The organism is Marivita lacus (assembly GCF_014637725.1).
Taxonomy (GTDB): domain Bacteria; phylum Pseudomonadota; class Alphaproteobacteria; order Rhodobacterales; family Rhodobacteraceae; genus Marivita; species Marivita lacus.
The window spans coordinates 1-52,498 of sequence record NZ_BMFC01000021.1; the positions used below are offsets into that span (position 1 = coordinate 1).

Sequence of the window (52,498 nt, forward strand, 5' to 3'; positions counted from 1 at the left end):
GTCGAGGCGTTCGGGCTCATCGACACCGCACAGATCGACCCGCTTCTCAGCATATCAACACAGGCCGCCTGACCGATGCCCTCGATTGGCCATACCCGAATTTACACCAGCTTGACGGACGCTACCCAACCAAGTTGGCAAAGTCGCACAGTAGCCGACGCACATGGCCATGTGGGTCGGGTCTCACTGCCAACCTGCCATTCAGCGAGATTGCAACCACCTTCGTTTCAAGTCGTCACATATGCGATACAAAACACCTGTAGCCGGACGACAGTGCTTGAGACGGGAGCTTCTCTCGCCGGGTCGAGCCGTGAGCTGGTAGGTATCAGCAAATCATAATCGGAGATAAGAGATGCAAATTTTGAAAGCAGTAGCGGCTTTCGGTTTCGCCCTTGCGGCGAGCCAGACAACTGCCCAGACAGAGATCACATTCTGGCACGCCATGGGCGGGGAACTCGGCGAATCAACCAACCAGATCGCCGAAAATTTCAACGCCAGCCAGAATGACTACCGCGTTGTTCCAGTGTTCAAGGGCACTTACGAAGAAGCCCTGACCGCAGGGATCGCCGCGTTCCGCGCAGGCGAGCAACCCAACATTCTGCAAGTGTTCGATGCCGGTGCCGCCACAGTGATCGGTGCAAAGGGCGCGACAGTTCCGGTTCAGGACCTGCTGGAATCCAACGGCGTCGACTTCAACATTGAAGATTACATTTCCGGCGTACGCTACTTCTTCGCCGACAGCGACGGCAAGATGATCGGTATGCCATTCAATTCGTCCTCGCCGATCATGTATTACAATGCCGATGCTCTGGAAGCAGCTGGTGTGACACCACCAGAAACATGGGAAGAGTTTCAGTCCGTTACCGCTCCGGCGCTGAAGGAAGCAGGCTACACCGCGCTGGCACAGTCGCATCTGCCGTGGATCTTCACCGAGAACTTCATGTCTCGTCACAACCTGCCGTTTGCCACCAACAACAACGGCTATGACGGTCTGGACACCCAGATTCTCGTGAACAACGACGCCCTGAAGGCGCATTTCACCGCCCTGACCGACTGGCAGGAGAAGGGCTATTTCGAGTGGTTCGGTACCGGCTGGGGTGACAACCAGACCCCATTCGAAGAAGGCAAGGTCGCGATCTGGCTTGGCTCTTCGGGATCTTTCGGCGGCCTGGCTGCCAAGGACCTGGGTTTCGAGTTTTCCGCCACCAATCTTCCCTACTGGGAAACAGTGACAACCGAGCCTACTCAGACCTTTATCGGTGGTGCTGCCCTGTTTGCAATGTCCGGCAAATCAGATGAAGAAAACGCTGCAACCGCAGCCTTCTTCGATTTCCTAACGAAGCCTGAAACCCAGTATTTGTGGCACCGTGAAACCGGCTATGTGCCGATCACAACAGCCGCCTATGAGCTGGCAAAAGCTGACGGCTACTATGAAGAAGCCCCCGCCGCGGAAGTGGGAATCCAGCAGTTGTCTCTGCCTGCCGGCGAAAACACCGCAGGCTATCGCATGGGCTTTTACGTTCAGATCCGCGACGTGATGAACCGTGAATACGGCCGTATCTTGACTGGCGAAACCTCTGTCGAAGATGCCTTTGCGAACATCGAAAAAGAAGCAAACGACCTGTTGTCCCGGTTCGCACGAACCCAAGGCTGACGCCCGACCTTCAAACCAAGGGCGGCCGCGCAATCGCGTGGCCGCTTTTGCATCTGATATTCAGGAGTACGACACGATGAAACGCGCAGGTTTCGTGAACCGCTGGCTGCCGATGTTGCTTCTTGCGCCGCAGCTGGTCATCATTGCGATCTTTTTCTACTGGCCCGCCGCTCATGCGCTTCACTCCTCGTTCTTTCTGCAAGACCCGTTCGGCTTTGGGTCGACCTTTGTGGGTTGGGAAAACTACACTGATCTTGCAGGTAACAGTGAATACCGCCGCATCGCGTGGTTCACTGTTTTATTCACCTGCCTCGTCACCTTCTTTTCGCTGGCACTCGCGCTGCTACTGGCGGTCAAGGCCGACAAGGTCATTCGCGGGGCACGCACCTATCGCACTCTGATCATGTGGGTTTATGCGGTCGCCCCGCCTGTCGCAGGCTTCATCGGCGTGATCATGTTCAACCAAAGCTGGGGCCCGCTGACGCGCGTTTTCGAGTATTTCGGTCACGACATGACACTTGGCGTCAACTACAACGACACCGCATTCGCCATGGTGCTGGTGTCGATATGGAAACAGGTTCCTGTCAATTTCATCTTCTTCCTGTCCGGCCTTCAGTCCATACCCAAATCAATCCGTGAAGCGGCTCTGATAGATAACCGCTCTGCCTCTGGCCGGTTCTGGGATGTGACTTTTCCACTCTTGGCACCGACAGGGTTTTTCCTGCTGATCATCAACATCACCTACGCCCTGTTCGATACCTTCGGCGTGATTGACACGCTGGTCAAAGGCGAACCTGGCAACAACCCCATGACGCTGGTCTACAAGGTTTATGTGGACGGGTTCCGCGGCAATGACCTCGGTGGGTCCTCGGCACAATCGGTGATCCTGATGGTGCTCGTATTGATTCTGACCGTCGTGCAGTTCCGCCTCGTGGAACGCCGCATTCACTACACATAAGGGCAATCCTATGACCGAAGCGAACCCTGCTGCAATGGCGGCTACCGCCGCAACTCCCGCCACCCGGCATCGCCGCCGCTTGCGGAGCGGAGACATTCTCGATCATGCTGTACTGATCGCAGGCGCACTGTTCATGTTGCTCCCTTTGCTGATGGTTCTGCAAATGACCACAGTCCCCGATGTCGAAGTGATCAAGACGGGGCCAACCCTGACCATTGGCGACCAGTTAGATGAAAATTTTGAGAAGGCGATGTTCGAAGCCTCGGGCTTTTCGGGCGAAAACACCGGCGTACGGATGCTGATCAACTCCTTCATCCTTGGCATCGGCTTTGCTGTTGGCAAGATCGTCATCGGTATGATGGCAGCCTATGCAATCGTCTATTTCCGCCTGCGTTTTGCGACACTGGCCTTTTGGATCATCTTCACAACGCTTTTGCTGCCGCTCGAGGTACGCATCCTACCTTCTTACGAAGTGGTGCAGAAGCTGGGGATGCTCAACAGCTTCCAAGGGCTGATCATTCCGCTGATCGCCTCGGCCACGGCGACCTTCTTTTTCCGCCAGTTCTTTCGCAGCGTGCCAGAGGAACTGGTCGAAGCCGCCCGCATCGACGGGGCCGGACCAGTAAAATTCTTCATCGACATCCTCGTGCCACTGTCAAAAACCATGGTCGCGGCGATGTTCATCATCATGTTCGTCTACGGCTGGAACCAGTATCTCTGGCCGACAATGATCACGACCGACGAGGATATGTTCACCCTCGTGCGTGGGATCAAACAGATCACGCAGGTGATGGAAGGTAACCGCATCCCCGAATATGGCCGCGCAAACCTGCTGGCGATCATCGCCATCGTGCCGCCCGTATTCGTCGTCATTTTCTTCCAGAGCTGGTTCGTCAAGGGCCTGACAGAGTCCGACAAGTAAGGAAAAAAAACATGGCTCAAGTCAAACTCGACCGTCTTCGCAAACTCTACCCCAACGGCTTCGAAGCGTTGACCCCGACTTCGTTCGAAATTCACGATGGTGAATTCGTCGTCCTTGTCGGACCCTCGGGCTGCGGCAAGTCCACGCTGCTGCGCATGATCGCGGGGCTCGAGGACATAAGTGAAGGCACGCTGCATATTGGCGACAGGATGGTCAACACGGTTGATCCTGCCGATCGGGACATTGCAATGGTGTTCCAGAACTATGCACTTTACCCGCATATGACCGTGCGCCGGAACATCGGTTACGGTCTGAAAAACCGCAAGATCGCGCAAGATGTCATAGACAGTAAGGTGCGCGATGCGGCGCAGATGCTGAACCTGACCGAACTACTGGACCGCAAGCCAAGCCAGTTGTCCGGTGGTCAGCGCCAGCGTGTCGCCATGGGCCGCGCCGTGGTACGCGACCCGGCTCTGTTTTTGTTCGATGAACCGCTGTCAAACCTCGATGCAAAGCTGCGCCATCAGATGCGGATCGAAATCAAGGCCCTCCAACGCCGTCTTGGTGTCACATCGGTCTACGTCACCCACGATCAGGTCGAAGCCATGACCATGGCTGACCGGATCATCGTGCTGAACGCGGGCCGGATCGAACAGATCGGCACACCGGCAGATATCTATCACGCGCCCGCATCGACCTTTGTCGCCTCGTTCATGGGCGCACCACCAATGAACTTGCTGGATGGTCATTGCGCCGATGGCACCGTGACACTGGGCGAAGGTTTTGCGTTGGGCACTTCTACCGACACTTCCACACGCAAGATAACAGTGGGCATTCGCCCCGAAGACGTTGAACTGGGTGGGGCCGGGGCTGTGCCGTTCCATGTCGATATAATCGAAGAACTGGGCGCGCACCGCCTGTTGCACGGCAGGCTGGCGGACCAAGCCTTTACCGTCCACATCCCCAAGGATCAGCACGCGAGCACCGGCGAAATGCCGATCACCCTGCCCGAACCGGCGCTGCGTCTGTTCGACGCTGAAACGGGGCGCGCGCTATGATTAACCGCACCGTTGCAACCCTGCCGCCGGTGACAGACGCGCAAAAGGCCGCAATCAACGCAGCCCCCCGCACGGCAGATGCCCACCGCGCCTTATTGGCTGATCTGCCAGCTATGCAGGCGGTGCAACTGGGCGGGCAGGCACGGGCCGCCCAGTTGCCCGCAACCATCAGCGTCGCTGCATGGAATGTCGAACGCTGCTTGTTCCCGCAGCAAACCGCTCGTCACCTTGCGCCGCTGGCCCCCGATGTTGTGCTGTTGTCCGAGGTCGATCACGGCATGGCCCGCACAGGCCAGCGCCATACCACAGCCGAGATCGCAGCCGCACTTGGCATGGCCTATGCCTTTGGTGTCGAGTTTCTGGAGCTTGATCTGGGCGGCGCCACCGAGCGGGCGTTCTGTACCGATGATTTCAACGCGCTTGGCTGGCATGGCAATGCAATCCTGTCATCGGTTCCCTTTGACGCGGTGATGATGGTGCGACTGTTCGATCATGGACACTGGTTCGCAGGCCCCGCCGACAAGGTGGACCCGAACCAGCCACGGGTCGGCGGGCGCATCGCGCTGGCCGCGATACTGCCGACCGTCGCAGGCCCGATCTGCGTGGTGTCCACCCATCTGGAAAGCAACGCTGACGTGACGCACCGACACGGGCAGTTCGAAATCCTGTTGGACGCGGTCGGCGTTTTCGCACCTGATATGCCCGTGCTGATCGGCGGTGATCTGAACACGGGCAATGATGCCCCGCCAGATTATGACTGGCGCGCCGAAACGCTCTTCGATCTTGGTCGTTCGCGCGGTTATGATTGGGGTTTTACTGCGGACGGTACGACGACCCGTGCAAGCCTGATCACCCCGCATCCGACCCGACAACTCAAACTGGACTGGCTGGCAGGGCGGAATTTGACTTGCACGGAGACTGGCATCCTGAGTTCGCTGTCGGATGACGGCAAGCCCCTGTCAGATCATGATTGTGTGTATTGCCGCGTCACTTTCAACTCGTCTCAGATTTGAAAGCCACAGCGCAAGTCTGGGTTGATCGACGGCTTGAGGTCGTTTGCACGGGAAACCGGAATGCCGCAGCAGCTCTGCAAACGGCGCCTTCTTGCTCGTTGCTGCCGTTCATGAGCCGTGCGGCGAATTCACACTTACTGCCCGATGCCGCTGGTGTACTGGAAATTGCAGAAGCTTGGGAGTGCGTATCATCTGGGCCAACATCACTTGGTCAGCCGGGGATGTCCTGAGTCAGGTAAAGACGCGTTGCCGTTGGATACTTCATGATCATGGCCGATGGAACGCCTGGCGCTACCTTTCAAAGCAACGACAGACCTGGGGGGCAAATGATCCTTTACGCCATCACCGCCGTTCTCTTCCTCGTCATCGATGCGGTCATGTTGACGCTCGTGATGAAACCTCTGTTCACCCGCCACATCGGGGACATGATGCGCGACAGCCTGATGCTGGCCCCGGCGGGGCTTTTTTACCTCGCTTACATTGCCGGGCTCGTGTTCCTCGTCTCGACCCCGGCCCTGCGCGATGCGGCCCCGGAGCGGGCGGCGCTGCACGGGGCCGTGATCGGCGCGATGGCCTACGGTACGTATGAGTTCACGTCGATGTCGATCATGAAGAACTGGTCCTGGGCGATGGTCGCCACCGACACGGTCTGGGGCGCGGTGCTGACGGGCTTTTGCGCCTGGGCCGGTGTGATGATCATGATGCGCGTTCAGGGCTGACCCGCGGCGACACAAATGGCGGCGGCGCGGCCGCGGCGATCATAGAGAGGCAGGGATGCTGTCACACGCGACACGGACGATCGGGGCAATTGCCGGGCTTCTGGGTATCGCCGCCTGTTCCGTTTTCGGAGGTGCCGCCGCGCCGGAATCCGAATACGACGTGGTCCTCTCCGAGCCGCCGTTCGAGCTGCGCGACTACGGCGAACTGGTCGTGGCCAAGACCCCGATGACGGATGGGTCCAGCACTGCGTTTGGGCGTCTTTTTGACTACATTTCTGGCGCCAATGGCGGCGCGCGCGACATCGCTATGACAGCGCCAGTCCTGAACACCGAAAGCGCCGATGGCGCCAAGATCGCGATGACCGCACCGGTCCTGCAAGACCGGGAAGGCGCGCGCAATATGATCTTTGTCCTGCCCGAGGGGCTGACACCGCAGACCGCGCCGGTACCGACCGATGCGCGCGTCTCGCTGACGACGATCCCGCCGCGCCGAGTCGCGGTGGTACGCTATTCCGGTTTCCTGACCCGGCGAGTCTCAATCGAGGAAGCCCGGCTGCACGACTGGCTGGCGCGCAAAGGCCTGAGGGCGACGGGGCCGGCCGAAATCGCCGGTTACAATCCGCCCTGGACCCTGCCGCCCTATCGCCGCAACGAGGTTCTCATCCCCGTCGAACGTGACTGACCGCCGGTTCCGTCTCCGCCATCTGACGTTGATGCTCGGCATGATGCTACAACTTGGGCAGGGGTTCGAACCTCCGAGTAACAGTTTTCGAGACCGTTTTCAGCCTATTGTGGCGCATTAAGACCCTTATTTTATTGGGGCTCCACGGTGCGAGATGCGCAATATTAGCATTATCGGCGGGGCAGGGCGGCATAGTCGGACGGCATAGTGCTGGCGCTTTGCGTTCCCGCCAGAGGAGGCCGCTGCGGGCGTGCTTTGATAGAGTGGGCCGCAGAGGTTCGATTGGTTACCAGAGGACCGGTAAGACCGGCTAACCCTGGGAAGCGAGAGCAAAGCTGAATTGGAAGGGCGGGGTTAGCAAACCATTAATCACCGTCGCCTCTCTTCGAGGAGGATGGTGCGATCGGCCCGGCCCGGACTTTGGAAGCGGGCGGCGTGCCGCGGTGCAGCAGAGCCATGACCCTCGTTCCTGGTCGCCGGCAGTCTCAGCGCAAATTTGAGGGTTAACAAGTGCGGAAACCAATGCCACCGTCAGATGTTTGGGACGGCGGAAAGACGAACGAGGGCAGACTGGGTAGATCTATGACGGTAAAACATGTGATTATAAAAGGCCACGTGCCGGGTGTATCGTACAGAGCATGGAGGCGTGATCGGGCACAAGAACTGGGGATCTCGGGATGGGTTCGCAATCTGCCGGACGGATCGGTCGAGGCCCTTGTCTCTGGGGCAAGCGAGGCTGTCGAGGTTTTGATCGAAGCTCTATAGAAGGCCCGTTTTCGGCGGATGTAAATGATGTTTGAACGCCTCCGAGACCCAGACGCCTGTCGAGCGGGGTTTTCGTACCCGGGGCTGAGAGACGGACGCATTCGCGGAAATTGTCAGCCATCGAGCGTGTCGGCGCACCGCCGGCTTCGATACCAGTGGGACTTGTGTTCAACGCGGTTTCGAAGCAGGATCTTAGGCTGCTTCACCGCGCAGATTGCAAGTTTCCTCGCGCAGTGTAAGAAGGGCAGGCAACATAAGTTTTTCGCCGAACCCGAAAGTCACAAATCGAAGTCGGCCAGCTGTCAAGTCCTGCTTGAATGCCAGTTTCCCATGAATTTTCCGGGACCCCGTTTTGGCTGAACTGCCTCCGGAGGTGCCGCTTCACGAAAGGGTGAAGAATTGAACACCGCGACTGACAGCCTCTTTCTGTCACACCCCGATCCGATGTTGATCTATGATCTGGAAACGCTGCGATTTCTGGATGTCAACAAGGCCGCCGTCGCAAAATACGGGTATTCCCGCGACGAATTTCTTTCAATGACCATCGCCGATATCCATCCGGATGAAGACAAGTCCGCCCTTGTGGCCCACCTCGCGGCTGCCACCGAAGGCCGCAACGAAGCCGGGATGTGGCGGCACCGGCTGAAGTCCGGCGAGATCATCCATGTCGACATCACCAGCCACATTATCGACCACGATGGGCGCAGCGCGAAGCTGGTCGCGGCACGGGATGTGACGGAACGGGTGAATGCTGAAAGGGCCCTTGCGCAGGCGAAACGGATGCTCGAGATCGCGGGTCATTCGGCAAAGTTCGGAGCCTGGAGCTTTGACGTGGCCAACAGAAAAGCAGAATGGTCCACCGAGACCGCCCGTATCCATGATGAACCTGATGGGTTTTCACCACATATCGACGATGCGCTTTCCTATTTCGCGCCTGAGGATCGGGAGCGGATCAAGAATGCATTCAAAGATTGTATTGCTCATGGCCGTTCCTTTGATGAAATACTCCAGGTAATCACGGCGAAAGGCCGCAAGTTATGGGTGCGCTCGACGGGTGAGGCGGTTCTTGATGAAACCGGCAAGACCACGATGGTTGAGGGCTCCATTCAGGACATGTCTGAACTGGTGACCGTCCGCAAGCGTGCTGAGGACGCGGAAAGATTGCTGGCGATGGCCGGCCGGGCGGTCAAGCTGGGGGGGTGGCGCGTTGATCTCGCGAACCAAAAGGTAACTTGGACGGATGGCACAGCGGCCATTCACGAACTGCCGGCTGGCTTTTCCCCTTCATATGATGCTGGGATCGATTATTTTGCACCAGAAGAGCGCGACTCGGCGCGGAAGGTTTTCGACGATTGCGTCGAACACGGCATTGCGTTTGATAACGTCCGCGACCTGATCACGGCAAAGGGAAATCGCATCCAGGTCCGCTCCTTTGGGGTGCCGGTAAAGGATGACGCGGGCCAGATCGTTGCCGTGCAGGGCGCGATGCAGGACATCACTGAATTGATGACCGCCCAACGGACAGCTGATGAGCTTAGCGGGCGTCTGGCCGAGACGTTGGAAAATATAGGCGATGCCTTTTTTATGCTCGATAGGGATTGGCGCTTTTCCTACCTCAACACCAAGGCTGAGGAGCTTCTGGAGCGCACTCGTGAGGAATTGATTGGACGCCGGATTAGCGATGAACTTTCTGGAAGCGTCTTTGAAGCTCAGTATTCGCGGGCGTTCGAGACCGGGCAGACAGTCAGGTTTATTGAGCATTATCCTCCGCTCAAGCGAACGTTCCGCGTCACTGCCCATCCGATACCAGATGGATTGGCTGTCTATTTTTCCGACATCACCGAAGAATGTCGCCAGACCGAACAGTTGCGGTTGCTCGAGGCGGCCGTTCAGCAGATCAACGATGTCGTCATCATCACGGATGCCATACATCGCGCTGCTTCTGGCGACGACACCATCATTTACGTCAACGATGCCTTCGAACGCATGACCGGGTTCACGCGCGACGAGGTGATCGGACGGACACCCAGAATCCTGCAAGGCCCCAAAACCCAACGCTCCGAACTTCACCGGATCTGGCAGGCGATTGAGACCCACTTTCCAGTGAGCGTCGAATTGATCAACTACACGAAGTCCGGTCGGGAATACTGGCTGGAGCTCGACATGGTTCCGCTTGCAAATGGTGAAGGACAGGTCACGCATTTCGTCGCGGTGCAGCGCGATATAACCGATCGCAAGCGCGGCGAGGACGCATTGCGCGTCTCAGAGGCACGGTTTCGCCTGATCGCCGACGCAACCGAAAACACCGTTTGGGACTGGGACATCGCCGAAGGGCGCTGGTGGTGGAGCGACGGAATGGTGCAGCAATTCGGCCATCATCCCGATCCCGACGCCAAGCTGCCGACCGTCTGGCGCGCAAACGTGCACCCCGACGACCAGATGCGTGTCGAGGCACTTTTCGAGAAGCTCACTCTGGGTGAAATTGGTGTACTTCACGACCAGTATCGGTTTCGACGGGCCGACGACAGTTGGGCGCATGTGGAAGAACATGCCTTCCCGATCCGCGATAATGAAGGACGTATCGTCAGGGTCATTGGAAGCATGGCGGATATCTCGGATCGGCTGGACATGGAGGAGCGTCTGCGTCAGTCGCAAAAACTGGAGGCCGTGGGTCAACTGACAGGCGGCATTGCCCATGACTTCAACAACCTGCTGACAATCATCATGGGCAATACGGAAATGCTTCGGGACAGCCTTGAGGAAGACAGTCCACTGCGGCGGTTTGCCGACGCGAGCGCTGTTGCGACGGATCGCGCCACTGAACTGACCAATCGGCTGCTGGCGTTCTCGCGCAAACAGATGCTTCAACCCCAGGTGTTTGACGTCAACGCCGTGATTACCGACTTCGAGGACATTCTGCGCCGGACCTTGGGTGAGAATATCGACATCGAGATCGACCTCGCCAATGATATATGGCTGACAGAGATCGATCTTGCTCAGGCCGAAGCCGCCATTCTGAACCTTGCGATCAATGCGCGCGATGCGATGCAGGGTGGCGGGTCATTGACCATCGAGACGGCGAATGTGGTCCTCGACAGCGACTATGTCTCGAGCGAACCTGATGTGCCTGCCGGGCACTACATCGTCATTGCGGTCAGTGACACCGGGCACGGCATTCCCAAGGACCAGATCGCACAGGTCTTCCAGCCGTTCTTCACCACGAAAGCTGTTGGCCAGGGAACGGGGCTTGGCTTGAGCATGGTGCACGGTTTCGTCAAGCAAACCGGCGGTCATATCCGGATCTATTCCGAAGTGAACGAAGGCACGACCGTCAAACTGTATTTCCCCCGGTATGTCGGGGACCGAGAAGAGCAAGGTACCACATCGCAGGACCGGCCCTTGCAACGTGGTCAGGAGACCATTCTGGTAATCGAGGACGACGTCCTGATCTTGCAGCAGTTGATGGCGCAACTGACCGGGCTGGGGTACCGGGTGATCACGGCGTCGGCCGGCCCCCCGGCGCTGGACATCCTGCGTGCGAGATCGGATATCGACTTGCTCTTGACAGATGTGATCCTGCCCGGCGGCATGAACGGACGTCAGATTGCCGACGCCGCCCGTGTGATCCATCCGGACCTCAAGGTTGTTTTCACCTCGGGCTATTCGGAAAATGCGATTGTGCACCACGGACGGCTGGATTCCGATGTCAACTTTCTGGGCAAACCCTACCGCCGGTCCGAACTCGCCGCGAAGGTTCGGGAGGTTTTAGAGTCCTGACCGAAGTGTCTTTACCGAAAATCCTTAATCAGGAGCAGGTAAATGCAACTCCACGGTCGTTCCTTTGCCGCTTGCGCTGCGCAGCCTCAATTCTCCTGAGGCCACGCGTGCAAGACCATCAACAAAGCTGAGCCCCAGCCCAATGCCCATGCCGACCTCACGCTTCGTGAAGAATGGCTCTCGGGCCTTTTTCAGCGTGGCGTTGTCCATGCCGAATCCCTGATCGCTAACAGCGATGACGATCTCTCGGGCCTGAGTCTCGTCCCTCATGGTCAGCCGCGTCGAGAGATGAATGTCACCGCCGTCAGGCATCGCTGCGACCGCATTTGTGATCAATTCTTCAATCGCCTCTTTCAGCATGTCTGACCCCAGCTCGACAACGGCGCCAGCGGCTTGGAGATCGACCGTCAATCGATACTTTGCGGCAAGGCGGTTGGCCTGATTCCGCGCGATGTCCTGCAAATGCGGGTCGACCTCGAGGTTGGCGAACTGTGCAAGGGTATAGCCCGAATACAACAGCAGGTGATTGACGAGTTTTGCAGCCCGTTGCGTCACGACAAAACTGCTTTCGAGGGTTGGTTGAAGATGCGGTCGATCAGCAAGCTCTTCTTCCAGTAATTCAAGGTTGCCCAGAATAACGGTCAGGATGCCGTTCAGATTGTGCGCGAATCCACCAGTCAACTGACGGACGATGGCGTCACGGTCGATCTGCCGCTTCTGGGCTTCGGCGCGGAATTCTTCCGTGACATCTTCCACGACACCCACGACAGAAGTTATGAGGCCGCCAGAATTGGTGATCGGAATTGCCTTCATTTGGACGTGTCGCTGCGGCGCATCCTGCACGTCGATACGTAAACGGCCTGAGAAAGTTTTGCCTGCGCGGATCGCCTCCTGAAACTGTGGCCCGATGGCGGTGCGATCCTCGCTGGTCAGGGCCGAGAGCCAGTCTTCCGCAGAGTCGACGCCCAAAAGTGCAAAAAACCGGCGACTGGCCTGCACTATTTCACCGGAAAAAGGATCAGCGCGGAAAATACCCACGGGAAGTGTGTCGTAAAACGCGTGCAACTCGTTGTTGGTGCGATCAAGGCTCTGGTTGGTCGCGCTCAACTCTTCGTTCAGATCTTGAAGCTCTTGGTTGGCCGCAGACAGGGCGCTGCGCGCAGCCAGCAGCTCACTTTCATAGCGGCGCCGGTCTGTCGCGTTAAAGACGGTGATCCAGATCGAGATAGCCTTACCGTCCTCGTCGCGCCGTTCTGCCGCATTGACCAAAATCGGAATGCGGTCACCGTTTTTTGCGACCAGATCAAGCGCCACTTCGTTGAATGATCCCTGAAGACGAAGGAGCGGCGCGAAATGCGTTTCGTAGTAAATCTTGCCCGCCACATTCAGCAGGTCCTGAAATCGCCGCCCCGGCAACTCGCCGGTGTCATATCCTGTCCATGCCCGGAATGTTGCATTCACTCGAACGATGCAGCCGCCAGGATCAAGAGACAGGTAACCGCAGGGTGCATGCTCGTAGAGATCCCGGAGTTCATCGAGATCGATCTGCAAGGCGTCTGTATCGCTGGGGCAATTGGTGTCCATATCAGGCAAAGATGAAATCACGAATGGCGGTCGACGTGGCCTCGGGTGCGCTTAGGTTCGGGCAGTGGCCAGTCGCATCGAGCGTGACAAGTTGGCTGTCTGGAATGGCGTCGTGAACGTATTTACCCACCGCTTGCGGCGCGATGATGTCTTCCCGGCATTGCAGGATCAGCGTCGGGATTGCAACGTGAGCGAGGTCGGATCGGTTGTCTGATGTAAAGGTGGTGCGGGCAAAGTGCCGGGCAATTTCCGGATCGGTCCTGCAAAAGCTGTTGGTCAGCTCCTCGCCCAACTCCGGTCGATCCGGGTTGGCCATGATCGTCGGCGCCATGGCCGCGGACCACCCCATGTGATTGCTGTCCAGAAATTCAAGCAGCTCTTCGATTTCGGGCGCAGTGAAGCCGCCGAAATAATTGCCATCGTTAATATATTTCGGCGAAGGGCCGACGAGAACGAGGTGACTGAACAATTCAGGCGCAGCGCGCGCCGCCAGCACACCAATCATCGCACTGACCGAGTGTCCGACAAAGATCGCTTTGCCCAGATCGAGTTCCCGGAGGATTTCCAAGACATCATCGGCGTGCCCCTCGAGGCTGCTGTATCGGTCCGGCGACCATGCGCTCAGATCTGACCTTCCTGCTCCGACAAGATCGAACAGCACCACTCTGAAATCGTCCGTAAAGTTCGGCGTCACAAACCGCCACATGTTCTGGTCACAGCCGAAGCCATGCGCAAAGACAATGGGCGATCCGGAATCCCCCAGTATCTGCACGTTGTTTCTGGTGATGACTGACATGGAGTCCTCCGGCATTTGCGTGTCTTGTGGCTCGGCGCGACCGCGTTTCAAATTTGACCCGTTCCAGCTCTTACGGCTGGTCCATCAGAATCTTGCGCTTGCCTGAACGTAATCGCACACAACGTGTTGGACAATGCCAAGCCTACGGATGGGCGGTTTACACCCATCACGCAATCAAATCGCTGGAAATCCGAAAACTCATCCTCGTCTCGGCCCCATCGCTGCGCATTGGCACAGGGATGCCGTGATCCTGAGCGCGACCATTGATCTCGCGTCGCAACTGGGCCTGCGGGTCGTTGCAGAGGTGGTGGAACGGGCCCAGCAGGCCGACTGGTGGCGATGAAAGCCCTACGGGGCAAAAGCGCGCACGGTGCTTTCTCCGAGTTGCATCTCGGGGCCGAACTCGATGCCTTGGGCTTCTACGGCAAGCGGCGCCATGCCCGCCAGGAGCGCGGCGCGGAGGGTGTGGTGTATGGTCAATAGGGTCTTTCTTTCGTTTGGGTTAATTGTGATGGCCGTGGTCCGGCGCGGCGCAGGAAGGTGGAGGAAGAGACCGCGAAGGTCCTGGAGCCGCGTCTGGGCGTTCGGGCTCAAGGGAATTACCATACGCGCATCGCCCAGCCATGGGTTAGGGCAGAGATTCGTACCTCCGAGTAACGGTTTTCGAGACCGTTTTTGGGGCAGGGTGGGGATGCCATAGCCTTTATTTATATGGGTCCGCGGGATCTGTATGCGCGAGTGCGACAAGCTGAGCGGTGTAAGACGGCATAGTTGGACGCCATAGCATCCAAGCGGCGCATTACCCCCTTGTGAGGCGGCTTCCCCCATCCGACGCGGGCACTTGATCAGGAGAAGATTGAAGGTCCCATCGCCTGGATGCGAACGGCAGCCTCGAGCCCAAAGTGCTCACGGCTTCACAGATCAGTTTCGCGACCGCAGCGAACGCGCTTGGTCGTGAGCGACCCGTAGCCAGCCTTCATGCTAAGCGCAGCGAATGGCGGTGCTGAACCGAAGGCGTGACCCGGTCCTTCGCGCTTGAAACGGAGAGGCTTGCTCAATTTTCAAGCCAAAGTGGGAGCGTATGTCAGCCATCGCACAACCGCCGGCAGACTATGTCGACAGAAGCATCGTCATGAAAAGTGGCCAATATATTGATCGAACGCAAGAAAGAAGCTCTCGAACGCGATGAAAGTCGCACCCCATCTTGACGGCCGCGGCGACGATCTCGCCGTCCCACCCGATGCGGCCTCGGGCAGAATTGCTCCGGACATATCGCAAAGGAGGTTCGCAATGGACCTGATCGCTTTCACCCCTGTCGTCACGCCCGTTCTGCGCGCATCCCGCCTCGACTTCGCGCTGGATAGCCTCGACGGTTGGCTCGGCGCCGAGGTTGGCAATCTCGAGGATCTGTTCGACATCACCGGCCACGGCGATGCCGTCGACGATATCGAGGTGCTCAGGAGTCTGCATCTTGCACCCGGCGCGAGCCCGGAGGATGTCCGCCGCCTGCTCGAAGACGCGATGCTACCTCTCGAGCGCCTGCTGGACCGGGTGTGGTCGATCCCCCTCAAGGGCCCGTTCAACGATCCTTCGGGTCTCGACGCATGGATATTCCGGTCGGAAGCAAGGCTCGAGGATGTCCTGTCGGCGCTGAACCTCGCGCTGGCGGCCTGAGGCGGAGCAGAGTCTCGCTATCCATCTGAGACCGTTTTAACGGTGGCGCATACACATGTTTAACAGTGGCGCATACACATGGCCTCTAGGCGACATGTGCCGTCGTGGTGGACGATGGCGCGTCAGATCTGCGAGAGAGAAACCGAATACATGAAAGCGGCCGACACGTGCATCGCGACGCTTGCGGCGCGACCCGCGTCGATCGTCGGCGAGCCGGAGCCGGCGATGGTTTCGGCGCATCTCCGAGTGGAGCACAACATGCAGCACATTCCCGGTTTTCTTTAGAAGGAGCTTGACACCATATACTAAGATCGTCCATATTATGGATGTATATCAGTAACTTAGCATAGAATCCTACCACCCCAGCCAGTTTTGCCCGCCAGTGATGCTATGAAACTGCCCGTCGACCTTGCGTCAGACGCCGATATGGGTTGCTGAGACCTCGGGCGTGATCTCGGAAAACGGGCCGGACCAGACCGTTGTCCCTCGGGCGAGGATCACCGCGCGGTCGGACACCTGCGCCAGTTCCCGCACCGATTTGTCGATCAACAGGATCGCTGTCCCGGTTTCGCGTTTCAGCCGCGCGATGGCTGCCCAGATTTCATGACGGATGATGGGGGCCAGCCCTTCGGTGGCCTCGTCCAGGATCAGCAGGCGCGGGTTCGTCATGAGCGCGCGTCCGATGGCCAGCATCTGCTGTTCGCCGCCCGACAGCGACGCGGCGCGTTGATTCTTGCGTTCGCCAAGGCGGGGAAACAGGTCCGCGAGGGTTTTCAGAGTCCAGTCACCGGGACGCGCGGCTGCGATCAGGTTCTCCTCGACCGTGAGATCGCGGAAGCAGCGCCGTCCTTCCGGGGCCAGGCCAATGCCAAGCCGCGCTGCCTTGTGGCTTGGCAAGCCGTGCAGATCTTGTCCGTCAAAGCGCAACACACCGTCGGCGGCGATCATCCGGCAGATTGCCTTGACGGTCGTTGACTTGCCCATGCCGTTGCGCCCCATCAGCGCCACCACCTCGCCCTCGGCCACGTCAAGCGTGACGCCGAACAACACCTGCGCCACGCCGTAGCTTGCGGTCAGATCCTGCACCGAGAGCAGTGTCATGCCTCTTCTCCCAGGTAGGCCACGCGCACGGTGCTGCTGGACCGGATCTCGTCCACACTCCCCGAGGCGATGACCTTGCCGTAGACCAGCACGCTGATCCGGTCGGCCAGCGCAAAGACCGCGTCCATGTCATGTTCGACCAGCAGGATCGGTGCTTCCGCCCTCAACTGGTCAAGGAGGGCGGTCATCTGGTGCGATCCCTCGGCTCCCAGCCCGGCCATCGGTTCGTCCATCACGAAAGCCTTGGGTGACAGCGTCAGCGCCACTGCCACCTCCAGCTGCCTGCGTTGGCCATGGGAGAGGGCGGCACAGCGCATGTGCCGTTGGTCGATCAGGCCGACACGCTCCAGCGCGGCTTCGGCGATGGCGGTGAGGGATCGGTCTGACAGCGCCCGTGTCCAGAATTGCCAGGGCCGCCCGGACGCGCCCAGGGCACCCAGCACGACGTTCTCCAGTACGGTGTCTTCCATCGCCAGAGCGGAAATCTGGAAGGTCCGGGCAAGCCCGGCACGGGCGCGGTCTGCTGTGCTGTCCTGCGTCACGTCCCGTCCCATAAGGTGAACGGTTCCGGAATCCGGGGCCAAGCCACCGCAGATCTGTGCGATCAGGGTCGATTTGCCCGCCCCGTTCGGGCCGATGATGGCGTGGATTTCGCCCGCGCGCAGGTCGATTGACACGTCATCGGTCGCGGCCAGCGCGCCGAAGCGCTTCTTCAGGTTTCGGGTCTGAAGGATGGCGTCAGACATGCGCGCCCTCCTTGCCGGTCAGAAGGCCAATGATTCCACCACGGGCGAACAGCACGATGGCCAGCAGGATCAACCCCAGATAGACATGCCAGAACTCGGTCAGCCCTCCCAGCCAATGCTCCAGCGCGACGAACAGGCACGCGCCGATGACCGGGCCATAAAGCCGCCCGACGCCGCCGATGATGATCAGCACGATCAATTCGCCCGAAAGCTGCCAGCTGAACATGGTCGGCGACACGAACCGGTTGAGATCGGCAAAGAGCGCGCCCGCCAGCCCGGTGATCGCGCCAGAAATCACGAAGGCCACCAGCTTGAGCCGCACCGGGTTCAGACCCACGGTCTCGACCCGCGTTGGAACCTGCCGTGCGGCATTCAGCGCCAATCCGAACGGCGCATTCTGCAACCGGGCATTCAGGAACAGCACGACGCAGAGCAGCACAAGGCACAGGCCGAAGAACTGGATCGGCACAAGCGTGTTCAGTCCGGGAAAGCCGTTGCGCACATAGATCGACAGCCCGTCCTCTCCGCCATACGCGCTCCAGGAAATCGCGAAATAAAAGAACATCTGCCCGAAAGCGAGGGTGATCATGATGAAATAGACGCCCGATGTCCGCAGGCTCAAAAGCCCGATGATCCATGCTGCCAGCGCTGATATGACGATGGCGACCAGCCAGATCACGGGCATGGACTTGGTGCCGGGAATGACCAGTCCGATCAGGTTCAGCGATGTGAAGGTCTGCGCATGATAGGCTAGGATGCCCATCGCGTAACCGCCGATGCCGAAGAACACCGCGTGACCAAGGCTGACAAGCCCGCCGATGCCCAAGGCGATGTTCAGGCCGACGGCGGCAATCGCGAGGATCACGGCGCGCGTCACAAGCGTGATGGTGAAGGGTTCGTCCACCACCACGGCCCAGAGCGGCACCGCGAGCAGGCCAAGCAAGGCCACCCAGTTGACCAGACGTTCGGGGATCATGCGCGGGCTCCGAACAGGCCGGTGGGGCGCCAGACCAGCACGAGGCTCATCAGGATGTAGATCGCCATGGAGGCCAGCGCCGACCCGGTCTGTGTTGCGGCTCCCGGCTCCATGAAGAGCTTGAAGAGTTCGGGCAGAAAAATCCCGCCCAGCGTGTCCGTCAGGCCGACCAGCAGCGCCCCGATGAAAGCACCCTTGATAGACCCGATGCCGCCGATCACGATCACCACGAAGGCAAGGATCAGCACAGGTTCGCCCATACCCACCTGCACAGACTGGATCGCGCCCACCAATGCTCCAGCCAGCCCGGCCAATGCCGCGCCGATGGCAAAGATCAGGGTATAGAGCCTGCGGATATCCACCCCCAGCGCCGCGATCATCTCGCGGTCGTTTTCGCCTGCGCGGATCTGGATGCCGACACGGGTGCGTTCGATCAGCGCCCAAAGCCCCAGACCGACCAGAAGGCCGACCGCGATCAGGAACAGGCGGTACAGCGGATATTGGATGCCGCCTGGCAAGGTGACGGGGCCGGACAGGGCATCCGGAATATCAAGGAAAAGCGGAAACGATCCGAACAACCAGCGCGTGCCTTCGGAAAAGATCAGGATCAGTGCGAAGGTGGCCAGCACCTGATCCAGATGCGCCTTGCCGTAGAGCCTTCGGATCACCGTCATCTCGATCAGCGCCCCGGCGATGGCGGCCACCGCAAGGGCCGCAGCCAGGGCAAGCCCGAACGATCCGGTTGCACCAGCAACGGCAGCGGCGGCAAAGGCGCCGATCATGTAAAGCGATCCATGCGCCAGATTGATCAGCCCCATGACGCCAAAGATCAGCGTCAGACCGGCCGCCATCAGGAACAGCATGACGCCAAACTGCACTCCGTTGAGGAGTTGCTCGATGATCAGGAGTGTCGACATGGCTGCCCGCGTTTTGGTGTGCCGGACACTGCCCCCGGCACACCGTCTGGCGTCTTACATCTTGCAGTCGACGGCGTAGACGTCGCCGTGGTTTTCAAGTGCGACACCGATGATCTTGTTGGTGAACACGTCGCCTTCCTTGATGACCTCGCGGGCGTAGATCGTCTGGATCGGGTGCTGGTTCGGGCCGAACTTGAAATCGCCACGTGTGCTGTCGAAATCGGCGGCACGCAGCGCCTCGCGGAAGGCATCGGCATCCGACACCTCGGCCTTGTCCAGCGCCGACAGGATCAGGTTGGCGGTGTCAAAACCCTGGCTGGCATAAAGCGACGGCAGGCGTCCGTATTCGGCCTGGAAGCTTTCGACGAAGGCGGCGTTGGTCGGATTGTCGATATCCTTGTTCCACTGGCTGGTGTTCACCACGCCAAGAGCCGCATCGCCAACCGCTTGCAGGATGCCCTGGTCAAAGCTGAAGGCCGGGCCGACCACCGGCAGATCGACACCGCTGTCGGCATATTGCTTGAGGAAGGAAATCCCCATGCCGCCCGGCAGGAAGAAAAACACGCTGTCTGCGCCCGACGCCCGGATCTGCGCGATCTCGGCGGCATAGTCGGTCTGACCCAGTTGGGTGTAGATCTCGCCGGCCAGTCCGCCTTCGAAGGTGCGCTTGAAGCCCGTCAGCGCATCCTGACCCGCCGGGTAGTTGGGGGCAAGGATGAAGCTGTTGGAATAGCCCGCGGATGTCGCATAGGCACCCGCCGCCTCATGCAGGTTGTCGTTCTGCCAGGCGACGTTGAAATAGTTGGGATGGCAGCCCTGACCGGCCAGCGCCGACGGGCCCGCATTGGGTGAGAGGTAGAATTTGCCCTGTGCAGTGACGCCGGGAATGACGGCCATGGCAAGGTTCGACCAGATGATCCCGGTCAGAATATCGACGCGCTCCGATTGCACCATCTTGTCGGCCAGTTGAACGGCGATGTCGGGCTTTTGCTGGTCGTCCTCGATCACCACGTCGATATCGTCGCGGCCCGATTGACCGATGGCCAACATGAAGCCGTCGCGCACGTCGATGCCAAGACCGGCACCTCCGCCGGACAGGGTGGTGATCATCCCGATCTTGGTCTCGGCAAAGGCCGATGTCGCGCCGATCACCATGGCCGCCGTGGCCATCAGAAGCTGTTTCATCTGGTTCTCCCTAATGTTGTCGTCCCGTGTGATCGAACTGTTGATTGCCACCGGACCGGCGGCGCAATTCTGACCCAAGACGTTTTGTCCTTGAATGTGTTGAACAAAGCGTGCCGAAAAACAAGAGACCTGTGCGAATAACACGGGTCTTGGCGGATGGTCCTTCGGGTTTTGCCGGTATTTTACCGAGTGGTAAATTTGCAATCAGGCGCGCTGGATGCTGAGGCGGGCCTGCAGGCCGGTTGCCGAGTTCTCGAAGGACAGCGCCCCGTTGTGCAGCGCCGCGATGGTCGCGACGATGGACAGGCCAAGCCCGTGCCCCGCGATATAGCCCGTGTTCTCGCCGCGCTCGAACGGGGCGATCAGGGCTTCGACATCCCCAGCCAGCGTGTCGGATCCTTCGTCTTCGACCACGATGGTGGCGGTTTGCGCGTTGGTCTCGATGGCGATGCTGGCACTGCGCCCGTATTTCAGCGCGTTGTCGATCAGGTTGGTGATTGCCCGCTCCAACGCAATCGGTCGTCCGCTGATGATCACCTGCCGCCCTGTCGTGACCACGCTTTGACCCTGCCGCGACATGAACAGGGACCGGCCCCCCTGAACCACCACATCGCGCGGTGGCACAAGGGTCACAGGATCCCCAACGTCCTGGTAATCCGACACGATGGTTTCCACCAGCGAGTTGAGCGACAGTTTGCGCGGCGCCTCGGCGTTCATCTCGACGCGGGTGTAGGTCAGGGCGCTTTCGATGATGCCGGTCATCGAGTCGATGTCGGATTCCAGCTTGCGGCGCAATTCGTCGTCCTGGATCAGCGCGGTGCGCAGCCGCAGGCGCGTGGCCGGAGTGCCAAGATCATGGCTCACGCTGGACAGAACGGCGGCGCGGTTGGCAAGTTGCCTGCGCTCAGCCTCGAGGAACGCATTCAGCGACTCCACGATGTCCCGCAATTCGGTCGGGCCGGTGGTTTCGTAACTCTCCGGACCACCAAAGCGACGGTTGCGAAAGGCCTGCGCGAAGGCGTCAAAAGCTTGGGTCGTGTTCCCGATCAGCGTCACCAAGGCGGCCACCGCCAGCAACGCGACCAGCACCGCCATGAGGCGCATGTCGCGCGGTGCCGCGTCACACCCCCAGATCGCGCTGCCCTCGACACGGTGCCATGGTCCGTTGCCGTAGCGTGCAAACAGGATCGGATCGCTGCAATAGGTGGCGAAAAGGCGGGTCAATGCCGCCAGTTGCGCGGGCGGGCTGGGTACCGCGTCGGCCTGAATGTCGGCAACGGGGTAACGCAACACGTCCGACACGGCGCCGATGCGCAACCCGCCATCCGCCCCCTGCAGGGACAGCACGGTGACATAGGCGGGTTGCGGTGTGCCCGTGATCCGTTCGAACTTTCCGGTTTCGGCCAGTACGGCATCCTCTGCCGACAATTGCGTGACCGTCAGGACAGGGTGGGTGTCGCGCCCCGTTCTCAGCGCTTCGTAGGTCAACAGCCCGGCGGTTTGCGCAGCAGCCAGATGGTCCGACCAGGATTGCGTGGACCGCAGCCAGAGCGCGGTGGCCAGCGTTGCCGAAATCATCGCGATCGCCACCCAGATCAGGGCCAATGTGCGCAGCCGGAACGCCCGTGCCATCAGTTGGACTCGGCGGTCACATCGACGGCGAACACGTAGCCGGTGCCGCGTTCGGTGCGGATCATTTCGGGGGCTTTCGGATCGGGTTCGATCTTGGAGCGCAGCCGCCCGACCAGAACGTCGATGGCGCGGCCCGTCGATTCAGGCTGGTCCTGATCACCGGTCACGTCCAGCGCCGTGGCGATTTCCTGACGGGTCAGCGGGATATGCGGATTGGCCAGCAGCACCTTGAGCAACGCGGTCTCGCGGCGGGACAGCGACACCTGGTAGCCGTCGGGGGATCGCACCTCGTCCTGTTTGCCGTCATAGACCCAGCCGCCAAAGCGGAAGGTCTGGATGCGCCGCCGGTAAATCAGCGAGGACGACCGCCGCGCGCGGGACAGCACCGCGCGTACCCGCGCCAGCAGAAGTTCGGGGTTGAAGGGTTTGGCCACGTAATCGTCTGCACCGGTCTCGTATCCCGCCATCCGCTGGTGATCGGCGGACAGGGCCGAGACCATGATGATCGGCACGTCATGGTCGCGTCGAAGCCCCTTGCAGATCTCCAGCCCGCTTTCATCGCCCAGCATCACGTCCAGCAGGACAAGGTCGATCCGCCCATCGTCAAGGTGGCGATGCACCTCGGCCTCGGTCGCGGCAGGCAGCGCGATGCACCCGTTCTGGCGCAGGTACTGGCTCATCATCTGGCGCATGTCGGGGTCGTCATCGACCACCAGAATTCGTGGAATCGCCACCTGTCCTCCTCCTCCGGCCTCGGCGTGTCACCACGAGGACCCTTCGTTGTCATGTAACAACAGGAAACGAAATCTCGTCCAGTGTAACAGCGTGTAACGAGAGGCACGAAAATCTGCACGTCGTTTTTGAAAACCCGCCATGACGTGATTGCAATGCTGGGGCCTCTTTCGTCAAAGATAAGCACCTGATGCCAGAACTGGCACAGATTTTGGGAGGACTACACACATGAAATCCGTATTTTTCGGCGCTGTCTCCGCCACCGCTCTGATCGCATCCGCAGTACATGCCGAACCCAAGGCAGAAGTCCTGCATTGGTGGACATCGGGCGGTGAAGCGAAATCGGTCGCCGTTCTTCAGGAAGAATTCGCCGCACAGGGCGGTGTTTGGACCGACATGCCCGTCGCAGGCGGTGGCGGCGACGCCGCGATGACCGCATTGCGGGCGCGCGTCCTTTCGGGCAACGCACCGACCGCCGTTCAGCTCAAGGGCCCGGCGATCCAGGAATGGTATGAAGAGGGCGTTCTGGCCGACATCTCGTCCGTGGCCGAGGCAGAGGGCTGGGCCGACGTGCTGCCCGCATCCATCGCCGGTCACATGAAGTGCGACGGCACATGGTGCGCGGCTCCGGTGAACGTGCACCGCGTTGACTGGATCTGGGCAAACGCCGCCGTTCTCGAAGCGAACGGCATCGAGATGCCGACCACATGGGACGAATTCAACGCCGCAGCCGAAAAGCTCGAAGCGGCGGGCATCATCCCGCTCGCGCATGGCGGTCAGGCCTGGCAGGACGCAACCGTGTTCGAAGCCGTCGCACTGGGCATCCTTGGCCCGGACGGCTTCCAGAAGGCGTTTGTCGATCTCGACATGGACACCCTGAAGTCCGACGAGATGAAGGCCGTGTTCGACCAGATGCGCACCATGCGCGGCTTTGTCGATCCGAACTTCTCGGGTCGTGACTGGAACCTTGCCACGGCGATGGTCATGAACGGCGAAGCCGCTTTCCAGATCATGGGTGACTGGGCCAAGGGCGAGTTCATTGCCGCTGGCAAGGCGCCGGGCGAAGACTTCCTCTGCGCGTCGGTACCGGGTGATGGCTTCCTCTACAACGTGGACAGCTTTGCCATGTTCGATGTGGAAGGCGAGGACAACAAGGCTGGTCAGGAACTGCTGGCAGAGCTGATCGTCGGTCAGAACTTCCAGAAGGTTTTCAACCTCAACAAGGGCTCGATCCCGGCACGCACCGATGTGTCGCTCGAAGCGTTCGACAGCTGCGCCCACCTGTCCTCCAAGGAAATGACCGAAAGCTCGGACAATGGCTCGCTCCTGCCCAGCTATGCCCACGGCATGGCGCTGCGCGGCGCGCAGGCCGGCGCGATCACCGATGTCGTGACCGCGCATTTCAACTCGGACATGTCGTCTGACGACGCCGTCAACATGCTGGCCGACGCGGTCGCCAACAGCATGTAAGCGCAATCTCCCGCCCCAAAGCACCCGCTTGGGGCGGGACTTTCAGGGACAGATCCAATGACCAAGTGGCTTGAACAAAACACGCCCAAATTGGTACTGGCGCCCTCGTTCATCGCAGTTCTGATCTTTGTCTATGGCTTCATCGCCTGGACCGCCTGGATCTCGTTCACGCGATCGCGCCTGCTTCCAAGATATGACATCGAAGGGGTCATCCAGTACGAGCGCCTGTTCGCCTCGCCCCGCTGGGACACCGCGCTGAACAACCTGTTCGTGTTCGGGTTCCTGTTCATCGTGATCGCGATGGTGCTCGGGCTGGTGCTGGCGATCCTGCTGGATCAGAACATCCGCACCGAAGGCGCGCTGCGCACCATCTATCTTTATCCCATGGCGCTTTCGATGATCGTCACCGGCACCGCATGGAAGTGGATCCTGAACCCGGGTCTGGGCATTCAGGCCATGGTCCGTGGCTGGGGGTTCGAGGAGTTCACCTTCGACTGGCTCGTGAACCCGGATATGGCGATCTACACCATCGTCCTGGCCGCAATCTGGCAAAGCTCTGGTTTCGTGATGGCGCTGTTTCTCGCCGGTCTGCGGTCTGTGGATGGCGAGATCATCAAGGCCGCGCAGGTCGATGGTATCCCGACATGGCGCATCTATACTGCCATCATCATCCCGTCGATGGCCCCTATCTTTCTGTCGGCCTTCATCGTGCTGTCGCACCTCGCGATCAAGAGCTTTGACCTTGTCATCGCGCTGACCGGTGGTGGCCCCGGCTATGCGACGGATCTGCCCGCAACCTACATGTACGCGATGGCCTTCTCGCGCGGCGATATCGGTCAGGCGGCAAGTTCGGCCATGATCATGATGATGGTCGTCTTCGCAATTGTCGTCCCGTACCTCTATTCGGAACTGAGGACCAAAGATGAGTGATCTGTCCATGTCTCAGGCGACAGGTCAGAACCGGACGGGCAAGATCATCCTGCGCTGGGTGCTGTATCTTGCGCTGGGTCTGTTTGCCCTGTTCTACCTGATGCCGCTTTTCGTGATGATCACCACCTCACTGAAAAGTCTTGATGAAATCCGCACGGGCGACCTGATCGCCCTGCCGCGCGACGTGACGTTGGACGCATGGCGCACCGCGTGGTCGGGGGCCTGCACCGGCATCCAGTGCGAGGGCGTGCGCCCGTACTTCTGGAACTCGATCCTGATCGCCATCCCGGCGGTCGCGATCTCGACCCTGCTTGGCGCGATGAACGGCTATGTCGTGGCGCAATGGCAGTTTCGCGGCGCCAACATCATCTTTTCGCTGATGCTGTTCGGATGCTTCATCCCGTTTCAGGTGGTGCTGCTGCCGATGGCGCGGATGCTGGGGATCATGGGCATTGCAGGCACCATTCCGGGGCTGATCTTTGTGCATGTGATCTACGGTCTGGGCTTCACCACGTTGTTCTTCCGTAATTACTACGTGTCGATCCCGTCCGAGCTGACCAAGGCGGCCAAGGTGGATGGGGCGGGGTTCTTCCGGATCTTCTGGTCGATCTTCCTGCCGCTGTCGCTGCCGATCATCGTGGTGACAGTCATCTGGCAGTTCACCCAGATCTGGAACGACTTCCTGTTCGGCGTGTCCTTCAGCCAGGCAGGCACGCAGCCCGTCACAGTCGCGCTCAACAACATCGTCAATTCGACCACCGGCGTCAAAGAATACAACGTCGACATGGCCGCCGCGATCATTGCCGCGCTGCCGACGCTGTTCGTCTATGTCGTTGCCGGCAAGTATTTCATCCGCGGTCTGACCGCCGGATCCGTGAAAGGATAATCCCATGTCTCCGATCCTTGACATCAACAACCTCTACAAGAGCTACGGCACGACGGAGATCCTCAAGGACATCAACGTGTCCATCGAACCGGGCGATTTCCTTGTGCTGGTCGGCCCCTCGGGCTGTGGCAAGTCCACGCTTTTGAACTGCATCGCCGGGCTTGAACCGATCACCGGCGGGGCGATCAGCATCGACGGCAAGGACATGACACATGTCAGCCCCAAGGACCGGGACATCGCGATGGTGTTCCAATCCTACGCTTTGTATCCCACCATGACCGTCGCCAAGAACATCACCTTCGGCATGAAGGTGCGCGGCGTCGATCAGGCCACGCAGGACAAGAAGCTGGCGCAGGTGGCGGCACAGTTGCAGATCGAACCGTTGCTGAACCGCCGTCCGGGGCAATTGTCCGGTGGTCAGCGGCAGCGCGTTGCGATGGGCCGGGCGCTGGTGCGCGATCCCAAGCTGTTTCTATTCGACGAACCGCTGTCGAACCTCGACGCCAAGCTGCGCGTCGAGATGCGGACCGAGATCAAGGCCCTGCACCAGAATCTTGGCGCGTCGATGGTCTACGTGACCCATGACCAGATCGAGGCGATGACGCTGGCCACCAAGATCGTCGTGATGAAAGGCGGCGTGATCCAGCAGATCGGATCACCGTCCGAGATCTACAACCGTCCGGCAAACCTGTTCGTGGCCGATTTCATGGGCAGCCCGGCGATGAACCTGATCCCCGCCAAGGCGCATCGCGCGGCCGACGGTACGCGGATCGAGATTGCCCGCAACTCCGGGGGGCCGATCGTGCTGACCGACACCAAGAACCGCGATCTGCCCGAAGACGTGATCCTTGGCGTGCGACCCGAAGACATCGCCGACCCCGATCTGCGTGGCTCTGATGCCACACAAGCAGCGGACTGCCTGATCGACATCGTGGAACCGGCCGGGGCCGACACGTTCGCGGTGATGCAGCTCGGTGGCAAACATGTCACAGCGCGGTTGCATGCGGAAACGACCGCCAAACCGGGACACTCCAAGCGGCTGTCCTTCGATCTGGGCAAGGTGTCGTATTTCGCGCCCGAAACCGGGTTGCGCCTGAACTGAGCAAAGACCGGGTGGTCAGTCCTTGAACGACCACCCGGATGTTTTCACCTGCTCGTTATGCGCGCCCAGCATGGGGGCAGTGCGGTCCAGCGACAATGTCGACGTGCTGAAGATGATCGGCGTGCGCACACCCGGCACACCTTCGGGCATGATCTTCATCTCGCGGTGAATGATCTGCGGATCGTCGAACACCTCTCCGACCGTGTTGATCGGTGACGACGCGACTTGTCTGGATTTCAGCGCGTCCAGAAGATCGGCCTTGGTCAGCTTCGCAGTTTCTGCCTTCAGCATGGCGATCAACTCGTCGCGGTGCTTCACGCGCTGGGCATTGGTCTGATATTCCGGGTTCTGCGCAATGTCGGGGCGTCCCACAATCTCGCACAACCCCTGGAACTGCCGGTCATTGCCGGAAGCGATGATGATGTCGCCGTCAGATGCGGGAAACACCTCGTAGGGCACAATATTGGGGTGCTGGTTGCCCATGCGATTTGGGGACGTGCCGGTCGCAAGGAAATTCATCGCCTGATTGACAAGGCAGGCTGTGCCGGAGTCGAGCAGGCTCATGTCGAGATGCTGGCCCAGCCCGGTCTTGTCCCGCTCGCGCAGCGCGGCCTGTATCCCGATCACCGCGTAAAGCCCGGTGTAGATGTCGGTGACGGCAACGCCCACCTTTTGCGGCTCGCCATCCGGGTCGCCGGTGATCGACATGAGGCCGGACAGTCCCTGCACAAGGTAGTCATAGCCCGCGCGTTCGGCATAGGGGCCGGTCTGGCCAAAGCCGGTGACCGAGCAGTAGATCAAACCGGGATTGACCGCTGACAAACTGGCATGATCCAGCCCGTACTTGGCCAACCCGCCAACCTTGAAATTCTCGATCAGCACATCCGCCTCGCGCGCCAGATCCTGCACGAAGGCGCGGCCTTCCTCGGTCGTCAGGTCCGCCGTGACCGAGTATTTGCCCCGGTTGCAGCTGTAGAAATAGGCGGCGGAGGGCGTGTCTTCGCCCTCGCGCTCGATGAAGGGTGGCCCCCATGTGCGGGTGTCATCGCCCTTGGGGCTTTCCACCTTGATCACGGTCGCGCCAAGATCGGCCAATGTCTGGCCCACGATCGGCCCGGCAAGGATGCGGGCCAATTCAAGGACTTTGAGCCCCTCCAGCGGTGCTGTCATCAGAAGAACGCCTGCAACCCGGTCTGCGCACGGCCAAGGATGAGGGCGTGCACGTCATGCGTTCCTTCGTAGGTGTTGACCGTCTCGAGGTTCTGCGCGTGACGCATGACGTGGTATTCCGCCATGATCCCGTTGCCGCCATGCATGTCGCGGGCGTGCCGTGCGATCTCCAGCGCCTTGCCGCAATTGTTGCGCTTGATCAGACTGATCGCCTCGGGTGCTGCGGTGCCTGCATCCAGCATCCGGCCGACCTGAAGAGCTGCGTGCAGGCCCAGCGTGATCTCGGTCTGCATGTCGGCCAGCTTCTTTTGGAACAACTGGGTCTGCGCCAAGGGGCGGCCGAACTGCACACGGTCCAACCCGTATTTCCGCGCCCGGTGCCAGCTGTCCTCGGCAGCGCCCATGACGCCCCAGGCGATGCCATAGCGCGCGCGGTTGAGGCATCCGAACGGACCCTTGAGCCCTTCGACACCAGGCAGCAACGCGTCCTCGCCGACCTCGACATCCTTCATCACGATCTCGCCGGTGATCGACGCGCGCAGCGACAGCTTGCCGTGAATTTTCGGCGCGCTGAGACCCTTCATGCCTTTTTCCAGTACGAAGCCCCGGATCTTGCCGCCATGCGCTTCGGACTTGGCCCAGACGACGAACACATCGGCAATCGGGCTGTTCGAAATCCACATCTTCGCGCCATTGATGACATAGCCCCCGTCGGTTTTCTTGGCGACGGTCTTCATGCCTGCAGGGTCAGATCCTGCATCGGGTTCGGTCAGGCCGAAACAGCCGATCAGCGTGCCGGCCGCGAGACCGGGCAAGTATTTCTTGCGCTGCTCATCGCTGCCGTAGGCGTGGATCGGGTACATGACGAGCGAGCTTTGAACGCTCATCATCGACCGGTAGCCGCTGTCGATGCGCTCCACTTCGCGGGCGACGAGGCCATAGCTGACATAGCCCGCACCCAAACCACCGAATTCCTCGGGGATGGTGACGCCCAACAGGCCCATCTCGCCCATCTCGGCGAAAATCTCGGGTGCAACGCCTTCGTTCAGATACATGTCCGTCACGCGCGGCAGCAGCTTGTCCGATGCATAGGCTGCCGCACTGTCGGCGATCATGCGCTCTTCTTCGGACAGGGTGGCGCGCAGGCCCAGCGGATCTTCCCAGTCGAATTTGGCGAGTGAGGGTCCGTGACCCGCGTGTGACGCATCAAGCATGTCCATGCTCCTTTTTCATGTCAGCGGCCGCAGCCGATCCGGCGATATGCCCAAGGACTGTCGCGGCCAGTAGCCCGTTACCGGACAGATACCCACTATCACCGGAACCTGAAACACCCACCGCAGCGCCACCTGCCGCAAAAAGGTTGTTCAGAACGCCCCCATCCTTGTGGCAGACGCGGGCTTCGTGATTGACGCGCAGCCCGCCCTGCGTGTGAAACAAGGCCCCGGTGACCTTGACTGCACAATAAGGTGCTTGCAGCGGTTCGCCAAGGAAGCTGCGTCCAAAGGCGTCAGGCTCGCCCGTTGGAATTTCTGCAATCGACCGTGTCAAAGCATCGTGGGGCAGGCCCGTCACCTTGGCAAGCTCTGCAAGCGTGTCGGCGCTACGGATCGCGCCAATGGCCTCGGCATCCTTGAAATCCTGGAACTGCCGGGCAATGCCTGCGATCCGGCTGTCGAAGATCGTCCACGCGATGCCCTCGGGCTGTGCCAGCACCGCGCGGGCGGCCTCGGAGTAGCCCTGGCTCTCGTCCCAGAACCGTTCACCGCTCAGGTTGACCTGCACGCCGCCTTCGGTGATCACCGCCCATGTGATGAGGATCCCCTGCGGATGCGCGACATTGCCGTGGCCCTGATAGGCCCCCAGATGCAGCGTTTCCGCGCCAAGCGCGTCACCCCATGCCACGGCGTCGCCCTGATTGTAGTCATGCCCGAACCAGAGCGCGTTTTCGATCTCGGGCATGAACTCGCGCACCATGTCGCGGTTGCCGCCATAGCCGTTGCAGGCAAGGATCAGCGCGCCACAGCCGACATCTTCCGTACCGTTCGGACCCTCCAACCGTACGCCATGGATTGTGTCGCCTTCGACGAACAGCGCGGTGGCGCGGCGGTTGCAGATGATGTCGATGCCCTGCGCCTCGCAGGCGGTGCGCAAACGGTCGATCAGTTCACGCCCCGCGCGGGTGGGCAAGCCGTGCATCCGGCGGCGGGAATGGCCGGGATAGTCGAAATCGGTGACCACCGAGAAGGGCAGGTCGAACCGATCCGCCAGCCATTCGATCACTGTGCCGGACTGCCCTGCCAACAGATCGACAAGCTCCTGCGGGTTCTCGCCCTTGGCCTTCTTCTGGATGTCCTTGGCGAAGAGAGCCGCGTTGTCGTCAATCCCTGCCTCCCGCTGAAACCGTGTGCCCGCTGCCGGGATCAGCCCGGCGGACAAGGCGGTGGACCCGGATGGCGCTGCATCGGCCTCGACCACCAGCACGTCGGCCCCGGCGTTGTTGGCGGTCAAGGCGGCAACCAAGCCGCATGCCCCGGCGCCGACAATCAGGATCGGCACGTCCAGATCAAAGCCAGTGGCAGGGGGCGGCAGGATCGACATGGCTCAGTCGTGCCCGCCGGACTCGTAGCGTTTGCCCAAGGCGAGCATCTCGTCCGTGCCCAGACGGTCGTTCAACCCGCTGAAATCGAACATCCGGTCGGCAAAGGCGCGGTTGCTGCCGGTGGACATCAGGCTGGCATAGTAATCCTCGGCGGTGCGGGCGAGGGCGCGGACGATGCCGCCAGGAAAGATGACGATGGAAAAGCCCATGGCCTCGAGGTCCGACGCGGTCTGGATCGGCGTGGCCCCGCCTTCGACCATGTTTGCCAAAAGCGGCACGCAATCCTTGAACCGCTGTGCCACGGTGTTCAATTCTTCGACCGACCGCAGCGCTTCGATGAACAGCGCATCAGCGCCCGCCTCGACATAGGCTTCGGCGCGGTCGATAGCGGCGTCGAACCCCTCGACGGCAACCGCATCGGTGCGGGCGATGATGAGTGTCTCGTCACTTGCACGGGCGTCAGCCATCGCGGCGATCTTGCCGACCATTTCCTGCGTGGGAATGATGGATTTCTCGGCCAGATGCCCGCAGCGTTTGGGATAAGTCTGATCCTCGACCTGCAGGGCATTCGCCCCCGCGCGTTCATATAGCCGCATCGTCCGCTGCGCGTTCATCGCGTTGCCGAACCCGGTATCGGCGTCGATGATCACCGGCAGGTCCACGCGGTCGCGGATCAGGGCCATCGTGTCGACCATCTCGCTGACCGAGGTGAGACCGATGTCAGGCCGGCCCAGCCGCGTATAGGCCACCGCCGCCCCGCTGAGATACAGCGCATCAAAACCCGCCTGTGCGGCCAAGGTGGCGGTCAGGGCATCATAGACACCGGGGGCGACAAGGATGTCATCGGCGGAAAGGCGGGTTTTGAGGGTCATGTCAGTCTGTCCACCATCTCTGCGCAGGTCACGTTCGGGCAGACCGACGCAAGCGATAGCAGCGTGGCGTCATGCACCTCTTGCTTGAACGCGGCGCACCCATCGGACAGCAGGATCGTGTGCAGGTTGCGCAAATGCGCGTCGCGCACCGTGCTGGCCACACCGCCATTCGTGACGATCCCGCCGATGATCAGCGTGTCGATCTCCAGCGCACGCAGGATGTATTCCAGCCGCGTCTGGTACAGCGCGGAATAGGCCACCTTTTCAATGGTGTAGTCCGCCGGAGCAAGCGCATCGACCAACGCATGGCCGAACTTGCCCGGCGCGAAATCGCCTTTGCCAAGAAAGGGCCGTAGCTCCTTCAGATGCGGCGCGATGAGCGGTTCCTCATTCGGCCCCGGCACCAGCGTGAACTGCGCGCTGATATAGGTGCCGCCCTTGGCGCGCAGCGCATCCACGACGGGTTTGATCCGCGCGGGCAGGGCGGTGATCGCCTCGGCTGTCTGTCCCGCACGGCCATAGGCGCCTTCGGGGTGCAGAAAGTCGTTCTGCAGGTCGATGGTCAGAAGTGCTGTGCGCTTTGGGTCGATCGTTTGTGCCATGCCTCAATCCTCGTCCCGTGTGATGATCGTGTTGCCACAGGCATCCACCGTTGCTGTCATGCCGGGGTCCACCAGAACGGTCGTGTCCGGCTGCACGAGGATAGCGGGACCCGTGATCGTCGCTCCGACCGGCAGGGCAAGGCGGTTGTAGATCGTGGTCTCATGCCACGCATCCCCGAAATGCACCTTGCGGGTGCCAGTGCGTGCGGCGTCGACAGTGCCGCCTTTGGGGGCGAGCGTGGTCAGGTCGAACTTGGGCCGACGCCCGATCACGGCAGTGCGCAGGTTCATCACCCGGCGTGTGCCGTTCTTGAGCAGCCGCCCGTAGGTGGCTTGGTACGCGGCATCAAAGGCCGTCTCGACATCCGCAATGGTCGGCGCGGTGACGGTGGTGCCCTCCACCGTGATCGTCAAGGGCACCGCAACCGTGTGGGTCTGGCCGACATAGGCCATGTCCAGCTCGACCACGATATCGCGCGCCTCGAACCGGGATTGCGCGGCATCCAGAAGCGACATGCCTTCGTCGATATGCCGCTGCATCACGCCGCGCAGCGCGTCGGTGTCGAGCGTCGCCGTCAGGGTGTTGATCGTTTGCACGAAATCCTGCCGCATGTCGGCGATCACGCAGCCCATGGCACTGGTCACACCGGGATAGCGGGGAACAATCGCGCTGCCGATTCCGACCTCCTTGAGGATCGCGCCGGTGTGCAAGGCACCTCCGCCGCCGAAGGGCATGAAGGCAAAACGTTTCGGATCGAACCCGCGTTCGATGCTCACGAGACGGATCGCGCCTGCCATGCGCGAATTGGCAACCCGCAGGATGGCTTCGGCGGCTTGAATCGTCGTGAGGTCCAGTTTCGAGCCGACATGAATGTCGATGGCGCGCCCGGCAGCGTCCACATCCAGACGGTCCAGCTTGCCGCCGATGGGGTTGTCCGGGTCGATGCGGCCCAGAACGACATTTGCATCGGTCACGGTCGGACGGTCATTGCCCTGACCGTAAGCCACCGGGCCGGGGGTCGATCCCGCGCTTTCCGGGCCGATGTTCAGCAATCCACCCTTGTCGACCCACGCGATGGAACCACCACCCGCGCCAATCGTCGTGATCTCGATCATCGGGTTGCGCACCACCATGCCGAAATCGATCGAGGTCTGCGGCGACAGCATCGACTGCCCCTTGGCGATCAGCGCCACGTCAAAGCTGGTGCCGCCCATGTCGCCGGTGATTACGTTTTCAAAACCCGCCGTTGTGGCGATATGCCCGGCAGCGATCACGCCAGCGGCGGGGCCGGACAGCGCGGTGCGGATGGGCAGGCGGCAGGCGGTCTCGGTGCCCATGACGCCGCCATTGGACTGCACGATCATGAACTCGCCGGTGAACCCGCCTTTGGTCAGCGCCTGATCCAGACGGTTGATGTAGCCGGAGACTTCGGGTTGCAGGTAGGCGTTCAGGGCCGTGGTCGAGAAGCGTTCGAATTCGCGGATTTCTGGCAGGATTTCCGACGAACAGCTGACGTGGTCATTGGGCCACAGGGCGCGGACGGTGGCGACCGCCTTGGCCTCGTTCTCGGCGTTGGCATAGGCGTTGGCGAACAGGATCGCGACGGCCAGACAGCCTTCGTCGATCAACGTCTGCGCTGCCGCCTTGACCGCGTCCAGATCGACGGGTGTGCGGATCGTGCCATCTGCCAGCGTACGCTCCGGCACCTCCAACCGCAGGTTTCGCGGCACGACGGGCTCGAAATCGCCGCGCAGGCCCCAGGTGCGGGGCCTGTCGCGGCGGCGCATTTCAAGAACGTCGCGGAGTCCGTGAGTGGTGATCACGCCGATCTTTGCGCCTTTGCGCTCGAGCAGAGCATTGGTTCCGGCGGTGGTGCCATGCACAACGGCCGCGACGGTGGACAGGTCATCGACCTGCTGGCCAATCCCGTCCAGAAAGCCACTGGACTGGTCAGGTCGGGTGGTGGGCACCTTGGCCACGGTCGCAGTGCCTGTGGCTTCGTCCAGCACGAACACGTCGGTGAATGTTCCGCCGACATCGACGCCGATCATCTTGGTCATGCCGCGACCTCTTTCCATGCGGGGCCGTAGAGGTCGGTCGCTGCATCGGGCGTCAGGTATCCCAGCGCCACGTCCCGCGCGACGGCCTGTGCATCACGACTGGTCGCAGGGCCATAGCCACCGCCACCGGGGGTGTCGAGGCGCACGGCCTGTCCCTTGGTCAGCTTGATCCCGAGCATCTTTGAGGCCAGCGGCGGTGTCTTCCATCCGTCCGCCTGTTCATAATGAAAGACGTTCATCGCGCCGGTTCCGCCGCCCTGCACACCCTGCGGGGCAAAGCGACCGCGCTCGCCGAACAGGAAGGCTTCGGCGCTTTCCTCAAGCACTTCAATCTCGTAAGTCGCGCCCAACCCCCCGCGATGCTGGCCTGCGCCCGCGCTGTCCGGGCGCAGCGCCCATTGGCGGAACATAACCGGATAGGCCGCTTCAAGGATCTCCATCGGCGGGATCGTCGCGGTAGAAATCGGCGCGTTGCCATGGTTGAGGCCGTCTGACTCGATGCTGCCGCCATGCCCGCCGCCATAAAAGCTGAACATCACCCAGCGTTGCCCGTTCGCCCGTTTGCCGGCAATGGAAAGCGCGTTGATCGTGCCATAGGCGTTGGCGACCACGCGGTCAGGGGCGGCTTGTGATGCGGCGCTGAAGATCACGTCGATCATGCGCAGGATGGTTTCGGTGTAGCCCCCGACCGGGGCCGGGAATTCCGCTGAAAGCAGTGACCCGTCCGGCACCCGCACGTCGATGGGGCGCATGACACCGGCATTTGCGGGCAGGTCGGGGAAGATGTGCTTGATCGCGACATAGGCCGTCGCAACCGCCGTGGGATAGGCGATGTTCACGGGGCCAGCCGTGACAGGTGCGGTGCCTGCGAAATCCAGCACCATCCGGTCGCCCTTGATCTCGAGCGCGACCTTGATCGGCAGGGCCACATCGGTGATCCCGTCATTGTCGAGGTAATCCGTGGCTTCCCAACGGCCATCCGGCAGGCCTGACAGTTCCGAGCGCATCAGCGTTTCGGCCCGGTCGCCCAAGGCGACGAGCGCGGCAGAAACGGTCTCGGCGCCGTATTCGTCGAGCAACTCGTCCAGCCGTTTCACACCCAGGTCCAAGGCGCCCAGTTGCCCGTTCAGATCGCCCATCGCCGATTGCGGCAGGCGGGTGTTGCGCAACAGGATGTCGATGATGTCATGCTGGATCACCCCTGCGCGGGCCAGCTTCACGGGCGGCAGGATGAACGCCTCCTGGAAGGCCTCGGTGGCGGAGGGGTTGTAGTTGCCCGGCACGGCACCGCCCACATCGTGCCAGTGGCCGACGCTGGCAAGGTAGCAGAATAGTTCGCCGTTACGGAAATAGGGCCGCACCAGCCGCATGTCGGACAGGTGCGTGCCGCCGATATGGGCGTCGTTGAAGATGTAGATGTCCCCGTCCGCCAGATCACCCGCCTCTGCCGCCTTGTCGATCACCGCTTTCACGGCAAAGGCCATGACGCCGACAAAGATCGGCAGGCCGGATTTGCCCTGCACCAGCGTGTCGCCTGAGGTGGCATGATAGAACCCGTGCGAGGCGTCATGCGCCTCGGCGATGATCGGGTTGAAGGCGGCGCGGAACAGGGTCGCGTCCATCTCGTCGGCGATCTGTTCCATGCGTCCTGCCAGAACGGCCAGGGTGATCGGGTCGATGGCGGCACTCATTGCGCGCGGACCTCGGCCATGTCGTTCCAGACGTCCTGACGCTGGATTTTGTCACGCGCGATCTCGAACCGGTCAATAAATCGGATGCCCTCGAACGGCGTGCCATCCATCCATTCGCCGTACAGCGTGCCACGGGCATAGACGACAGCCACACCGCCGCTGTGCAACGCGTCGAACCCGTCATAGGTCTTTTTGACGAACCGATAGCGGCCCTTGGACCAGTCGATCAGTTCGGAGAGTTCTGTCATCGGCCGGGTGCCGGGGAACACCATCTGGAACCCGACGCCCAGCGTCGTCTTCGCCGTGTCCAGATCACGGGCTTCCATCGCCGCAAGGTAGGCGCGCACGATCTGGGTTGGATCGGGCAGGGCGGGTGCTGGTTTGCGGTGCTGCCCACCGCGGGCATAAGCCTCGGACGGGTATTCGTGCAGCATCACCGTGATCGCCTCGTCCGGTGCCGGAACGACAAAGCGAATCGCATCGGTGAGGGCGGTTGTCAGGCGTGATTTCTCGGTCGGGCTATATCCTTCAAGGATATGTGCTTCCACGATTGGCATATGGCCCTCCCCAAAATCTGCACTTTTCGTATAACAGGTTTTGGTATATTGAAAGACCAACAATCGAAGAATCTTCGCCGGATCACCAAAGCGACCGCGAAGATCGCCAACCAACAGGGGCCGCGCTGTCGTGTCGATCAATGCGCATTCCGGACTTCCAGAAGGCGGCAAGGCGCGCCGGGTTTACCTGTTGCTGCGCGACGAAATATCAAACGGCGCCTTCAAGGACGGCACGCGCCTGCCCGGCGAGCACAAGCTGGCCGAGCAGTTCGATGTATCCCGCATCACGATCCGCCGCGCGCTGGAGGCTTTGGCTGCCGATGGCTGGATCGAGAAAAAGACCGGTGCCGGGTCGGTTGTTCGGACGCAGGAACAGGCGGGCCAACGCCTGTCCGCCGATTTCGCAACGCTGATCCCGCATCTCGTTGAGATGGACCGCAAGACAACTGCGCGGCTCTTGTCCTTTTCCTATGACAGCGCCCCTGCTGCGGTGGCCCAAGCGCTGGGCATTCCCGAAGGTGCGGATGTGCAAAAGGCGGTGCGCGTGCGGTCCTCGGGGGGCACGCCGTTTTCGCACCTCACCACCTATGTGCCGAAAGACATCGCGCTCAGCTATGACGAGGCCGATCTAGCGACGCAGCCGCTTTTCCGTCTCTTGGAGCGCAGCGGTGTGAGCGTGGAAAGTGCGCATCAGACCGTGACTGCCGCGCTTGCGACGCCGGATGTGGCCGAGGCGCTGGAGGTGTCTGTCGGATCGCCGCTGTTGTTCGTGCAGCGCATCGTCCGTGATGCGGGCGGGCAGGGGGTGGAGCATCTGTCCGCGCTCTATCGCCCTGATCTGTTCCGGCTCGAGATGGACTTGGCCCGTGTCGGCGCTGGCGAAGCGCGGCACTGGGAACCGGTGATCGGGGGCACATCGTCATGAGTGGGCGCCGTCTTCTCGACAAGCTGTGGGATGCCCATGAAATCCTGCGCCGCGAAGACGGGACCAGCCTGCTTTGGGTGGATCGGCATCTCGTGCACGAAGGCTCGCATCACGCCTTTGCCAAGATCGCGGAACGCGACCTGCCCGTGGCCGAACCCGGCCTGACCTTTGGCGTTGCCGACCACTACGCACCGACCCGTGGTGGCCCTGCGACGGATGCGATTGCGCGGATGATCGACACGCTTTCGGAGAATACGGCGAAGCACGGCATCACCTGTTTCGGTCTCGACGATCCCCGTCAGGGCATCGTGCATGTGATCGGCCCGGAACAAGGCCTGACCCTGCCGGGCCTGCTCATCAATTGCGGTGACAGCCACACCTCGACCCACGGCGCGTTCGGGGCCTTGGCCTTTGGCATTGGTGCCACGGAAGTGGCGCATGTGCTGGCGACGCAAACGGTCTGGCAGAAAAAGCCCAAGGCGATGCGGATCGACGTGACCGGGCGTCTTGGGCCGGGGGTCGGGGCAAAGGACCTGGCGCTGGCGTGGATCGCCAAGCTGGGGGCCGATGGCGCGCGGGGTCATGCGATTGAATATACGGGCGCGGCTGTACGGGCGATGTCGATGGAAGGGCGCATGACGCTGTGCAACCTGTCCATCGAAGGCGGTGCCCGGTTCGGCATGATTGCGCCGGATGAGACCACGTTTGACTATGTGAGGGGACGGCCATTTGCGCCGACCGGAGCGGAGTGGGATCGCGCGGTTGAGCTATGGTCACTGCTGCCATCCGACTCCGACGCGGAGTTCGAAACCACAGTCTCCCTCGACGCTTCCGAGATCGCGCCCATCGTGACATGGGGCACGTCGCCCGAAGACGCCTTGCCGGTGACGGCCACCATTCCCGACCCCTCGCTTTTGCAGGGCAGTGCGGCGGATCGCGCGCGCAATGCGCTGGACTACATGGGTCTGACCGCCGGTCGCGCGCTGACCGAGATTGCCGTGGATCAGGTGTTCATCGGCTCTTGCACCAATGCCCGCATCGAAGACCTGCGCGCGGCGGCCGCCGTTCTGGCCGGTCGGCGCGCCAAGGTGCCGGGCATCGTGTCGCCCGGGTCGCAACTGGTGAAAGCACAGGCCGAGGCCGAAGGGCTGGACCGCATCTTTACCGACGCAGGTCTCGACTGGGTCGGGTCGGGGTGTTCGATGTGTGTCGCGATGAACGGCGATCACGTGGAGCCGGGCAAGCGCTGCGCCTCGACCACCAACCGCAACTTCCGGGGTCGTCAGGGGCGCGGCGCGCGGACGCATCTGATGTCGCCTGCGATGGTGGCGGCGGCGGCGGTGACCGGGCATCTGACTGATGTGCGCGATCTTTTGCGCGGGCGCGAGGTCGCATGAGCGGGTGGACCACACATACCGGCCCGGCCGTGGCGCTGGATCGCGAGAACGTGGATACGGATCAACTGATCCCGGCACGATTCATGTCGACGCCGCGTTCCGAAGGTTACGGGCCTTTCCTGCTGCACGACATGCGCCATGACAGCGACGGCACACCTGTGTCGGACTTCCCGTTGAACATGGTGCCCAACGCCAGCATCCTGATCTCACGCCGCAATTTCGGCAGCGGATCGTCGCGCGAGGCCGCCGTTTACGCGCTGGTCGATTTCGGCATCCGCGTCGTGATCGCGCCCAGCTTTGGCGATATCTTCGCCAGCAATTCGGTGAACAACGGCCTGCTGCCCGCGCGGGTGTCCGAGGCCGATGTGGACGCGGCGATCGCATTGCTCGCCGATGGCCCGCAAGAGGTGAGCGTTGACCTGATCGACCGAAAAATTCGGCTGGGCAACACCACACTGGACGTCACGCTCGACGATGTCTGGCAGCAGAAACTGATCAATGGTTGGGACGATATCGACCTGACCCAGACCCATAAACAGGCTATCGCGGCATTCCGTGCGCAGCACGTGCAAGGCAAACCGTGGGCCGTACCAGTCCAACAGACCGACTTCAGAAGAGCGGGGCGGGACACCGTTTCGCAGTAACACAGGCCATGATGGCCGAAGGGTGTAGGAGGAACTATCCATGACGATGAACTTGCTCAAAGGCTGCGTTGCCGGTGGGGTGCTGCTTGGGTCCGTGGCCCATGCGGAAGAGACGATAACGGCGGTGCACGCGTTTCCCGAAACTCTGATCTATACGCAAAGCTTCCTGTCCTTCGTGGACAAGGTGAACGAAGCCGGTGCGGGCGTGATCCAGATCGAAGTGCGCGGCGGCCCCGAGGCCATCGGCATGATGCAGCAGCCCGACGCGGTGCGCGATGGCATCGTCGACATGGTCTACACGCCCGGTTCGTTCTACGGCGGTGCGCTGCCCGAGAAAGATGCGCTTGTGGCATCGAACCTGACCGCCATCGAGACGCGCCAGAACGGCGGGCTCGATTTGATCGACCGAATCCACCAGGAGCGGATGGGGGTGAAATACCTTGGCTGGTTCGACAGCGGTGTGTGCTACAACCTCTGGACCCGCGATGAGCCGTCGTTTGATGCGGATGGCAACCTCGAAGTCGAGGGTCTGCGTCTGCGCGGCAATGCTGTCTACAACGCGTTCTTCACCAACTACCTGCAAGCGCAGGTGATCGACCTGCCGACCGGAGAAGTCTATTCGGCGCTGCAGAACGGCGTGGTCGACGCAACCGGCTGGACCCAGATCGGCCTGATCGACCTCAAGTGGAACGAGTTCCTGAACTACCGGATCGAGCCCTGCTTCTTCTCGACCGACCTTGGCGTGATCGTGAACCTCGACACATGGAACGGTCTGAGCGACGAGGCCAAGGGTATTCTTCAGAACACCGCGATGCAGCACGAGATCGACAGCGTGAACGCGCTTCGCACCAAGCGGGACGAGGATTTCGCAGCGCTTGATGCCGCCGGCATGACGGTGGTTGAACTCGAAGGTGAGGCCAAGGCCAACTACCTTGCCGCTGCCCGTGAAACCACCTGGGCACGCATGAAGGAGCTGATGGAAGCGACACCGACAGCCGTTGCCGGCTATGACGACCTGATCGCCAAGTTCTACGATCCGGCTGCCGACAACTAAGACACTTGGGCCGGGGCAGGCGCCCCGGCCCACCCTCATTCGAACGGAACATTCCATGCGCGCCGTGATCCGGGCCTATGACGCCCTTTTGTACACGATGGCTTTCATCGCAGCCCTGACCCTGGTCTGGCTGATGGTGTCGGTGGTCGTGTCCGTGCTGATGCGCAATCTGGGGATGCAGCCCTTCGCGTGGCTGTTCACCTCGGCCGAATACGGCATTCTGTACATGACGATGCTCGGTGCGCCCTGGCTGGTGCGCGAAAAGGGCCATGTTCATATCGAACTGGTCACCGCCGCCTTGCCGCCCAGCTTGCGACGGTTTGTCAGCCGGTTTGTGGCGGCGCTCTGCGTGTTCGTCTGCGTGATCCTGGCGTGGTACGGGCTGCAATTGTTCCTGACCAATATCGAGCGCAACAATTTCGACGTGCGCGCCTACTACTATCCCCGTTGGCTTCTGACCGTGACCTTTCCCATCGCCTTTTCCGTCATGGCGATCGAATTCTCCCGGTTCGTGTTCGGGTCAGACCTCATGCACTCGGGTGAAGCGGGGATTCACGAATAATGGAATGGTTCGAAGCGCTTGGTCTGCTGGTTGGCAGCATCATGGTTCTCATGGCGCTGGGCATGCCCGTGGCGCTGGCGTTTCTGGCGGCGAACATCATCGGCGCATGGGTGTTCATGGGTGGAGAGCGCGGGGTTGTCGCGCTTCTGAACAACGGCTGGGGCGCACTGACGATCTTTGCGCTTGTGCCGATCCCTCTTTTTCTGCTGATGGGCGAGATATTCTTCCAGACCGGGCTGGGAAGTCGCATGTTCTCGGCCATCGACAAGCTGCTCGGGCGCCTGCCGGGGCGGCTGAGTTATGTCACCGTGATCGGCGGCACCGGGTTTTCCACGCTGTCGGGGTCGTCCATGGGGTCAACCGCGCTTCTCGGGTCGCTGATGGTGCCCGAGATGAACCTGCGCGGGTACAAAAGCCACATGTCCATCGGTCCGATCCTTGGCACAGGTGGGCTTGCCATCATCATCCCGCCCTCGGCGCTGGCGGTTCTCTTGGCGACACTTGCCAAGATCGACGTTGGGGCGTTGCTGATCGCCGGGGTCATACCGGGGCTGATATTGGCCGGATTCTATATCGCCACGATCTATATCCAGACCCGCATCGACCCCGATGCGGCCCCCGCCTATGACGTGGACCCGATGTCCGCAGGCGAAAAGATCGCCGTTCTGATGCGCGACGTGGTGCCGATGATCGGCCTTATGGTGGTCATCGTCATCATGATGATCAACGGCATCGTGACCCCCTCCGAAGCGGCGGCCTTCGGTGCGCTGGGCGTGCTGATCCTGGCCGCGTGTTATCGCTGCCTGACATGGGACTCGATCAAGAAATCGGTGCGCGGCGCGCTTCGCGTGACGCTGATGGCCTACCTGATCGTCTTCGGGTCCGCGACGTTCAGCCAGCTTCTGGCGTTTTCCGGCGCATCGCGTGGGTTGATCAATTGGGCCACCGGGTTCGATCTGGACCCGACGCTGATGCTTCTGGTGATGTTCGGCGTGCTGCTGGTGCTGGGGATGTTCATGGAGCAGATCTCGATCATGCTGCTCACCGTGCCGATCTTCTTTCCCCTGGCGGCGACCCTGGGTTTTGATCCGATCTGGTTCGGTCTTATCATGCTGCTGGCGCTGGAAATCAGCTTTACCACCCCACCTTTCGGGTTGCTCTTGTTCGTCATGAAAGGTGTGGCACCGCCAAACACGACCATGCGCGAGATCTATCGCGCCGCGTTCCCGTTCATCCTGTGTTCGCTTCTGGTGGTGGCACTTTTGATCATATTCCCGATTCTGGCCACGTGGCTGCCCGGCCTTGGTTAGATTACCATGCTGTGACAGCTGTGAAGACGTTGCCGAAGAGCGAGTCCGCGCGTGTCTCTGCGCATGGCGTTCAAACAATGCCTTCAAAAAGCCCAGAAAACAGGCATTCCGCAATTTTTTTGAGCGAAAACTCCCGGTTGGCGCGTGATCGGCTTGCGTGTCCGACGCTGTTGCGCAAGCGTAAACCATGACCGAACACTCTGTATTTGACGAAATGTGGGGCCGTGACGACCAAATTCGCGCGCCCTATCAGAATTTCTTCGATTGGTTTGATCAGGAAGATCCCAAGCGATTGCGTGCCAAGAACCGCGAAGCCGAGGACCTGTTCCGCCTGACTGGCATCACCTTCAACGTCTATGGCAGGTCCGAGGCTGAAGAGCGCCTGATCCCCTTCGATATCATTCCCCGGATCATCTCTGGGTCGGAATGGGCCAAGCTGTCGCGCGGTATCGAGCAGCGGGTGCGTGCGATCAACGCGTTCCTGCATGACATCTACCACACGCAGGAAATCCTGAAGGCGGGTCGCATCCCGCGCGCGATGATCTACCAGAACGAGGCGTTTCAATCCAAGATGATGGGCGTCGATGTGCCGGGCGGCGTGTATACGCATATCGTCGGCATCGACCTTGTCTGCACCGGACCGGGCGAATTCTACGTGCTCGAAGACAATGCGCGGACGCCCTCCGGGGTGAGTTACATGCTCGAAAACCGCGAGACCATGTTGCAGATGTTCCCGGAACTGTTCTCCAAGAATCGCGTGCAGTCGGTGCAGCAATACCCGATCGACCTGCGCCGGTCGCTTGCCGCCTGCGCGCCCCGCATGGCGCAAGCCGATCCCACGGTCGCGGTACTCACGCCGGGAATTTATAACTCGGCCTATTTCGAGCATGCTTTCCTTGCCGACCAGATGGGTGTCGAACTTGTCGAAGGGCATGACCTGAGGGTGATCGACGGACGTGTCGCGATGCGCACGACCCGTGGGTACAAGCCCATCGACGTGCTCTACCGCCGGGTCGATGATGATTTCCTCGATCCGTTGAACTTCAATCCCGACAGCCAGTTGGGCGTGCCGGGGATCATGGATGTCTACCGCGCGGGCGGCATCACCATCGCCAATGCACCGGGGACTGGAATTTCCGACGACAAGGCGATCTATTCCTACATGCCGGAAATCGTCGAATTCTACACCGGTGAACGCCCGCTCCTGCAGAACGTGCCGACATGGCGCTGTTCTGAACCGGACTCGCTGGCCTATGTGCTCGACAACCTCGAAGACCTTGTCGTCAAGGAAGTGCACGGCTCCGGCGGCTACGGCATGTTGATCGGGCCGACCGCCACGAAGAAGGACATCGCCGATTTCCGCCGCAAGCTCAGGGCGCGGCCCAAGAACTACATTGCCCAGCCCACGCTCAGCCTGTCCACCGTGCCGATCTTTGCCAAGGCGGGCCTGACGCCGCGCCATGTCGATCTGCGGCCCTACGTGCTGGTCAGCCCGGACGGGATCAAGATCACCCCCGGCGGCCTGACCCGCGTGGCGCTCAAGAAGGGATCGCTGGTCGTGAACTCCTCGCAGGGCGGGGGAACGAAAGACACCTGGGTCCTGGAGGAGTAGCGCCATGCTGGGAAAAACCGCCAATGGCCTCTTCTGGATGTATCGCTACATGGAGAGGGCCGAGAACACCGCGCGACTGATCGAGACCGGCCAGCGGATTGCCCTGACCCGGCTCAACCAGACCGACGATGAATGGCTGTCGGTGATGCGATCCGCCGATTGTCTGGAAGGGTTCATGGCTGCCCATGACGAGGTCTCGCGCGATCTGGCTGTCGACTGGATGCTGCGCAGCAAGGACAATCCGTCCTCGGTGGTGTCGAGCGTGAACGCGGCCCGGCAAAATGCGCGTCTGGTCCGGACCGCCATCACCGGCGATGTCTGGGAGGCTGTGAACTCGGCCTACATGTCCCTGAAAAAAGCGTTGACCCGCAAGGTGTCGGAACGCGATCTGCCCAGCATCGTGCGGCTGATCCGGCATCACGCGGCGCTGGTGCGCGGCGTCACGCATGGCACGATGCTGCGCAACGACATTTACGACTTCGCGCGTCTGGGCACGTTTCTGGAGCGGGCGGACAACACCGCGCGCATCCTCGATGTGAAATACTATGTCCTGCTGCCTTCGGCCCGTGCCGTGGGCACTTCGCTCGACAACGTGCAATGGGAATCGATCCTGCGCTCTGTCTCGGCGCGCGGCGGGTTCCGCATGGAATACGGGGCGGGCGGCGGACCGCGGCAAATCGCTGATTTCCTGATCCTCGACCGCCGGATGCCCCGATCACTGGCCTTTTGCGCAGGCAAACTCTGTGATAATCTCGGGTATCTCGCCGATGGCGGGGATGCCGGTGCAGGCTCGCGCGAAAAGGTTGACGCGCTGCGGGACGGGTTGTTGTCCCAAAGCATCGACGCCATTTTCGAATTCGGGCTGCACGAGTTTCTTCAGAAAACCCTTAAGGAATTGTCGGCCATTTCACGCCAGATCGAACAGGATTTCCGCTTTTATGCCTAGGCCCGAACAGGACTGTCCAGCATGCGCCTGAAGATCGACCACACCACGGTGTACACGTTCGACACGCCGGTGATCTATGGCTTGCAGCAATTGCGCAAGACGCCAAAGAGTTCATACAATCAGTCCGTTGTGCACTGGCAGACCCAGATCACCGGCGGGCGCAAGGAAGTCACGTTCGAGGATCATCATCACAACACGACCGAGCTGATCAGCTTTGATCCCGAGGTCACCGAATTGTCGGTGTCCAGTTCCGGTGAGGTCGAGATCACCGACAATGCCGGTGTCCTGGGTCCGCATCACGGCACGACCCCTTTGTGGCTTTACGAGATGAACACCCCCCGAACCGAACCGGGGCCGGGGACGCGGGCATTGATCAAGGGCATCAACCCCGATCCGGGTATTTCAGACCTGCACGAGCTGTCGGACCGCATCCGAACTCAGGTGTCCTATTTGCTTGGCGCATCCGCACCGGACTGGAGCGCCGAAGACTCGATCACGGCGGGGCAGGGCGTCTGTCAGGATCACACCCATATCATGATCGCCTGTGCGCGGGCGCTCAAACTCCCGGCGCGCTATGCCAGTGGCTATCTCATGCTGAACGAAACAACGACGCAGGACGCCATGCACGCCTGGGCCGAGGTGCATGTCGAGGGGCTTGGCTGGGTCGGCTTCGACGTATCGAACGGTGTTTCGCCTGACACACGATATATTCGCGTTGCAACGGGGCTGGACTATTCCGAAGCCGCCCCGATATCTGGTATGAGGATCGGCGGCGTGAACGAAGTGTTGCACGTCACCATCCACGTGGCTCAGCAATAAAGGCGACCCAGTGACATATTGCGTTGGAATGATGCTGCGCAGCGGCTTGGTCTTCATGTCGGACACCCGCACCAATGCCGGTTTGGACAACATCTCGACCTTCAAGAAGATGACGATCTGGGAAGAACCCGGCGAGCGGGTGATGACGCTGATGTCGGCGGGCAATCTGGCCACGACGCAAGCCGTGGTCAGCCTGCTCGAGGAACGCAGCAAGCACCCCGAGGATCGCACGCCGTCGCTGCTCAGGGCACCGTCGATGTTCCAGGCCGCCTGCATGGTGGGCGACACGCTGCGCGAGGTCATCAAGGGCCTGCGCGAAGGCGGCCAGCGCGCCGACAGCGCCTTCGAGGCGACGCTGATCTTGGGCGGGCAGATCGCGGGCAGCCCTCCGCGCCTGTTCCTGATCTATCCGCAGGGCAATTTCATCGAAGCCGGAGAGGACACGCCGTTCTTCCAGATCGGCGAGATCAAGTACGGTCGTCCGATCCTCGTACGCGCCTATGATCCGGACATCAGCTTTGCCGATGCGCTCAAGCTGTTGTTGGTCAGTTTCGATTCCACGCTCAAGGCGAACCTGTCAGTGGGCGCACCGCTGGATTACTTCTGCTACCGGACCGACAGTTTCGAGAAAAAACACGTGGGCCGGGTCGAGGCCGACAACCCCGAATTTCAGGCAATCTCGACACAATGGGGCAATGCCCTTAAGCAGGCGCTGGACACATTGCCCGATGTCCACCTGAACACGAACTGAAGTCCACCGCAGGGAGTCCTGTCATGTTTGCAAGCCCTGTCATCTGCGTCGGCGGAGAAAACCTCATTGATCACGTCACCCGCGATGGCGAGGTGTCCGCTCTGGCCGGTGGGTCCCCGTTCAACGTGGCCATGGCGCTGGGGCGTCAACAGGCGGATGTGCATTACCTCACGCCGATTTCCACCGATTCCTGGGGCGACATTCTGGCCGACACGCTGCTCGCCTCCGGTGTCACGCTCAGCGGTGGGCGGCTCGATGCCCCCACGACCATGGCCCGCGTGACCGTGACCAAGGGCATTCCGTCCTACATATTCGAACGCGACGGGACGGCGGAACGCCGCGTCACCGCTGGCTCGCTCGCGGCCTCTATGCCCGCCGATACGACAGCGCTTCATACCGGGTCTCTGGCCCTGACCGATGGCGCCGATGCCGATGCGTGGGAAAAGACCTGTGCCACCGCCTTTGCCTCCGGCACGCTCGTGTCGCTCGATCCCAATGTGCGGCTGTCGGTCATCACCGATATCGACGCTTACCGCGCGCGGATCTTCCGCATGATGCAGGCCGCGCATCTCCTGAAGCTTAGCGATGAAGACCTCGAAGGTCTGTGCCCGGATATGCCGCAAGATGCTGCCTTGGCGCATGTGCGCAGCCAGACATCGGCGTCTCTGGTGGTCATGACCAAGGGCCCCGATGGCGCAATCGCGATGTGCGGCGACAGCACCGTGAACATTCCAGCACCGCCTGTGCCCAGTCTTGTCGACACCGTGGGCGCAGGTGACACGTTCATGGCTACACTTCTGGCGGGTCTGGCCCGGACTGCCGCGCTGTCACCCGCCGCGCTCGACGGTCTTCATGCCGCTCAGGTCGAAACCCTGATCCGACGTGCAGGTATGGCCGCCTCCATCAATTGCAGCCGCGCTGGCTGCAACCCGCCCACCCTGCAAGAGCTGGACGCCGCGATGGCCTCTGCCGACTGATCCGATGGACCTCTATCTCGATACGGCTGACCGCGAGGCGTGGGCCGATCTCATGCCGACCGGACTGTTCCGGGGCATCACCACCAACCCGCTGCTGGCTCAGCGTGCCGGGCTCGACTACCCTTCGATAAACTGGAAAGACATGGCCCAACGCGCCCGCGATCTGGGTGCACAGGACCTGCACGCTCAGGTCTTTGGGCCGGTGGAAACCTATGTCGACTGGGCGGGCAGCCTTTATGATGCCGGGGCCGCCGCCGGGCTGCGAACGGTGGTCAAGATCCCGATGACAGAAGCGGCGCTCCGAACTGTGCCCGCGATCAAGGCGTTGGGTGGGGCGATCCTGCTCACCGCCGTCTACGATCCCAAACAGGTCGTTGTCGCCAAGGCACTCAACGCCAATTTTGCAGCACCCTATTTCGGTCGCATGCTGGAGGCCGGTCTGCCTGCCCTCGACCTCATCACGCAGATGCGGGCCATCGCGGGTGCACAGCCCCGCATCCTTGTTGCCTCCCTGCGCAACGCCGATCAGATCGTGGCACTGGCGGGCCGAGGGCTCGATTGCTTCACACTCGCACCCGATCTGGCCCGCCGCCTGCTCAGCGATCCGATGACGGATCAGGCCGCCGCCGATTTCGAGGCCGCCGCTCTTGGGCGGACGCTATAGAGACAGCCGCCTTTCCCTGGCACCACCCCGCCTGCGGGGTTTCGGCAGGGAAAGATCCAAAGGTTGAAGGGGCACTTCCAGCGATGCCTTCAACAATGCGCAGAATTCCGCGACCGCCGGGTCGGTGTTCCGGAACGGTTCGGCCGCCATGTAGGCACAGGTGGCCTCGGTGATGTAACAGGCCTGCGCGGGCAGCCCGCCAAGCCATTGCATATAGCCCAATTGCCCGATTTCCCGCGCGCGTTCCGGCGTGCGTGGATTGACTTGCAACTGGGTCAGGGTTCTTTCGATCGACATAATAGCGCCCTCCGCGCTGAGGCGGGTCGCATCGAGGTCGCAGGCATCTATCGCGCCATCAAGGCGCCAGGCATCTCGACCTCCGGTGCACCCCGCCCGGGTTCAGTTCACGTGTGATGGCAGGTCTCCTGACTTGCGGGTCTTCATGCGGTTCGCACCTTCCCAGACCATCTGGCCCAGTGGCTATGCGCGAAGCACTCGTCGCTTACAGTTGCGGGGGCAGTCACGGATTTTCACCGTATTCCCTATTGGGACAGCGCATCACACGCTGCCCACCATCATCTTCACTGTCACAGAAGCCGCGATTCCAATCAATCGGCTTTGTGTGGGCTTGCCCAATTCGACGCAGGCTTGGGGCGCTGCATACGGGTTGTTAAGACTTCGGTGCCAGAACTGGGCGGCACTTGGGCGATATGGCCCAATTCATCTCGCAAAGGCCCCGCCCGATGGTCGTCTTCCTGTTGATCCGCCTGTTCCGGCTCCTCATTGACCGCATGTTGCGCCATGCCGGGTGGCAAAACTGGCCGCTACACCGCGAAGGGCTGGTCAGAGATACCAACCAATTGCATCAGGAACCCGTCACGCGCCCCGTCCAGGATATCGGCATGAAGCGCGTCGCTTTGGCTGATCCTCGCCTCAAGACTGCTGTCCGATCCGTCGAAGGCCTGCATTATGTCGGCCGCATCGGTGAGGTCCGACATCCCGAGTGCGACGGCGAAATGCCCGCCCAAAAGCACCTTGTTCGCCAGGTAGGCAGCGTCAGCTGGGCTGCCGCTTTCGGCCTTTGCTCCTTCAAGGATGGCCTGGATGAAGCGAGCAGGCGCAAGCCCGGTCCCGGAGTCAAGCACACTCAGCCAGAACTCCATGCCCGACGCATCGGGCGCGCGCCCGAGCACGTTCTGATAAACCGCGGTCACGAAGGTTGGCATGTCCTCCAGCGCCCCATAAAGATCCCGCGTCTCGGGCTGATCGAAGAAAAGCGTGGCGATCTCGTCAAGGCCAAGTCCCCCCGCCATCTGGTTCCCCCAGAAGTAAAGCCCCACCGCATCGGGGGCGCGGTTGAAATAGGCGATGTAGAGCTCGGTCAGCGCTGCCATCGCATCGCTCTCAAGACGCGCCATGCCGTCGAACATCTCGATCGACAGGCCGTCCTCTGCAAAAGGCGAAACCTCACGGTCGAAATCGACTCGCTCGATGTTGCGCAACTGCACCGGCCCCGCGCCCTCTGCCCGGTTCTCGATCCAGACAGTGCCATCGTCAAAGCGCAGCGAATAACTTCCCTGATCGCCGCTCATCATCACCGTGTCGAACCCGTTTCCGCCATCGACCAGCACGTCTCCGGCCTCCGGTCGGATCACATCGTCGCCCGCCGTCGCACCAGCGGTGAGGCCCGTCCCGTCCTCTTCCCGCGCGTCCTGCGATCTTTCCGAAAAGGGCGCGACCAGCGGTTCGGGCAGAGTGACGCCCACCTTCTCCCCGACCCATTGTGCGATCTGGGCGTAGTTCTGAGCGACTGCGGGGTGGATGGAGTTGGGGAGGTCGATGTCCTGTGGTGGTTGGGATCCTGTGAGGGTTGTGTAGTGCAGGAGTGCTGCGAGGAAGGAGAGGGTTGGTGTGGCGTGGCCGTCGTCGTCGAGGAAGAGATCGGCGGCGGTGAGGCGGGTGAGGCCGAGCGACGGGGTGTCGAGCATCTGTGCGACGGTAGTGCCGACGCTGATCAGGCGGATGTCGAGATCGGGTCGGGCCTGCTGGAGCATTTCGGTGAGGGAGACCCACCAGCCATGCCAGTCGCCGGTCATGAAGTCCGTCCAGGCGGCGAATTGCGCGGCGCTGGAGGGCAAGCCGTCCATTCCCGGCCAGGCCTCGTAGATGTTGACGGCGGCCCCGGGCGCGCGGTCCTGGGTCCAGTCGATGATGCGCAGCGCCGCCTCCAGCGGGGAGGTGGTGGGCTCGTGCCAATAGGGGCTGTCGGGGGACTGGTCCTGCACGAAGTTGACCGCAGAGAGGGTGATCTGGTTGAAACCCGCCTGGGCGAAGCTCTGGCCGGTGTCCGGATCCCAGGACGAGTCGACCCCGTCGATCCCCAGATGCGGGTCGGGCGGCAGGTCGTCATGCCGGGTCAGCATGCCGGTCTGGATGGCGGTGGCATAGGAGAGGCCTGCGGCATCGGCGAGCATGTCGGTCCAGTAGGGCACCGTGATCTCCGGGTCGCCGACGCCCCAGGCGAAGAGGTCGTTGCCGAAGACATATTCCCGGACCTCGTCCAGCGGCTGCGGGGTTGGTGCTGGCGCAGGCGTGGGTTCGGGTGCGGGCCGCGGTTCGGGTGTGGGGCTGGGCGGGGGGGTCCAGGTCGGGGGATCCTGCACATCCGGAGCAACGGGCGCATCGTCCTCCTCCACCGGTGTCGGCCCGGGCGCGGGGCCGAACTCGAACGCGCCGTTGTCCCAGACGCCGTCCTTCATCGTGGCGGGTGCGGGGTGGCTGTCCATGAAGCGTTCCACCGCGTCGTGGCGCGCGGTGCTGTCCTGCAGGTGGCGCAGCGAGCCCCAGCTGCCCCATTGGCTGGGTTCGGAGACATCGACGAAGACGTTGAAGAGCGTGCCGCCCGCATCCTCCCAGCCTGCGAAGAGCTCGGTGTAGAGCTGGCCCATGCCGGCGGAATAGTTGAGATGGGTGAAGAACTCGGTGAGCAGGTCGTTGTTGACCCAGGAGCCGATGCCGACCACATGGGTGCCGCCCTCGTACATCACCAGGTCGAGCCCGTGGGCGTCGGCGACCGACTTGTGATAGGCGAACATCTCGAAGAGACCGGCCAGGGAATCCTCGGCATTGCCGGTGACGGAGCCGTCGCGCAGCTCGCGCACGGCGAGGGCTTCGGCCAGATCGAAGCGGTGCTCGGCGACATAGGTCTCTGCGGCCGCCCCGCGCAGCCCCTGTGCCGATGCGTCCTGCCGGGCCTGCGCCTCGCTGCGGGCGATCCAGTCCAGAACGGCGGGCGCCTTTTCGTCGGTGCCGAGGCTGTTGCCGAAATAGCCGGTGATCGCATAGGTGTCGAAGGAGAGATAGGGGGCCGTGTTGGCCGGGCTCAGCGCCTGCCAGTCCGGGGCCTGCAGGGCGCCCTCCTCGAGGCCGGGCCAGTAGGTGTGGGTCGCGATGACCTTGACCAGCCGATCCTCGGCCCCTGCATAGACGCTGTCCAGGACGCGGGCCATCTCGGCGGAGCGGGCACCGTATTCCTGCATCCAGCCATTGCCGAGATCCTGGCCGAAGCGCGCTTCGGCGGCCTGGGCGGCATCGCGGGCCTGCTCGAACATCCAGTTCCAGACCTCGTTGGACATCTCGATATGGGCGCGCAGGTCCGGATCGAGAGTGTCGCGCACATAGGTGGCGAAAGTGCGGATATAGGTCTCGTCGGCGTTCCAGGGCATGTTGAACCACGGCTCGGTGCCGGTGGCATTGGCCAGCGCGACCATGACCTCGAGCGGCACGCCCCCGGCATAGCTGTAGGTGTCCACCGTGGGGCGCTCGGACCAGCTGCGGATGGTGGATTCGTTGGTCTCCTGCCAATCCATGAAGCGCAGCCCCTGGGCGTCGTCGATCACCTCGAGCCAGAGCGGATTGAACAATGCGCCGGCCTCGAAGGCGGGGATGTGCTCCTGCTTGACCACCTCGATGTTGCGCAGGTAGTTGCCGGTGTTCTGCGGATCGG

47 protein-coding genes, 1 pseudogene and 1 riboswitch are annotated in these 52,498 nt (G+C 61.4%); of the genes and pseudogenes, 28 read left to right on the plus strand and 20 right to left on the minus strand.

The genetic code is table 11. The annotated features are described in order from the left end of the window. The first annotated feature begins 352 nt into the window (after window positions 1-352). The 10 genes and pseudogenes from IEV82_RS21510 to IEV82_RS21550 all read left to right on the plus strand — a co-directional run bounded on the left by IEV82_RS21510 (window position 353) and on the right by IEV82_RS21550 (window position 11,548). A complete protein-coding gene (locus tag IEV82_RS21510; RefSeq protein WP_188484152.1) occupies window positions 353-1,654 on the plus strand; it encodes an extracellular solute-binding protein in 1,302 nt (433 codons plus the stop codon). A gap of 76 nt (window positions 1,655-1,730) precedes the next feature. Then, window positions 1,731-2,612 (plus strand): ABC transporter permease subunit, encoded by an 882-nt coding sequence (locus tag IEV82_RS21515; protein ID WP_188484153.1) that lies wholly within the window; start codon window positions 1,731-1,733, stop codon window positions 2,610-2,612. A 34-nt stretch (window positions 2,613-2,646) separates the two neighbouring features. Next, window positions 2,647-3,534 (plus strand): ABC transporter permease subunit, encoded by an 888-nt coding sequence (locus IEV82_RS21520; protein ID WP_373285256.1) that lies wholly within the window; start codon window positions 2,647-2,649, stop codon window positions 3,532-3,534. Between the two features lie 11 nt (window positions 3,535-3,545). Further along, a complete protein-coding gene (gene ugpC / locus IEV82_RS21525; protein ID WP_188484155.1) occupies window positions 3,546-4,592 on the plus strand; it encodes a sn-glycerol-3-phosphate ABC transporter ATP-binding protein UgpC in 1,047 nt (348 codons plus the stop codon). Next, a complete protein-coding gene (locus tag IEV82_RS21530) occupies window positions 4,589-5,605 on the plus strand; it encodes an endonuclease/exonuclease/phosphatase family protein (RefSeq protein WP_188484156.1) in 1,017 nt (338 codons plus the stop codon). The genes ugpC and IEV82_RS21530 overlap by 4 nt, the downstream gene beginning before the upstream one ends. Before the next feature lie 326 nt (window positions 5,606-5,931). Beyond that, window positions 5,932-6,324 (plus strand): DUF2177 family protein, encoded by a 393-nt coding sequence (locus tag IEV82_RS21535; RefSeq protein ID WP_188484157.1) that lies wholly within the window; start codon window positions 5,932-5,934, stop codon window positions 6,322-6,324. A gap of 55 nt (window positions 6,325-6,379) precedes the next feature. After that, complete coding sequence (locus IEV82_RS21540; RefSeq protein ID WP_188484158.1) at window positions 6,380-7,006, plus strand: SOUL family heme-binding protein; 627 nt, start codon at window positions 6,380-6,382, stop codon at window positions 7,004-7,006. A 582-nt stretch (window positions 7,007-7,588) separates the two neighbouring features. Then, a complete protein-coding gene (locus tag IEV82_RS24090) occupies window positions 7,589-7,771 on the plus strand; it encodes an acylphosphatase (protein ID WP_373285254.1) in 183 nt (60 codons plus the stop codon). Window positions 7,772-8,215: 444 nt separating this feature from the next. Then, a pseudogene (locus IEV82_RS24095) lies at window positions 8,216-8,476 on the plus strand (PAS domain S-box protein); the annotation flags it as partial. Between the two features lie 75 nt (window positions 8,477-8,551). Next, window positions 8,552-11,548 carry a PAS domain S-box protein gene (locus IEV82_RS21550; RefSeq protein ID WP_229747961.1) on the plus strand — a complete coding sequence of 999 codons (2,997 nt, stop codon included), beginning with the start codon at window positions 8,552-8,554 and terminating at the stop codon, window positions 11,546-11,548. A gap of 24 nt (window positions 11,549-11,572) precedes the next feature. Here the strand turns inward: IEV82_RS21550 and IEV82_RS21555 are convergent, their stop codons facing one another. The 3 genes from IEV82_RS21555 to IEV82_RS23955 form a co-directional block, all read right to left on the minus strand. Beyond that, a complete protein-coding gene (locus tag IEV82_RS21555) occupies window positions 11,573-13,099 on the minus strand; it encodes a PAS domain-containing protein (RefSeq protein ID WP_188484160.1) in 1,527 nt (508 codons plus the stop codon). 34 nt (window positions 13,100-13,133) lie between these two features. Continuing rightward, a complete protein-coding gene (locus tag IEV82_RS21560; RefSeq protein WP_229747962.1) occupies window positions 13,134-13,979 on the minus strand; it encodes an alpha/beta fold hydrolase in 846 nt (281 codons plus the stop codon). Window positions 13,980-14,276: 297 nt separating this feature from the next. Beyond that, complete coding sequence (locus IEV82_RS23955; protein ID WP_268236144.1) at window positions 14,277-14,408, minus strand: hypothetical protein; 132 nt, start codon at window positions 14,406-14,408, stop codon at window positions 14,277-14,279. 810 nt (window positions 14,409-15,218) lie between these two features. On the opposite strand from IEV82_RS23955, the gene IEV82_RS21565 reads away from it, so the two are divergent. Beyond that, entirely contained in the window at window positions 15,219-15,602 is a 384-nt protein-coding gene (locus IEV82_RS21565) for a hypothetical protein (protein WP_188484161.1), read from the plus strand. Between the two features lie 114 nt (window positions 15,603-15,716). Continuing rightward, on the plus strand, window positions 15,717-15,887 hold the full coding sequence (locus tag IEV82_RS21570; RefSeq protein ID WP_188484162.1) for a hypothetical protein: 171 nt from the start codon (window positions 15,717-15,719) through the stop codon (window positions 15,885-15,887). 129 nt (window positions 15,888-16,016) lie between these two features. Here IEV82_RS21570 and IEV82_RS21575 read toward each other — a convergent pair whose 3' ends face one another. The 7 genes from IEV82_RS21575 to IEV82_RS21605 form a co-directional block, all read right to left on the minus strand. Continuing rightward, a complete protein-coding gene (locus IEV82_RS21575; protein ID WP_188484163.1) occupies window positions 16,017-16,703 on the minus strand; it encodes an ABC transporter ATP-binding protein in 687 nt (228 codons plus the stop codon). Next, the gene (locus IEV82_RS21580; RefSeq protein WP_188484164.1) at window positions 16,700-17,449 is read right to left on the minus strand and encodes an ABC transporter ATP-binding protein; all 750 of its coding nucleotides are present in this window, start codon (window positions 17,447-17,449) and stop codon (window positions 16,700-16,702) included. The genes IEV82_RS21575 and IEV82_RS21580 overlap by 4 nt, the downstream gene beginning before the upstream one ends. Beyond that, window positions 17,442-18,425, minus strand: coding sequence for a branched-chain amino acid ABC transporter permease (locus IEV82_RS21585; protein WP_188484165.1), 984 nt, complete (start codon window positions 18,423-18,425; stop codon window positions 17,442-17,444). Before IEV82_RS21585 ends, IEV82_RS21580 begins: the two co-directional genes overlap by 8 nt. Then, the gene (locus IEV82_RS21590; RefSeq protein ID WP_188484166.1) at window positions 18,422-19,342 is read right to left on the minus strand and encodes a branched-chain amino acid ABC transporter permease; all 921 of its coding nucleotides are present in this window, start codon (window positions 19,340-19,342) and stop codon (window positions 18,422-18,424) included. Before IEV82_RS21590 ends, IEV82_RS21585 begins: the two co-directional genes overlap by 4 nt. A 54-nt stretch (window positions 19,343-19,396) precedes the next feature. Further along, window positions 19,397-20,527 (minus strand): ABC transporter substrate-binding protein, encoded by a 1,131-nt coding sequence (locus IEV82_RS21595; protein ID WP_188484167.1) that lies wholly within the window; start codon window positions 20,525-20,527, stop codon window positions 19,397-19,399. Between the two features lie 204 nt (window positions 20,528-20,731). Beyond that, complete coding sequence (locus IEV82_RS21600; RefSeq protein WP_188484168.1) at window positions 20,732-22,159, minus strand: sensor histidine kinase; 1,428 nt, start codon at window positions 22,157-22,159, stop codon at window positions 20,732-20,734. Beyond that, on the minus strand, window positions 22,159-22,893 hold the full coding sequence (locus tag IEV82_RS21605; RefSeq protein ID WP_188484169.1) for a response regulator transcription factor: 735 nt from the start codon (window positions 22,891-22,893) through the stop codon (window positions 22,159-22,161). Before IEV82_RS21605 ends, IEV82_RS21600 begins: the two co-directional genes overlap by 1 nt. A gap of 226 nt (window positions 22,894-23,119) precedes the next feature. On the opposite strand from IEV82_RS21605, the gene IEV82_RS21610 reads away from it, so the two are divergent. The 4 genes from IEV82_RS21610 to IEV82_RS21625 are packed head-to-tail and all read left to right on the plus strand — an operon-like array spanning window position 23,120 to window position 27,279. Beyond that, complete coding sequence (locus tag IEV82_RS21610) at window positions 23,120-24,361, plus strand: ABC transporter substrate-binding protein (RefSeq protein ID WP_188484170.1); 1,242 nt, start codon at window positions 23,120-23,122, stop codon at window positions 24,359-24,361. A 57-nt stretch (window positions 24,362-24,418) separates the two neighbouring features. Beyond that, complete coding sequence (locus IEV82_RS21615; RefSeq protein WP_188484171.1) at window positions 24,419-25,291, plus strand: carbohydrate ABC transporter permease; 873 nt, start codon at window positions 24,419-24,421, stop codon at window positions 25,289-25,291. Continuing rightward, window positions 25,284-26,177: a carbohydrate ABC transporter permease gene (locus tag IEV82_RS21620; RefSeq protein WP_188484172.1), complete on the plus strand. Its 894-nt coding sequence runs from the start codon at window positions 25,284-25,286 to the stop codon at window positions 26,175-26,177. Before IEV82_RS21615 ends, IEV82_RS21620 begins: the two co-directional genes overlap by 8 nt. Window positions 26,178-26,181: 4 nt before the next feature. Then, complete coding sequence (locus IEV82_RS21625) at window positions 26,182-27,279, plus strand: ABC transporter ATP-binding protein (RefSeq protein ID WP_188484173.1); 1,098 nt, start codon at window positions 26,182-26,184, stop codon at window positions 27,277-27,279. Window positions 27,280-27,294: 15 nt separating this feature from the next. On the opposite strand, the gene IEV82_RS21630 is transcribed toward IEV82_RS21625, so the two are convergent. Genes IEV82_RS21630 through IEV82_RS21665 form a run of 8 tightly spaced genes read right to left on the minus strand, consistent with a single transcriptional unit; the run spans window position 27,295 to window position 36,831 of the window. Next, window positions 27,295-28,449, minus strand: coding sequence for a CaiB/BaiF CoA transferase family protein (locus IEV82_RS21630; protein ID WP_188484174.1), 1,155 nt, complete (start codon window positions 28,447-28,449; stop codon window positions 27,295-27,297). After that, window positions 28,449-29,663, minus strand: coding sequence for an acyl-CoA dehydrogenase (locus tag IEV82_RS21635; protein ID WP_373285255.1), 1,215 nt, complete (start codon window positions 29,661-29,663; stop codon window positions 28,449-28,451). Before IEV82_RS21635 ends, IEV82_RS21630 begins: the two co-directional genes overlap by 1 nt. Further along, on the minus strand, window positions 29,656-31,047 hold the full coding sequence (locus IEV82_RS21640) for an FAD-dependent oxidoreductase (RefSeq protein WP_188484176.1): 1,392 nt from the start codon (window positions 31,045-31,047) through the stop codon (window positions 29,656-29,658). The genes IEV82_RS21635 and IEV82_RS21640 overlap by 8 nt, the downstream gene beginning before the upstream one ends. A gap of 3 nt (window positions 31,048-31,050) precedes the next feature. Further along, window positions 31,051-31,920 (minus strand): isocitrate lyase/PEP mutase family protein, encoded by an 870-nt coding sequence (locus IEV82_RS21645; RefSeq protein ID WP_188484177.1) that lies wholly within the window; start codon window positions 31,918-31,920, stop codon window positions 31,051-31,053. Beyond that, entirely contained in the window at window positions 31,917-32,522 is a 606-nt protein-coding gene (locus IEV82_RS21650) for a cysteine hydrolase family protein (protein WP_188484178.1), read from the minus strand. The genes IEV82_RS21645 and IEV82_RS21650 overlap by 4 nt, the downstream gene beginning before the upstream one ends. A gap of 3 nt (window positions 32,523-32,525) precedes the next feature. Beyond that, entirely contained in the window at window positions 32,526-34,583 is a 2,058-nt protein-coding gene (locus IEV82_RS21655; RefSeq protein WP_188484179.1) for a hydantoinase/oxoprolinase family protein, read from the minus strand. Beyond that, on the minus strand, window positions 34,580-36,274 hold the full coding sequence (locus IEV82_RS21660; protein ID WP_188484180.1) for a hydantoinase B/oxoprolinase family protein: 1,695 nt from the start codon (window positions 36,272-36,274) through the stop codon (window positions 34,580-34,582). The genes IEV82_RS21655 and IEV82_RS21660 overlap by 4 nt, the downstream gene beginning before the upstream one ends. After that, a complete protein-coding gene (locus tag IEV82_RS21665; protein WP_188484181.1) occupies window positions 36,271-36,831 on the minus strand; it encodes a tautomerase family protein in 561 nt (186 codons plus the stop codon). The genes IEV82_RS21660 and IEV82_RS21665 overlap by 4 nt, the downstream gene beginning before the upstream one ends. Window positions 36,832-36,967: 136 nt before the next feature. Between IEV82_RS21665 and IEV82_RS21670 the strand changes: the two genes are divergently transcribed. The 12 genes from IEV82_RS21670 (at window position 36,968) to IEV82_RS21725 (ending at window position 48,492) form a co-directional block, all read left to right on the plus strand. Beyond that, window positions 36,968-37,756: a GntR family transcriptional regulator gene (locus IEV82_RS21670; RefSeq protein ID WP_373285257.1), complete on the plus strand. Its 789-nt coding sequence runs from the start codon at window positions 36,968-36,970 to the stop codon at window positions 37,754-37,756. Next, entirely contained in the window at window positions 37,753-39,153 is a 1,401-nt protein-coding gene (gene leuC / locus IEV82_RS21675) for a 3-isopropylmalate dehydratase large subunit (protein ID WP_188484183.1), read from the plus strand. The genes IEV82_RS21670 and leuC overlap by 4 nt, the downstream gene beginning before the upstream one ends. Beyond that, window positions 39,150-39,797, plus strand: coding sequence for a 3-isopropylmalate dehydratase small subunit (gene leuD, locus IEV82_RS21680; protein ID WP_188484184.1), 648 nt, complete (start codon window positions 39,150-39,152; stop codon window positions 39,795-39,797). The genes leuC and leuD overlap by 4 nt, the downstream gene beginning before the upstream one ends. A gap of 40 nt (window positions 39,798-39,837) precedes the next feature. Continuing rightward, entirely contained in the window at window positions 39,838-40,851 is a 1,014-nt protein-coding gene (gene dctP, locus IEV82_RS21685) for a TRAP transporter substrate-binding protein DctP (protein WP_188484185.1), read from the plus strand. 55 nt (window positions 40,852-40,906) lie between these two features. After that, entirely contained in the window at window positions 40,907-41,413 is a 507-nt protein-coding gene (locus IEV82_RS21690) for a TRAP transporter small permease (RefSeq protein WP_188484186.1), read from the plus strand. Then, entirely contained in the window at window positions 41,413-42,723 is a 1,311-nt protein-coding gene (locus IEV82_RS21695) for a TRAP transporter large permease (protein WP_188484187.1), read from the plus strand. Before IEV82_RS21690 ends, IEV82_RS21695 begins: the two co-directional genes overlap by 1 nt. 187 nt (window positions 42,724-42,910) lie before the next feature. Continuing rightward, on the plus strand, window positions 42,911-44,335 hold the full coding sequence (locus IEV82_RS21700; protein WP_188484188.1) for a circularly permuted type 2 ATP-grasp protein: 1,425 nt from the start codon (window positions 42,911-42,913) through the stop codon (window positions 44,333-44,335). Window positions 44,336-44,339: 4 nt separating this feature from the next. After that, window positions 44,340-45,281, plus strand: a complete 942-nt coding sequence (locus tag IEV82_RS21705) for an alpha-E domain-containing protein (protein ID WP_188484189.1) — start codon at window positions 44,340-44,342, stop codon at window positions 45,279-45,281. A 21-nt stretch (window positions 45,282-45,302) separates the two neighbouring features. Then, window positions 45,303-46,100: a transglutaminase family protein gene (locus tag IEV82_RS21710; RefSeq protein WP_188484190.1), complete on the plus strand. Its 798-nt coding sequence runs from the start codon at window positions 45,303-45,305 to the stop codon at window positions 46,098-46,100. A gap of 10 nt (window positions 46,101-46,110) precedes the next feature. Further along, on the plus strand, window positions 46,111-46,851 hold the full coding sequence (locus IEV82_RS21715; RefSeq protein WP_229747963.1) for a proteasome-type protease: 741 nt from the start codon (window positions 46,111-46,113) through the stop codon (window positions 46,849-46,851). A gap of 23 nt (window positions 46,852-46,874) precedes the next feature. Beyond that, on the plus strand, window positions 46,875-47,828 hold the full coding sequence (locus IEV82_RS21720) for a carbohydrate kinase family protein (protein ID WP_188484191.1): 954 nt from the start codon (window positions 46,875-46,877) through the stop codon (window positions 47,826-47,828). A 4-nt stretch (window positions 47,829-47,832) separates the two neighbouring features. Next, on the plus strand, window positions 47,833-48,492 hold the full coding sequence (locus tag IEV82_RS21725; protein WP_188484192.1) for a transaldolase family protein: 660 nt from the start codon (window positions 47,833-47,835) through the stop codon (window positions 48,490-48,492). Here the strand turns inward: IEV82_RS21725 and IEV82_RS21730 are convergent. Both IEV82_RS21730 and IEV82_RS21735 read right to left on the minus strand, forming a co-directional pair. Continuing rightward, entirely contained in the window at window positions 48,487-48,789 is a 303-nt protein-coding gene (locus IEV82_RS21730) for a hypothetical protein (protein ID WP_188484193.1), read from the minus strand. The two genes, IEV82_RS21725 and IEV82_RS21730, sit on opposite strands and share 6 nt — an antisense overlap. A gap of 101 nt (window positions 48,790-48,890) precedes the next feature. Continuing rightward, window positions 48,891-49,084: riboswitch (cobalamin riboswitch) on the minus strand. Window positions 49,085-49,316: 232 nt separating this feature from the next. After that, window positions 49,317-52,498: DUF4214 domain-containing protein (locus IEV82_RS21735; RefSeq protein WP_188484194.1), on the minus strand; the 3,182-nt coding region annotated here is incomplete at its 5' end.

Coding starts and splice junctions, on each gene's coding strand:
- IEV82_RS21510 (WP_188484152.1), top strand. CDS start 353: ATGCAAATTTTGAAAGCAGTAGCGGCTTTCGGTTTCGCCCTTGCGGCG.
- IEV82_RS21515 (WP_188484153.1), top strand. CDS start 1,731: ATGAAACGCGCAGGTTTCGTGAACCGCTGGCTGCCGATGTTGCTTCTT.
- IEV82_RS21520 (WP_373285256.1), top strand. CDS start 2,647: ATGGCGGCTACCGCCGCAACTCCCGCCACCCGGCATCGCCGCCGCTTG.
- ugpC (WP_188484155.1), top strand. CDS start 3,546: ATGGCTCAAGTCAAACTCGACCGTCTTCGCAAACTCTACCCCAACGGC.
- IEV82_RS21530 (WP_188484156.1), top strand. CDS start 4,589: ATGATTAACCGCACCGTTGCAACCCTGCCGCCGGTGACAGACGCGCAA.
- IEV82_RS21535 (WP_188484157.1), top strand. CDS start 5,932: ATGATCCTTTACGCCATCACCGCCGTTCTCTTCCTCGTCATCGATGCG.
- IEV82_RS21540 (WP_188484158.1), top strand. CDS start 6,380: ATGCTGTCACACGCGACACGGACGATCGGGGCAATTGCCGGGCTTCTG.
- IEV82_RS24090 (WP_373285254.1), top strand. CDS start 7,589: ATGACGGTAAAACATGTGATTATAAAAGGCCACGTGCCGGGTGTATCG.
- IEV82_RS21550 (WP_229747961.1), top strand. CDS start 8,552: ATGCTCGAGATCGCGGGTCATTCGGCAAAGTTCGGAGCCTGGAGCTTT.
- IEV82_RS21565 (WP_188484161.1), top strand. CDS start 15,219: ATGGACCTGATCGCTTTCACCCCTGTCGTCACGCCCGTTCTGCGCGCA.
- IEV82_RS21570 (WP_188484162.1), top strand. CDS start 15,717: ATGGCGCGTCAGATCTGCGAGAGAGAAACCGAATACATGAAAGCGGCC.
- IEV82_RS21575 (WP_188484163.1), bottom strand. CDS start 16,703: ATGACACTGCTCTCGGTGCAGGATCTGACCGCAAGCTACGGCGTGGCG.
- IEV82_RS21580 (WP_188484164.1), bottom strand. CDS start 17,449: ATGTCTGACGCCATCCTTCAGACCCGAAACCTGAAGAAGCGCTTCGGC.
- IEV82_RS21585 (WP_188484165.1), bottom strand. CDS start 18,425: ATGATCCCCGAACGTCTGGTCAACTGGGTGGCCTTGCTTGGCCTGCTC.
- IEV82_RS21590 (WP_188484166.1), bottom strand. CDS start 19,342: ATGTCGACACTCCTGATCATCGAGCAACTCCTCAACGGAGTGCAGTTT.
- IEV82_RS21595 (WP_188484167.1), bottom strand. CDS start 20,527: ATGAAACAGCTTCTGATGGCCACGGCGGCCATGGTGATCGGCGCGACA.
- IEV82_RS21600 (WP_188484168.1), bottom strand. CDS start 22,159: ATGGCACGGGCGTTCCGGCTGCGCACATTGGCCCTGATCTGGGTGGCG.
- IEV82_RS21610 (WP_188484170.1), top strand. CDS start 23,120: ATGAAATCCGTATTTTTCGGCGCTGTCTCCGCCACCGCTCTGATCGCA.
- IEV82_RS21615 (WP_188484171.1), top strand. CDS start 24,419: ATGACCAAGTGGCTTGAACAAAACACGCCCAAATTGGTACTGGCGCCC.
- IEV82_RS21620 (WP_188484172.1), top strand. CDS start 25,284: ATGAGTGATCTGTCCATGTCTCAGGCGACAGGTCAGAACCGGACGGGC.
- IEV82_RS21625 (WP_188484173.1), top strand. CDS start 26,182: ATGTCTCCGATCCTTGACATCAACAACCTCTACAAGAGCTACGGCACG.
- IEV82_RS21630 (WP_188484174.1), bottom strand. CDS start 28,449: ATGACAGCACCGCTGGAGGGGCTCAAAGTCCTTGAATTGGCCCGCATC.
- IEV82_RS21635 (WP_373285255.1), bottom strand. CDS start 29,663: ATGCTTGATGCGTCACACGCGGGTCACGGACCCTCACTCGCCAAATTC.
- IEV82_RS21640 (WP_188484176.1), bottom strand. CDS start 31,047: ATGTCGATCCTGCCGCCCCCTGCCACTGGCTTTGATCTGGACGTGCCG.
- IEV82_RS21645 (WP_188484177.1), bottom strand. CDS start 31,920: ATGACCCTCAAAACCCGCCTTTCCGCCGATGACATCCTTGTCGCCCCC.
- IEV82_RS21650 (WP_188484178.1), bottom strand. CDS start 32,522: ATGGCACAAACGATCGACCCAAAGCGCACAGCACTTCTGACCATCGAC.
- IEV82_RS21655 (WP_188484179.1), bottom strand. CDS start 34,583: ATGACCAAGATGATCGGCGTCGATGTCGGCGGAACATTCACCGACGTG.
- IEV82_RS21660 (WP_188484180.1), bottom strand. CDS start 36,274: ATGAGTGCCGCCATCGACCCGATCACCCTGGCCGTTCTGGCAGGACGC.
- IEV82_RS21665 (WP_188484181.1), bottom strand. CDS start 36,831: ATGCCAATCGTGGAAGCACATATCCTTGAAGGATATAGCCCGACCGAG.
- leuC (WP_188484183.1), top strand. CDS start 37,753: ATGAGTGGGCGCCGTCTTCTCGACAAGCTGTGGGATGCCCATGAAATC.
- leuD (WP_188484184.1), top strand. CDS start 39,150: ATGAGCGGGTGGACCACACATACCGGCCCGGCCGTGGCGCTGGATCGC.
- dctP (WP_188484185.1), top strand. CDS start 39,838: ATGACGATGAACTTGCTCAAAGGCTGCGTTGCCGGTGGGGTGCTGCTT.
- IEV82_RS21690 (WP_188484186.1), top strand. CDS start 40,907: ATGCGCGCCGTGATCCGGGCCTATGACGCCCTTTTGTACACGATGGCT.
- IEV82_RS21695 (WP_188484187.1), top strand. CDS start 41,413: ATGGAATGGTTCGAAGCGCTTGGTCTGCTGGTTGGCAGCATCATGGTT.
- IEV82_RS21700 (WP_188484188.1), top strand. CDS start 42,911: ATGACCGAACACTCTGTATTTGACGAAATGTGGGGCCGTGACGACCAA.
- IEV82_RS21705 (WP_188484189.1), top strand. CDS start 44,340: ATGCTGGGAAAAACCGCCAATGGCCTCTTCTGGATGTATCGCTACATG.
- IEV82_RS21710 (WP_188484190.1), top strand. CDS start 45,303: ATGCGCCTGAAGATCGACCACACCACGGTGTACACGTTCGACACGCCG.
- IEV82_RS21720 (WP_188484191.1), top strand. CDS start 46,875: ATGTTTGCAAGCCCTGTCATCTGCGTCGGCGGAGAAAACCTCATTGAT.
- IEV82_RS21725 (WP_188484192.1), top strand. CDS start 47,833: ATGGACCTCTATCTCGATACGGCTGACCGCGAGGCGTGGGCCGATCTC.
- IEV82_RS21730 (WP_188484193.1), bottom strand. CDS start 48,789: ATGTCGATCGAAAGAACCCTGACCCAGTTGCAAGTCAATCCACGCACG.